This window comes from Streptomyces ureilyticus, from assembly GCF_011045025.1.
Lineage (GTDB): Bacteria > Actinomycetota > Actinomycetes > Streptomycetales > Streptomycetaceae > Streptomyces > Streptomyces ureilyticus.
The window spans coordinates 56,083-113,753 of sequence record NZ_JAAKZX010000001.1; the positions used below are offsets into that span (position 1 = coordinate 56,083).

Annotated in this window: 42 protein-coding genes (2 of these 42 only partly in view); 20 read left to right on the top strand and 22 right to left on the bottom strand. The window is 70.9% G+C overall.

The features are described 5' to 3' along the window. The 4 genes from G6048_RS00310 to G6048_RS00325 form a co-directional block, all read left to right on the top strand. Positions 1 to 163 carry the end of a hypothetical protein gene (locus tag G6048_RS00310; RefSeq protein WP_165337346.1) on the top strand. It extends 461 nt beyond the left edge of the window, so 163 of the gene's 624 nt are visible here — the last part of the coding sequence; its start codon lies off the left edge, out of view; the stop codon is at positions 161 to 163. A 26-nt stretch (positions 164 to 189) separates the two neighbouring features. Beyond that, complete coding sequence (locus G6048_RS00315) at positions 190 to 354, top strand: hypothetical protein (protein WP_165337347.1); 165 nt, start codon at positions 190 to 192, stop codon at positions 352 to 354. A 104-nt stretch (positions 355 to 458) separates the two neighbouring features. Then, on the top strand, positions 459 to 1,637 hold the full coding sequence (locus tag G6048_RS00320; RefSeq protein WP_165337348.1) for a YcaO-like family protein: 1,179 nt from the start codon (positions 459 to 461) through the stop codon (positions 1,635 to 1,637). Further along, positions 1,634 to 2,986: a TfuA-like protein gene (locus G6048_RS00325; protein WP_165337349.1), complete on the top strand. Its 1,353-nt coding sequence runs from the start codon at positions 1,634 to 1,636 to the stop codon at positions 2,984 to 2,986. Before G6048_RS00320 ends, G6048_RS00325 begins: the two co-directional genes overlap by 4 nt. A gap of 5 nt (positions 2,987 to 2,991) precedes the next feature. Here the strand turns inward: G6048_RS00325 and G6048_RS00330 are convergent, their stop codons facing one another. The 3 genes from G6048_RS00330 to G6048_RS00340 all read right to left on the bottom strand — a co-directional run bounded on the left by G6048_RS00330 (position 2,992) and on the right by G6048_RS00340 (position 19,890). Further along, positions 2,992 to 4,050, bottom strand: coding sequence for a phosphotransferase (locus tag G6048_RS00330; protein WP_165337350.1), 1,059 nt, complete (start codon positions 4,048 to 4,050; stop codon positions 2,992 to 2,994). A gap of 439 nt (positions 4,051 to 4,489) precedes the next feature. Continuing rightward, positions 4,490 to 19,510, bottom strand: coding sequence for a DEAD/DEAH box helicase family protein (locus tag G6048_RS00335; protein ID WP_165337351.1), 15,021 nt, complete (start codon positions 19,508 to 19,510; stop codon positions 4,490 to 4,492). Between the two features lie 83 nt (positions 19,511 to 19,593). Beyond that, a complete protein-coding gene (locus tag G6048_RS00340) occupies positions 19,594 to 19,890 on the bottom strand; it encodes a hypothetical protein (protein ID WP_165337352.1) in 297 nt (98 codons plus the stop codon). Positions 19,891 to 20,343: 453 nt separating this feature from the next. On the opposite strand from G6048_RS00340, the gene G6048_RS00345 reads away from it, so the two are divergent. The 3 genes from G6048_RS00345 (at position 20,344) to G6048_RS00355 (ending at position 22,882) form a co-directional block, all read left to right on the top strand. Beyond that, positions 20,344 to 21,045, top strand: a complete 702-nt coding sequence (locus G6048_RS00345) for a hypothetical protein (RefSeq protein ID WP_165337353.1) — start codon at positions 20,344 to 20,346, stop codon at positions 21,043 to 21,045. Between the two features lie 224 nt (positions 21,046 to 21,269). Next, the gene (locus G6048_RS00350) at positions 21,270 to 21,989 is read left to right on the top strand and encodes a ParA family protein (RefSeq protein WP_235989388.1); all 720 of its coding nucleotides are present in this window, start codon (positions 21,270 to 21,272) and stop codon (positions 21,987 to 21,989) included. Further along, a complete protein-coding gene (locus G6048_RS00355; RefSeq protein WP_165337354.1) occupies positions 21,989 to 22,882 on the top strand; it encodes a hypothetical protein in 894 nt (297 codons plus the stop codon). Before G6048_RS00350 ends, G6048_RS00355 begins: the two co-directional genes overlap by 1 nt. Before the next feature lie 57 nt (positions 22,883 to 22,939). Here the strand turns inward: G6048_RS00355 and G6048_RS00360 are convergent, their stop codons facing one another. The 8 genes from G6048_RS00360 to G6048_RS00395 all read right to left on the bottom strand — a co-directional run bounded on the left by G6048_RS00360 (position 22,940) and on the right by G6048_RS00395 (position 30,094). After that, complete coding sequence (locus G6048_RS00360; protein ID WP_165337355.1) at positions 22,940 to 23,194, bottom strand: hypothetical protein; 255 nt, start codon at positions 23,192 to 23,194, stop codon at positions 22,940 to 22,942. Beyond that, positions 23,191 to 23,415, bottom strand: coding sequence for a hypothetical protein (locus tag G6048_RS00365; protein ID WP_165337356.1), 225 nt, complete (start codon positions 23,413 to 23,415; stop codon positions 23,191 to 23,193). Before G6048_RS00365 ends, G6048_RS00360 begins: the two co-directional genes overlap by 4 nt. A gap of 15 nt (positions 23,416 to 23,430) precedes the next feature. After that, positions 23,431 to 23,889 carry a Pycsar system effector family protein gene (locus tag G6048_RS00370; protein WP_165337357.1) on the bottom strand — a complete coding sequence of 153 codons (459 nt, stop codon included), beginning with the start codon at positions 23,887 to 23,889 and terminating at the stop codon, positions 23,431 to 23,433. Further along, entirely contained in the window at positions 23,886 to 24,227 is a 342-nt protein-coding gene (locus G6048_RS00375; protein WP_165337358.1) for a DUF7739 domain-containing protein, read from the bottom strand. The genes G6048_RS00370 and G6048_RS00375 overlap by 4 nt, the downstream gene beginning before the upstream one ends. Positions 24,228 to 24,245: 18 nt before the next feature. Further along, positions 24,246 to 24,749, bottom strand: coding sequence for a hypothetical protein (locus G6048_RS00380; protein ID WP_165337359.1), 504 nt, complete (start codon positions 24,747 to 24,749; stop codon positions 24,246 to 24,248). 85 nt (positions 24,750 to 24,834) lie between these two features. Beyond that, entirely contained in the window at positions 24,835 to 27,207 is a 2,373-nt protein-coding gene (locus G6048_RS00385) for a hypothetical protein (protein ID WP_165337360.1), read from the bottom strand. 110 nt (positions 27,208 to 27,317) lie between these two features. After that, a complete protein-coding gene (locus tag G6048_RS00390) occupies positions 27,318 to 27,737 on the bottom strand; it encodes a conjugal transfer protein TraB (RefSeq protein ID WP_165337361.1) in 420 nt (139 codons plus the stop codon). Positions 27,738 to 27,745: 8 nt separating this feature from the next. Continuing rightward, positions 27,746 to 30,094, bottom strand: a complete 2,349-nt coding sequence (locus G6048_RS00395; protein ID WP_165337362.1) for a hypothetical protein — start codon at positions 30,092 to 30,094, stop codon at positions 27,746 to 27,748. Between the two features lie 120 nt (positions 30,095 to 30,214). Between G6048_RS00395 and G6048_RS00400 the strand changes: the two genes are divergently transcribed. Further along, the gene (locus G6048_RS00400) at positions 30,215 to 31,789 is read left to right on the top strand and encodes a glycosyltransferase family 39 protein (RefSeq protein ID WP_165337363.1); all 1,575 of its coding nucleotides are present in this window, start codon (positions 30,215 to 30,217) and stop codon (positions 31,787 to 31,789) included. Here the strand turns inward: G6048_RS00400 and G6048_RS00405 are convergent. Further along, positions 31,779 to 32,522 carry a hypothetical protein gene (locus G6048_RS00405; protein ID WP_206340994.1) on the bottom strand — a complete coding sequence of 248 codons (744 nt, stop codon included), beginning with the start codon at positions 32,520 to 32,522 and terminating at the stop codon, positions 31,779 to 31,781. The two genes, G6048_RS00400 and G6048_RS00405, sit on opposite strands and share 11 nt — an antisense overlap. 188 nt (positions 32,523 to 32,710) lie before the next feature. Here G6048_RS00405 and G6048_RS00410 point away from each other — a divergent pair, with 188 nt between their 5' ends. From G6048_RS00410 to G6048_RS00420, 3 genes are all read left to right on the top strand, one after another. Then, on the top strand, positions 32,711 to 34,510 hold the full coding sequence (locus tag G6048_RS00410; protein WP_165337364.1) for an ABC transporter transmembrane domain-containing protein: 1,800 nt from the start codon (positions 32,711 to 32,713) through the stop codon (positions 34,508 to 34,510). Beyond that, entirely contained in the window at positions 34,507 to 36,297 is a 1,791-nt protein-coding gene (locus G6048_RS00415) for an ABC transporter ATP-binding protein (protein ID WP_165337365.1), read from the top strand. Before G6048_RS00410 ends, G6048_RS00415 begins: the two co-directional genes overlap by 4 nt. 152 nt (positions 36,298 to 36,449) lie before the next feature. Then, complete coding sequence (locus G6048_RS00420; RefSeq protein ID WP_165337366.1) at positions 36,450 to 36,920, top strand: DUF5709 domain-containing protein; 471 nt, start codon at positions 36,450 to 36,452, stop codon at positions 36,918 to 36,920. 11 nt (positions 36,921 to 36,931) lie between these two features. Here the strand turns inward: G6048_RS00420 and G6048_RS00425 are convergent, their stop codons facing one another. Beyond that, positions 36,932 to 37,726, bottom strand: coding sequence for a metal-dependent hydrolase (locus G6048_RS00425; protein WP_165337367.1), 795 nt, complete (start codon positions 37,724 to 37,726; stop codon positions 36,932 to 36,934). A 154-nt stretch (positions 37,727 to 37,880) separates the two neighbouring features. Here G6048_RS00425 and G6048_RS00430 point away from each other — a divergent pair, with 154 nt between their 5' ends. Beyond that, positions 37,881 to 40,394 carry a DEAD/DEAH box helicase gene (locus G6048_RS00430; protein ID WP_165337368.1) on the top strand — a complete coding sequence of 838 codons (2,514 nt, stop codon included), beginning with the start codon at positions 37,881 to 37,883 and terminating at the stop codon, positions 40,392 to 40,394. Positions 40,395 to 40,413: 19 nt separating this feature from the next. Further along, positions 40,414 to 41,286 (top strand): acyl-CoA thioesterase, encoded by an 873-nt coding sequence (locus tag G6048_RS00435; protein WP_165337369.1) that lies wholly within the window; start codon positions 40,414 to 40,416, stop codon positions 41,284 to 41,286. A gap of 4 nt (positions 41,287 to 41,290) precedes the next feature. On the opposite strand, the gene G6048_RS00440 is transcribed toward G6048_RS00435, so the two are convergent. Further along, positions 41,291 to 42,232 carry a DUF6397 family protein gene (locus G6048_RS00440; protein ID WP_165337370.1) on the bottom strand — a complete coding sequence of 314 codons (942 nt, stop codon included), beginning with the start codon at positions 42,230 to 42,232 and terminating at the stop codon, positions 41,291 to 41,293. Positions 42,233 to 42,384: 152 nt separating this feature from the next. Then, entirely contained in the window at positions 42,385 to 42,798 is a 414-nt protein-coding gene (locus G6048_RS00445) for a roadblock/LC7 domain-containing protein (protein WP_165337371.1), read from the bottom strand. Between the two features lie 94 nt (positions 42,799 to 42,892). Between G6048_RS00445 and G6048_RS00450 the strand changes: the two genes are divergently transcribed. Then, the gene (locus G6048_RS00450; RefSeq protein ID WP_165337372.1) at positions 42,893 to 43,321 is read left to right on the top strand and encodes a PPOX class F420-dependent oxidoreductase; all 429 of its coding nucleotides are present in this window, start codon (positions 42,893 to 42,895) and stop codon (positions 43,319 to 43,321) included. 13 nt (positions 43,322 to 43,334) lie between these two features. Here G6048_RS00450 and G6048_RS00455 read toward each other — a convergent pair whose 3' ends face one another. The 5 genes from G6048_RS00455 to G6048_RS00475 are packed head-to-tail and all read right to left on the bottom strand — an operon-like array spanning position 43,335 to position 48,245. Next, positions 43,335 to 43,940, bottom strand: coding sequence for a GTP-binding protein (locus tag G6048_RS00455; protein WP_165337373.1), 606 nt, complete (start codon positions 43,938 to 43,940; stop codon positions 43,335 to 43,337). 54 nt (positions 43,941 to 43,994) lie between these two features. After that, entirely contained in the window at positions 43,995 to 44,408 is a 414-nt protein-coding gene (locus tag G6048_RS00460) for a DUF742 domain-containing protein (RefSeq protein ID WP_165337374.1), read from the bottom strand. A gap of 16 nt (positions 44,409 to 44,424) precedes the next feature. Beyond that, a complete protein-coding gene (locus G6048_RS00465; protein WP_165337375.1) occupies positions 44,425 to 44,862 on the bottom strand; it encodes a roadblock/LC7 domain-containing protein in 438 nt (145 codons plus the stop codon). Beyond that, positions 44,859 to 47,417 (bottom strand): sensor histidine kinase, encoded by a 2,559-nt coding sequence (locus G6048_RS00470; RefSeq protein ID WP_165337376.1) that lies wholly within the window; start codon positions 47,415 to 47,417, stop codon positions 44,859 to 44,861. Before G6048_RS00470 ends, G6048_RS00465 begins: the two co-directional genes overlap by 4 nt. A gap of 54 nt (positions 47,418 to 47,471) precedes the next feature. After that, positions 47,472 to 48,245: an MHYT domain-containing protein gene (locus G6048_RS00475; protein ID WP_165337377.1), complete on the bottom strand. Its 774-nt coding sequence runs from the start codon at positions 48,243 to 48,245 to the stop codon at positions 47,472 to 47,474. 152 nt (positions 48,246 to 48,397) lie between these two features. Between G6048_RS00475 and G6048_RS00480 the strand changes: the two genes are divergently transcribed. From G6048_RS00480 to G6048_RS00490, 3 genes are all read left to right on the top strand, one after another. Next, complete coding sequence (locus tag G6048_RS00480) at positions 48,398 to 48,997, top strand: class I SAM-dependent methyltransferase (protein WP_165337378.1); 600 nt, start codon at positions 48,398 to 48,400, stop codon at positions 48,995 to 48,997. A 189-nt stretch (positions 48,998 to 49,186) separates the two neighbouring features. After that, the gene (locus G6048_RS00485; protein WP_165337406.1) at positions 49,187 to 49,480 is read left to right on the top strand and encodes a hypothetical protein; all 294 of its coding nucleotides are present in this window, start codon (positions 49,187 to 49,189) and stop codon (positions 49,478 to 49,480) included. Positions 49,481 to 49,661: 181 nt separating this feature from the next. Then, positions 49,662 to 50,522, top strand: coding sequence for a hypothetical protein (locus G6048_RS00490; RefSeq protein WP_165337379.1), 861 nt, complete (start codon positions 49,662 to 49,664; stop codon positions 50,520 to 50,522). Between the two features lie 121 nt (positions 50,523 to 50,643). Here G6048_RS00490 and G6048_RS00495 read toward each other — a convergent pair whose 3' ends face one another. Both G6048_RS00495 and G6048_RS00500 read right to left on the bottom strand, forming a co-directional pair. Beyond that, complete coding sequence (locus G6048_RS00495) at positions 50,644 to 50,826, bottom strand: hypothetical protein (protein WP_165337380.1); 183 nt, start codon at positions 50,824 to 50,826, stop codon at positions 50,644 to 50,646. Positions 50,827 to 50,932: 106 nt separating this feature from the next. Next, a complete protein-coding gene (locus G6048_RS00500) occupies positions 50,933 to 51,976 on the bottom strand; it encodes an acyl-CoA desaturase (protein WP_165337381.1) in 1,044 nt (347 codons plus the stop codon). Between the two features lie 248 nt (positions 51,977 to 52,224). Between G6048_RS00500 and G6048_RS00505 the strand changes: the two genes are divergently transcribed. The 3 genes from G6048_RS00505 to G6048_RS00515 all read left to right on the top strand — a co-directional run. After that, positions 52,225 to 55,089, top strand: coding sequence for a DEAD/DEAH box helicase (locus G6048_RS00505; RefSeq protein ID WP_165337382.1), 2,865 nt, complete (start codon positions 52,225 to 52,227; stop codon positions 55,087 to 55,089). Beyond that, positions 55,086 to 56,363 carry an SWIM zinc finger family protein gene (locus tag G6048_RS00510; RefSeq protein ID WP_165337383.1) on the top strand — a complete coding sequence of 426 codons (1,278 nt, stop codon included), beginning with the start codon at positions 55,086 to 55,088 and terminating at the stop codon, positions 56,361 to 56,363. Before G6048_RS00505 ends, G6048_RS00510 begins: the two co-directional genes overlap by 4 nt. A gap of 119 nt (positions 56,364 to 56,482) precedes the next feature. Beyond that, positions 56,483 to 57,671, top strand: the 5' portion of a protein-coding gene (locus tag G6048_RS00515) for an esterase-like activity of phytase family protein (RefSeq protein ID WP_165337384.1). The gene runs 158 nt beyond the window's last position; only the first 1,189 of its 1,347 coding nucleotides appear in the window; the start codon lies at positions 56,483 to 56,485; its stop codon lies off the right edge, out of view.

Consider the following 57,671-nt stretch of genomic DNA (forward strand, 5'->3'; position numbering starts at 1 on the left):
GGAGCCCTACCCGCAGGGCGGCGAGGAGTTCTCGATCCTGCACCGCGTGCTGTCCGGATTCGACGGACGTCGGATCCCCCACTGGCGTACCCCGCTCGACACCCAGTCGGGCGAGGTGCTGATCACCATCTGCTTCTCCGACCTCTCGGTGAAGCCGTCGTAGATCCATCGACCCCCTAGGAGGGCCCGATGACCACTGTCGAGCACACCACCCCGGCGTCCGTCGACCCGGCGGACTTCGTGACCTCGCTCCACGAGGAAGGCCAGCTGCCCCAGAACGCGGGCGGCGACCCGTCCGTGCCGGACTCCGCCTTCCCGCAGCACCACGTCTACGAGCAGCCCGCCGCCGTCTGACGCACGGGCCGCTGTGACCTGAAGCCGGTCGCCGCACCCGCCTCTTCCCGGCGGCCTGCGGCGGCCGGCGCCGTTTCCCCACCCCCGAAGGGAGCACCGCCGCCGTGCGCAAGGTGTACTTCGACGGTACGCACCGCACCCGTCCGCCCGAGGAGACCTGGGAGACGATCCGCCCCCTGCTCCCCTCGTACGGCATCACCCGCGTCGCGGACGTCACCGGCCTGGACGACCTCGGTATCCCCGTCACCATGGCGGTGCGCCCGCTGGCCCGCACGCTGTCGGTCGCCCAGGGCAAGGGCGCCACCCTGGCGGCCGCCCGCGTCTCCGGCGCGATGGAGGCGATCGAGGCGTGGCACGGTGAACGCGCTGTCCCCGAGCCCGAGTTCCGGGCTCCGGCCGACCATCTGGACCTGCCCTACCCCCTCACCTCGCTGGAGGCGCACCCCGGCAGCCTGGTCACCCCCCGCACCGTGCTGGAGTGGATCACCGCCCGGTCCCTCACCGACGGCACTGCGGTGGCCGTCCCCGCCGCCGGTGTCCGGCTCGGCCGCCAGGTGCACGACGCGTGGCGGCTGCACCTGCCCAGCTCCTCCACCAACGGTCTGGCGAGCGGCAACACCCGGGCCGAAGGCCTCTGCCATGCCCTGTGCGAGCTGATCGAACGGGACGTGATCAGCGACCTGAGCGACGGGCACCGGCCGGTGGCCGCGCAGCGCATCGAGGCGGCGAGCGTCGAGGACGCCGGGTGCGCCGCCCTGCTCGAACGGCTCAGCCGGGCCCGGATCTGGCATGAGCTGTGGAGCCTGCCGAACCGGTTCGGGGTGCCGGTGATGGTCTGCTACCTGTGGCGCGAGGACCAGCCCACACTGCTGGTGTCCGGCTCCGGCGCCCACCTGGACCCGCACATCGCGCTGTCGCGGGCCGTCACCGAGGCCGCCCAGACCCGGCTGACCCAGATCACCGGAAGCCGGGAGGACATCCATCCCCTCGCCTTTAAGCCCGGCCCCCACGCCGCCCCCGGCCACGACCGCGGGCCGACCGCCCCGTGGGCCCACCTTGTCCGGCCGTACGTCACCGGTCACGCCACCGACGAGGACGAGGCGGCGTATCTGGCGGCCGTGGTCGCCGCCCGCACCGGCGCCGCGCCGCTGGTCGTCGATCTGTCCTGGGGCCGGTTCCACCGGCGCGGCCTGCACGTGGTCAAGGTGATCGCCCCGCACCTGCGGTACGTCTCGCGCCACACCATCCCCCGGCCCGCATCCAGCAAGGCGGCAGCAGCATGACCCTTCACGTCTTCTCCGGGCCCACCCTGCCCGCCGACCGGGTCCGCGCGATCGTCCCCGCCGCGGTGTGCCATCCCCCGGTCCGCCACGGTGACCTTCTGGCGCTCGGCGCCTGCGAGGGGGACGTGGTGCTCATCATCGACGGTCTGTGGCACCAGAGTGCGCCGGTGCGGCACAAGGAGATCCTGCTGCTGCTCGACGCCGGTGTCGCCGTGGTCGGCGCCGCCAGCATGGGCGCCCTGCGTGCCGCCGAGCTGCGCGCGTTCGGGATGCTCGGCGCCGGGAAGGTCTTCGAGGCCTTCCGCACCGGGCAGTTGGAGGCCGACGAGGAGGTCGCCGTCCTGCACACCCCCGACGGCCAGCAGCTCACCGAGGCCCTGGTCAACCTGCGCTGCGCCATCCGCGGCGCGGCCGCCGACCAGCAGGTCACCCCAAAGGAGGCGGCCGCGCTGGAGGAGACGGCCCGCCGCCTGCCCTACACCCGGCGCACCTGGACCGCGCTGCACCGCGCGACGGCCAGCACGGACCTCCCGGCCGCGCTGCACAGAGTCGACCTGTGGCGCCAGAGCCACCCCTACGACGTCAAGCGTGAGGACGCCGAGTACGCGCTGCGCTGGATCGACAGCCCCGACTTCGCCGTCTACCGGCCCTTCACCGACCCGATGAGCGGACAGGCGTGGCGCACCAGCTTCACCACCCTGTGGCAAGGCCTGTACGCGCCCGCCGGGCAGGCCCCGGCCCCCCAACTGCCCCTCGGCGCGCTGATGCAGTACCAGCAGCTCTACGACCCGGCGTTCCCCGGACGGTGGCGCACCCGGGTCCTGGCCGCCGTCGCCCGCCCCGGCGGCGGCCCGCAGGAGGCGGAGGCGGCCGCGGTGAAGTCCGCCGCCGACCGGGGCGTGCACGCCGACGCACTCGCCGTCGACCAGCTCGCGTTCTGGCTCACCGAGCCAGAGCTTCAGGCACTGGACTCCGCCGAGCTACTGCGGCGGGTGATGGTGCGCTCCGCCAGCTTCGACAGCGCCTGGAGCGTGTGGCCCGCCACCCGCGAGGACGCCGCCGGACTGCTGGCCGATGCGGAGGCCACGGCGTCCACCGTGGCGGCCGCGCTGGAGCTGAACGCCGCCGTCGCTGCCGACCACCCGCAGCACGACGTCGCCCGCCTCGCCCCGGACCGGCTCGCCCGGCACGTCGCCGCCCGCTGGGGTCTTGCCGACGAGGCGGGCGCCCGGGAGTGCGATGCCGCCGCCCGGGACCGGGGCTTTCGCGACTGGACAGGCGCCGTGGGCGCGGCCCGCTCGTACTACCTGCTCCAGCGCGAGCGCGAGCGGCAGGCCGCCGACCGGTGATCCGGTCAAGCCAGGACGGTGCGCAACTCGTCCTCGATCTCGTCAAGTTCGGCGAGCATCCGGGTGGCGGCCTGCGCCCGCAGGTCCCAGAACCGGGCGTAGACCGACCGGCCGGGCAGCTGCTTCTCCCCGTACAGGACGTCCACCCCGAACCATGAGGTCAGGTTGTGCAGCAGCGCCATCCGCGCGCCGTACACCAGCTCGGCGCGGGCTTCGGCGGGCACTTCCTGGGCGTAGGCCAGCACCCCGTCGACCGCGGTCCGCCGCCAGGCGGGCGACTCCGCCACGGTGAACGGCTCGTACAGCACCCGGCCCAGCTCCCACGTGGGGAACGCGACCCGCGCCTGAAGGTCGATGATGGCCGCCAGGTCTTCCTTGGCGTCCCACAGCAGGTTCGCGCCGGTCGCGTCGAAGTGCACCACCTGTTCGCGCGGGGCGGCCGGGAGAGCGGCCTGCACCGCGGGCAGGCCCCGCAGCTGGGCCATGCGCTCGGCGACCTGCTCACGGCGCCGCAGGTCGTCCTCGTCCGGCTCCGGCACGGCGTCGATCAGCCCCAGCAGCCGCTCGCCCCGTGCGGTCAGGTCCTCGGCGGACGCCTCCCACCACCGGTTCCTGTTCGCCTTGTAGGCGCCGGCGGGGCAGCTCGCCAGGGCCGTGTGCAGTCGGCCGAGTCCGGTGCCGATCTGGCGGCTGTGCGCCGCCGTGTACGGCGTGTCCAGCGAGGCCGCGTCCACCCAGTCCCACACCGACAGCGCCACCCCGCCGTGCCTGGTGATCAGCGCGCCGTCCCGGTCGGGGTGCACGGCCGGGAACGGGCTGCCCGCCGCCCGGCCCAGCTCCATCAACGCGATGCGCCCCTCCATGACGTCCAGGTCGGCGCGGGCCGGGTACGCCTTGACGAACACCCGTCCCCGCGCGGTGTCCGCGACCGCGTTGTCCGTCTCGGTACCCAACGGGATGATCTCCACCCGCGCGTCGGCCAGCACGTACCGGTCGGCCAGCACGGCGGTGATCTGCTCGGCGGACACCTCACCCGGCGACGGGGACGAGGACGACTCAGGCACAGGCACTCCCGGGAGCGAGACGGCGTCACAGAAGGCCTGTCAGCCTAGTCCCCGCCGCCCCGGCAGGCGGCCTCATCCGGCCACCGCCACCCGTACGAGGCGAAGCCACCGGGCGCGGCCCGGCGTCGAGCCCATCCCCCGACGAGGAAGACCGGCCGGTCCTGGGCATACGAGCAGGCGACCCCGGCCTTCACCCTTGCGCTGGCGATCCACCCCCATAACTCACCTCTTAAGAGGTGAGTTATGGGGGTGAATTGTTCATGCTGCTGCCGTCCGGGCCCACGTCGTCCCGCACCCTGACGACGGCGCAAGCCCGGCATGGCCGCACCGGGAACCGCCGGAGCCCGCGCGGGTTATCTGGCCAGACTGACCATTGACCGGTGCCCGGCCGGGCACGGGGCGACGACGATGGCCGCCCGGGCGCCCGACCGGAGCCGGGTCAGCGCTGGTTGGGCTTGCGGGTCGGCTGCTGCTCGGCGCCGTCGCGGCGGAGGTGTCCGGCCTGTTCGGTGCCGTTGGCGGAATTCTTCGCTCCCCGCCTGGTCGTGGTCGACCGTCCCCGGGCCGCTGACGTGGAGACGTGTTTGGTGGCACCCGGCATGGGCCGCTCCAGGGCCTCCCCCATCTTGCGCATCTCCGGGATGTCGACCGTGCTCGGTGCCGTCCCGTTCGCGGGCGGGGGCGGTGTGCTGCCGCCTCCGCGCCGAGGCCCGCTGTACTCGAGGGCCGCATCTCCCAACCGCAGCAGCGCCTCCGCGCTCGGCAGGTCCCGGCCCTGCTCCGTACCGTCACTCTCGTCGTTCCGCCGGAGCTTGTCCGCACCGGCCTGCGCCCATCCGGCGATCTTCTCGCACGCCCGGATCGAGACCTTGCGGAAGAAGCCCGCGACACGGCCGTCGCCCATGAACCTGCCGAAGTGCTCGCCTGCCCGCTCCCTGATGACGCGCATCAGGTTGCCGAAGGCGCCCCTGACCGTCTGGATGCGCTGCCACTCCGGCAGGTCCTGGAGGGCGGGGGCGTGCCCGTCGGCTTCTCCCAGCGCCGTGTTGACCGCGCCCGCCTCCTGCTGCGGGTCGCGGTCTTCCTGCGTCTCCTGCTCGCCGGAGGGTGCGGCTGCCACGGGCTCCGGCTCAGCCGGGGCGACCGGAGTGGACTGCACCTCAGCGGCCGGCGGCGCTTCCGGGGCGGGCTCGACCTTGGGTACGGCGTCGGCGAGCATCTGCTGGAGCTTGAGCAGGCCCGCCTGCACGTCGGCGAACAGGTCCTCGCCCGTGCCCTTGTCGGCGGGAACGGTCTCGTCCCAGGCCTCCTTGACGGACGCGAAGTCGGCGACGACGTCGACCGGCCGGTCCTCCGTCTGCCCGGAGGTGTCCGCCGCGCCGGTCCACAGCGGCAGATCCCCAAACGGTTCAGGCGAAGCGGGCTCCACAGTCTCAGCCTGCGCGGGGGCGGCGGCCTCCGGGTTCTCGGGTGTCGCGGGACGGGCGGGTGTGGCCATCTCGGGGTCCTCCGGAGCGTCAGGGCGCGGGGCAGGCGGTTCGGTCTGGGGCGAAGCGGCGGCCTGCTCCGGAGCGGGGGCGTCCGCAGGCGCGGGCAGGGCGCGCAGCTGCTCGTACGCGCTCGGTGCGGCGAGGGCCAGCACCTCGGCCCGTCGGCCTCCCTCCTGCGCGAGGTAGGCCCACACACGGTGGTCGGAACCGCCGTTGGTGACCATGGCGTCGGCAGCCTGCGCGAACTGTGCCGTGAAGTCATCCAGGCTGGCGGTGTGCGCGGCCCGGATCAGGTCGCTGTGTTCGGCGGCGGTCTGCACCAGCCAGGTCGCGAAGTCGTCCACGCTGGGCGCCATGCCGTCCCGCAGGGTGTCGCGCACCGTGCTGATGAGAGCCTGGCGCACTCCGTCGGTGTTCCAGGCCGGGGCCATCGGGCCATGGGGCAGGTGCCCGGCGAGCCACGTCTCCGTCTCCTCATGAGTCACCAGATGCTCCGCCCGCTGAGCCGGGCGCGTGAGCATGGGCACCTGCACCGCGACCGGCAGGGACAGCCCCGGCAGGTCGGCGGCGGTGACGCCCGGCAAGACGAGGGTGTGGGAGGCGCCCTCGGCGTCGACCCGGGCGATCAGCTGTCCCTCGCTTCCCTCCCGCAGCCCGAGCGCGACCACGGGCCCGCCTACCGGTTCGGGTGCCGGGGCAGGTTCCGGCGCCGGGGGCGGGGTCTGCTGTGCGCTGTCCTCGCGGACCGGCTCGGCTGGCACGGCGGGCGCGGCTTCCTGTTCCCGGGCGGCCGCGCGTTCGGCCTGGACCGCGTCCAGCGTGGCCTGGAGGCGGCCGTGAAGCCGCGTGGTGTCGTACAGCAGGTGGGCGAGCGGGTGGGCCAGGAAGCTGCGTGCGTAGGAGTCGGGGTCCACCGGGAGAGTGCTGCCCCAAGCGTTGACCGCCTGCTGAACAGCATCGAGTTGAGTGGCCATCTGCCGGGCGCCGTGGGCGTTGGTGACGGCCCCCGCCATGTCGTCGAGCCGTAGGGCCAGCTCCTGGAACCGTGGGTCCTCTTCGTAGTCCCGGGTCACCTGCGCGGCCGCGACAACGATCGTGTCGAGGTGCTGGATCGCAGTGTCCCGCAGTTCGGTACGCAGCACGTTCGCCCGCGAGAGCAGATCGTCGCCGGAGACCGCGGTGGGCGGCTCGCCGTAGGGCGTGCCGGTGAATGCGGAGAACAGTACGGCTCCCTGGTCCGCCGCCTCCTCGGGTGCGTCGGCGAGGGTCGTGACGTCGGCGGGCAGGCCGTCGACCGTCAGGCGCGCGAACCATCGCCCGGCAGCGGACAGGTGCAGGGTGGCGACAGTGGCGTCGCCGTGGCGGAGTTCGCCGGAGTCGGCTGCTTGGCCGTCCAGGCCAGACAGGTGGAGCTGATAGCCGGGGTCGGCGGCGAGCGGTGCGGCCGGCGTGAAGTACCGCCGAGGCTCGGGCGGTTCCTCGATGGACGTCGTTCCCTCTTCGGAGTCGGCGCCCATGCTGCCCTCTATCGGCATGGCGGGAGCATCGGCTTCCGTGGGGGCCTCGTCGCTCTCCGGGGAGGCGACACCTCCGTCGGTAGCCGCCGGGGTGGCGGTCTCCGTGTCCTCGGGTGTCGCGGGACGGGCGGGTGTGGCCATTTCGGGGTCCTCCGGTGCTTCGGCGCTCGGGGCAGGCTGTTCGGTCGGGGGCGCAGCGGCGGCCCGCTCCGGGGCGAGGGCGTCCGCAGGCGCAGGCAGGGCGAGCAGCTGCTCGTACGCTCCCGGAGCGGCCAGGGCCAGGACCTCGTCCCGCCGGGTTCCCTCGTCCCCGAGGTAGGTCCACAGCAGGTACTCGGAACCGCCATCCGTCACGAGGGAGTCGGCGACCTGCGCGAACAGGGGCCGGAACTCGGCTATGCCAGCGGCGGCGTGCGCCATGCGGAGCAGGTCGTCTTGCTCAGCGGCGGTGTTCACCAGCCAGGCGGCGACGTCGTCCACGCTGGGCGCCATGCCATCGCGCAGGGTGTCGCGGACCGCGACGACGAGCGCCGCGCGCACTCCGGCGGTGTCCCAGGTCGGGGCCAGCAGTCCGCCGGGCAGGTGCACGGCGAGCCAGGCTTCCGTCTCCTCGTCCGCGACCAGGTGCTCCGCGCGCTGGGCCGGGCGGACCAGCATGGGAATGCCGACGGCGACGGGCATGGGCTGCTCCGGCAGGTCGGCGACGCTGACCCCGGGCAGGACGAGGGTCCGCGAGACGTCGCCGGTCTCGACCCGGGCGATCACCTGTTCCTCCGTGTCGCCCCACAGTGAAATGGAGACGCGGGGGCCGCGCACCGGCTCCGCCGCCGAGGCGGGCACCGGGTCCGGGGCGGGATCGGGCGTCGGCACCGGGGTCTGCTGTGCGCTGTCGTCGCGTACCGGTTCGGCCTGCACGGCAGGCTCAGCGGGCGCGTCTGCGGCCTCCTGTTCTCGGGCGGCCGCGCGTTCGGCCTGGACCGCGTCCATCGTGGCCTGGAGGCGGCCGTGAAGACGCGTGGTGTCGTACAGCAGGTGCGTGAGCGGGAACGCGAGGTGCTGGCGCTCATCGAGGGCGGGGTCCACCGGCAGGGCGCCGCCCCAGGCGTTGACCGCCTGCTGAACCGCGGTGAGGTTCGCGGCCATCTGCCGGGAACCGTGAGCGTCGGTGACGGCGGCGGACAGCTCGTTGAGCCGCGTGCTCAGCTCCTGGAACTGCGGGTTCTGGGTGTAGTCGGCGGTCACTCGCGCGGCCGCCACGGTGATCGTGTCGAGGTGCCACTGTGCGGCGGCCCGCAGTTCGCTACGCAGCACGTCCGCCTGCGACAGCGGCCCGTCGGCGGCGGCCGCGACCGGCGGTTTGCCGTAGGGCGTCCCGGTGAACACCGAGAACATCAGGGCGCCTAGGTCCGCCGCATCCTTGGGTGCGTCGGTCAGGGCCGTGACGTCGGCGGGCATGCCGTCGACTGTCATGCGGGCGAACCAGCGCCCGGAGGCGGACAGGTGAACGGCGGCGATGGTGCTCTCGCCGTACCGCAGCTCGCCCGCGCTGGGGCCCTGCCCGTCCAGGCCGGTCAGGTGGAGCTGATACCCGGCATCGGCGGGCAGCGGGGACACCTCCGTGTAGTACTGGGGTGCGGGCGGGTCGTCGACGCCCATGGTGGGGTCGCCGTCCGCTGCTGCTGGCTCAGGGGCCGTCGGGGGGAGGTCTTCCGCGGGCGGGTCGACGGCCGGGACGTCCGTCGTGACGGAGGTGGGTTCCGGCTCGTCTGCCGCTGCTTCCTCCTGGTCTGGCTGCTCTGGGTCCTCGTCCGCCTCGCGGTCCGGTGCGGGAGCGTCGTCCCGTGCCGTCTCCTCGGCGGTGGGCCCGCTGCCGGGTTCGGTAACGGGGGCCGGTTCCGCCACGGCGTCCGCGTTCGAGCCCTCCCCTGCCGCCGGGTCCGGCGCAGGGGCGTCGGCGGCCGCGGCGTCCGCCGACGGCTCTTGCTCGTCAGGCGCCGGGGCCTCGGTCTGCCCGGCCGACGCGGTGGCGGCGTCCGGCGTCGCCGTGGGGAAGAGGTCCAGTTGTTCCTCGTCCGAGGGCGGCGGTGCCGCCTCGGTGAGCGGCGCGGCGGTCGGCGCGCTCGTCTGCTCAGGCTCGGTGTCGCGGGTCTGCTCGCGCGCCCACTCCAGCACGCCGTCCCAGTGCACGTGGCGGGTGCTCGTGCCGTCCGGGCCGGTGACCTCCAGTCGGTGGCCGTCGTCGCCGGGCTGGCCCGGCTGGTAGACCAGCTCCACCTGGTAGTCGATCCCGCCGACGGTGACTTCCCAGCGCGGTCCGTGCTCGAACGGGGCACCGCCGCGGCGGGGGTTGTTGGGGTGCTCGTCGGTGTTGATGTTCTCGCCCTCGTGGAGGGCCAGTTCCTCGATGTCGGAGTTGTAGCCGAAGAACACCCAGTCGTCGCTGTCGTTCGGGTGGGTCTGCGGCGTGCGTCCCAGAGCTGCCCGTTCGGCCAGTTCGTAGCCGGAACTCGTGGAGATGCCGGTGCCCTGGGAGACGCCGTGCAGGTCGCGGAGCACGAACCCCCGGTACCCGCTCGGAGTTTCCTCCGCGAGGCGGTAGCGCTTGCCGGTGGGCAGATGGACGCACGTCCACTCGTTCTCCGCCGTGCGGCGCACGGTCACGTCGCCGTCCAGGTACGGGCGCGGCACGATGCGGCGGCCGCCGCGCCGGGCCTCGGCGACATTGGCCAGGCGCTGGTACTCCTTGTAGGACAGTCCGGTGGTCAGCTCGACACAGCTCCCGCACTCGGCGGCCATGTCCCCGCCGTCCTCGGTGCGGGTGTACCAGCTCCACACCATCGTGTAGCGGTGGGTGTCGGGTGTGCCGCAGCGGTCGCAGTCGCCGTTCTCCGCGTGCCCGTAGACGCCCAGGCGTCCCTGGTCCGGTCCGTCCTCGGTGCCGGGGTGGACGGCGGGTTCCTTCCGGCTGGTGCGCCGGCGGCCGGTACGGCGGGCAGGTGCCGGGGACTCCGGTGTTTCGGTGGGGAAGAGGTCGAGCTGCGCCTCCTCCTCCACTCCGGCGTTCTCGGGTGGCGCGTCGACCGGCGCAATGTCGGCGGCCGTCGTACGCGCGGAACCCGGCACGGCAGCGTCCGGCGGGGCGCTCGCGCGATTCTGCGCGGCCCGGGGGTTGTCGGGGTCGAAGACGTTCAGGAAGGTACTGGCGGTGTCGGCCCGGGTCTCCAGGTCGTCACGCACCTGGGCATCGGTCTGTGCGGCCGACAGCCACAGCAGGCTGTCGTACGCGGCGGCCAGGTCCTCGGCGATACTCCCGCCGCGACTGCGTCCCTGTGCGAAGGCGTCCAGGACGGCGACCAGGTCGGCGTGCATGACGGCCAGGAAGTCGTCGTCGGGCAGCGGCGGGAGTTCCGTCTCCGGCCGCACCAGGGAGGCGGTGAACGAGGCGGTCATGTCCTCGTCCAGCCGATCCGGGGCGGGCGGGCCGGACCGCAGGGCCCGTACCGCCAGTTCGGCGAGGGCCGCCTCTTGGCTGCGGAAGCGCGCCAGACGGCGGTCGGTGGTGCCGAAGACCGGTTCCGCGTTCCACAGCGGCGCGGCATCCGGGACGGTCGAGTCGGCGACGTCGTTGACGTCGGCGATCCGGCCGACCATCCGGCCGTCCATCCACACGTCGGCGCTGGTCTCGGTGAGGGCCGAGGGGGCGGGCACGACCCGCACGCGGGCGGCGAAGGCGCGCATGCGCTCGGGGCCGCCGAAGCGGACCGTGGCCTGTTCGTCGGTCTCCGCGCCGACGATCCGCCAGTACGGGGCCGGGTCGACCAGGTGCGCGGCCGCGGCGAGGTCCGGTTCACCGGTCTGTTCCGGGGCGCCGGTGTCCGCCGGGGCCGCGGGCTCCGTCTCGCTCCCGGTGGAGGTCTGCGCCGGGGTCTCGCCGGAGGTCTCCGTCGCGGTCGGCGCGGGCGCGTCCGGCGTCGCTTCCGGTTCGTTGGTCGTCTCCGCCCGGGGGCGGGGCCGGTAGGGCCCGGCGTACGGGTCGGCCTCGCCGATCGGCGGGATGGTGGCCCGCCACCGGGCGGTGTCGTACACCTCGAACTCGAAGCGTTCGGCGGCGTTGCGCAGCACCCGGGCCGTGCGTCGTTCCTCCGCCGTCACGCCCGGGAAGGCGTCGGCGGCGGCCTGGGCCGCATCGCCCAGGGCCTGCATCTGCGCAGTGTTCAGGACGTACTTGCGGTGCGCGGCCACCCACTCCGGCGGCTCGATCGGACTGCCGTCCGAGTAGGTGGCATCGAGCACCAGGCGCCGCAGCTCCCGAACCTGAGCCGTGGTCAGGCGCACCTCGCGGGCGGCGTACTCGGCAGGGGTGGGGCGGCGGGTCTCCGGTTCCGTGGCCCGGGGCATGTCGGTGCGCACGGTCCCGGCGGCCCGGATCGCCGCGGGTCCGGAGGAGGCCGGAAGCGCCTCGTGGAAAGGCATGTCGTCGGGGGCGCCGCCGCGGGCGTCCTGGCCCCACCAGTAGCGGCGGCCGTCGTCGCCGATGCGGGCGCGCACCCAGCCGATGACCGCGCCGTCGGTGTCGACCACCGTGCCGTGCCCGGCGTCGACGTCCAGGTCGACCAGCCGGTTGCCGTTGCCGTAGCGCAGCTCGATGCCTTCGGCGGTGGCGGCCTGCGCGAGGTCGGCGGCGTTCTGGCGTTCCTTCACCGCCCGTTCGGTGTTCTCCGGCCGGGCAGCATCCTCGGGCCACTCGATCTCGCTGCTCTCCCAGACCCGGGTGCCGGACTGGGTGTTGACCAGCACCAGGCCGCCGTCGTCGGACCCGACGACCGTGCCGGGCCCGTCCGGGGTCTGGACGATCGTCGAGGCGTTAGCGTCCGGAGCAGGCTCAGCGTCGGCGGCCCCAGCTGGCGGGGCGAACCTGTCGCGTGCTTCGGCGAGCTGCTCGTCGGTGGGCGGGGTGGTCTCGCGCAGCGCGTCGGCCAGGGCATCCAGTGCCGCGCGCAGGCCCAGGGTGTTGCGGTCGTCGCGCCGGAAATGGATCTCGTGGTCCAGGCTCCCGTAGCGCCACCACGGCTTGTACGGGTCGCGGTTGGCGGTGTTGTGCGCCACCGCGGCGTCGATCCAGGCCGGGAGTTCCTCCCACAGGATCGTGGTGGAGACGTCGTCGCCCCGCTCGATGGTCAGTCCGTCCGCGCGGGTCGACAGGCGTACGCCGCCGGCGCCGCGCACGGCGGGCGGCAGGTCGCTGCTGTTGGAGGCGTAGAAGGCGCTCGTCGGCGCCTGCTGCTGCTCGGCGATCCACTCCCGTACGCGGTCTCCGGGCAGGCGCCGGGATTGCGTGCTGATCGGCTGGCTGTCCACCGTGACGGCGCTGACCAGTCCCTTGACCTGGTCTTCGCTGAGCACCGCCATGATGGCCCATCCGGCGGACTGGTGGGTGCGCGCGGGCTTTGTGCCGTCCGTGCCCGGGGCGGACTCGGCTCCGTCGTCGGCCGGACCCTGCGGGGAGGCGTCCGTCTCGGCCGTGGATGCGGCCGGTTCAGGCTTGGGCGTGGGGTCGGTGGCGGAGGCCTCCGCGGCGGGTCCGGTCTGTTCCGGCCCGGACGGGGTCTCGGTCGCCTGCTGTGCGGCCTCGGTGGTCTCTTCGGTGTCCTGCGGGGCGAGGTCGGGGCCGTTGTAGGTGTAGGGGACGCCCAGCTTGTCGAAGGCGACGCGCAGGCCGCGTACGGCCGTGTCCCGGTCCTCCAAGGGGGTGTCCCGCTGCTGGTACCACTTCTGCTGACGGCGCGACCAGTTGAAGTTCAGGTCGTTCAGCGCGTCCCGGATGCGCTGGTCTCCCCCGCGTGGGGTGTTGCGGACCTCGGTGCCCTCGGCGTCGTGGAGGATCACGATGCGGGCCGCTGCCGCTTCGTCGGCGTCGATCTCCGCCTCGGACTCCAGCTCGATGACGGTGCCGGGCGGGGCGGCGAGGATCGCCTCCAGGTCGACCGTGAACAGCGGCTCCGTCTCGCCGCTGTACAGGGCGAGGAGGTCGATGCTCAGGTTGGTCAGGGTGTCGCTCTGCTGCTGACGGCGCTCGCCGACCTCATAGTTGACCCACTCGCTGTAACTGACGCGGTAGGAGCCGCCGACGCGCTCCCCGACCTTGCCGATCTCGGCGATGAGGTCGGGCAGCGGGTTGCCGGGTTCGTACCGGTAGCCGACGCCGGGCCGGTCGATGAAGGCCACGGCGTCCCGGCCGGACAGCTTGTGGCGCTTCAACAGCGGTTCGTAGTACCGCAGGACGGCCGCGCAGCGGGCCATCGCCGGGGAGGGCCCGGTGTGCTGCTCCGGCTCCGGTTGTGCGGTCGGGGCCTGTTCGTCGGCGGCGGGCTCCGTCTCGGGCTGCGGGCCGCCGATGTGCTGGACCGAGGCGCGGCCACCGAAGGCCTCGATGAGGCCCTGCAACGTCGTCTGCTCAGTACCCGCGACTTCCTGCTCCGTTTCCGCCGGCGCGGGCACCGGAGTTTCCTCCAGCGTTGGGGCGCTGGTCGACAACAGACGGGAACCGTCGGGGACGGCCACGATGGCGCGGGGGTGGAACCGGCGGGTGTTGCCGGACTCGTTACGGCCGACGTAGTAGCCATCCCTCGGGTCGGGACCCTGCTCAACAGTGACGGTGTGGAAGTGAAGGTGCTTGTCTCCCTCGTACTGACGCCAGCCAGCTCGCACCGTGTCGCCCGGCTGGAGCTGCACGGAGGCGTCACTGAAGGGCTGGTAGCCCGCGGGTACGTCCTCGTTGCTGGACGTCTCCCACCACTCGTTCAGCCGACGGACCATCTCTTCGGAAGCCGTGCCCGAGTCGGCCTCACGGGTGGACTCGTCAGTGGGGGTGTCCCCTCCGTCCTTTTCGGTCGCGGGGGCTGATTCCGCTGTGGGTGTCGGTTCCCCGGCCGGGGCCGTGGTCTGGGCGTCGGTGGGCGCCGGGCTGGCGCCGTTCTGCGCGTCACGCAGGGCGTTGGGGTCGAAGGGTGGGCGGTCGAGCAGCTGTTCCTTTGTGGGCTCGGTGTCCGGGCTGGCCTGTTCGGGGTCCGGCTGTTCCTGCGGTTCGGCCGGCGGGGTGTCGTCCTGCTGCTGCTCGGCCCCGCTGGCAGGCCGCTCAGTGGACGAGGGTTCCGCGCTCCCGTCAGAGAAGAACGCATCAGCCATGTCCTTAGCGAAGGCTTCTGCGGCGGCCGTCTCCGCGTCGGGGGCGGTGTCGGGGGCGGCGGAGCGGGTTTCGGGCTGGACGAGGCCCTGGGCCCTGGCCTGGATCTGGTGTTCGTCGGCGATGGACTTGCGCAGGTTGGCGATGTGCTCGCGCAGGGCGGTCAGTTCCTCGTTGACCTCCTCGGCGGCGTCCTCGTTGACGCCCTCGGCACGTTCGGCGCGCTCGGCGAGGGCGGCCTCCTTCTTGTTGGCGACGACGAGCTTGCCCAGGGCGCGTTCCTCACGCTCCTTGGAACGCGCCTGGATGCGGTAGGGGTTCTCGTCCTTCGGCCGCAGGTTAGCGGTGATCTCCTCGCGGCGGCCGCGAAGGGAGGCAGCCGACTTGTCGAGCTTGTCGAGGTCGTCATCCAGGTGGTTGAGGAAGTGTTCCAGCGACTGGATGGCGCCGCGCCCGTTGGACTGGGTGACGGAGGAGGCCTGCCACTGGGCGCGGTCCTCGCGCTGACCCATGGGCACGACGTGGCCCCAGGCGAAGCGCAGGCGCATCTGGCGGAGGCCGCTGGCCCCGTAGGCGATCTCCGCGTGGAAGTCCTGCCCGCCGAAGGTGCCGACCGGGATGCGCTCGCCGGGCCGCAGCGACTGGTCCCCGGCGATGGCGACCATCCGGGCACCGAGGGCGTTCGCGGCCGCGTCACGGGAGCGGTAGGTGGCGTCCTCCACGGTCATGGCGAAGGCGTCGCCGGTGGTGGAGCGGCGGTTCGGGGCAGCTTCCCGCATGCCCTCCAGGGCAGTGTCCGCCCGGCCGAGGAAGTCGTCGATGTCCTTCAGCTGCTGGCTGCGGTTGTCCTGCGCGCGGTCCCAGCTGCGGGCCAGGCCCTGGAACCGGGAGCGTTCGGCGGTGGCCTCGGCCAGTTGCAGGATCGCCGGGTCACCGGAGGCCAGGGCGGCGAGCATGCCGATGTTGATGGCGTCGGCGCCGATGTCCTCGATCTCGCGCATGCTGAAGTCGCGGCGCTGGATCTGCCCGATGAAGCGGGCCTTGCGGGCGAGGGTGGTCAGCCGGAACTCATCGAAGGTCCGCTCGGTGATGTAGTACAGGACGCGGACGTGGTCGGGGGTGTTCTCGACCCACGGGGCGTTGAGGTTGCCGCGGCGCTCGATCCGGCCGTCGCGCTGGGCCATGTCCGCCGGGCGCCACGGGTAGGACAGGTGGTGCAATGCCGTGGCCCGGTCCTGGATGTTGGTCCCGGTGCCCATTTTCTGCGTGCTTCCGATCAAGACGCGGACGCGTCCGGCACGGCAGTCGGCGAACAGCTTCTCCTTCTTCTTGTCAGTGCTGGCCTCGTGGATGAAGCGAATGGTGTCGCGCGGCATCCCCCGGGCGACCAGTTCGTCGCGCAGGTCCGCATACAGGTCGGCGCCGTGCTTGGCGGTGCTGCCCGGGGTGCCCTCGTCCAGGAAGACGAGCTGGAGGCCGCCGGGCAGATCCTGCGGGGTCGGGTCGTCCGAGGAGACGGGGTAGACGATGTCCTTCGTCTCCTGCCAGATCTCCACGATCTTCTCGGCCGCGTAGGGGACCTTGCTGCCCATCTCCTTGCTGCCGCCGACGGAACGCATGTCGGTGGCGGCGGCATCGGCGAGTTCGGCGACCTTCTGGTAGTCGATCTCGGCTTCGCCGGTCGCGGGGTCGATGCTGGTGAACCGGCTCGGGTCGATCCCGAGGCTGCGCAGGGCTTCGGTGGCGTCGACCAGGTCCAGGTCGACGGAGGCCCGCAGGCCCTCGCCGAGGGCCTTGAGTACGCCGCCCGGCTTGCGCACCCACGGCTGGTACGGCAGCTGCTCGATGAACTTCCGCTGCGCCGGCGTGGGCGGGATGATGACCGTCTCGCCGCGCTGCCCGTCCTCGTTCTCCCGCACGGGCGGGGTGGGCAGATTCAGGTCTTCGGCCATCTGGACGTCGGCGAACGTGCGGTACGCGCCCATCAGTTCCGGCACGTTGAAGAACCGGGAGAAGCGGGCCTTGTACTTGTAGCCGTCGCCCTTGGGGTCGGGCTCCAGGTTGGACACGACCTCGCCGAAGGTCGCGGCCCAGTTGTCGAAGGCGTCGAGCCCCATCTCGTCCAGCAGCTGTGGGGCGAGGTAGCGCTTGAGGACGTAGGCCTCGGTCACCGAGTTGGCGATCGGGGTGCCGGTGGCCAGGGTCGCCACGCGTTCCGAGTCGTTCGTCTCGCGCAGCCAGGACAGCACCATGTGGAGCTTGGTGGCCTTCGCCGAGCCCTGGATCGCGGCGCCGGGGATCGCCGAGACGGTGCGCAGGTTCTTGTACTCGTGCGCCTCGTCCAGGAACAGGTAGTCGACGCCGGTGTCTTCCAGGAAGACGCCGTTGTCGTCCCCCATGGACTCGATCTGCTGTTGGAGCTTGGCCTCCGCGTTGGCCAGGGACTCCTCGATCTGCTTGACCGTGTTCTTGTGCATCCCCGCCTCGGCGGCGATGTCCAGCTGGCTGCGCAGCGAGGCCAGCTCGCGGTCGAGGTAGGAGCGCATGTTCTCGGGCCGCAGCGGCACCCGGTTGAACGCCTCGTGGGTGAGGATCACCGCATCCCAGTCGCCGCCCGCGATCCGGCCCATGAACTTCGCGCGGCGCTTCTTGTTCAGGTCGCTCGCGCTGATCGTCAGGATCTTGGCGTTGGGGTAGAGCTGACGGAACTCGCGTGACCACTGCTTGAGCATGTGGTTGGGGACGACCAGGCACGGCTTCTTGGCCAGGCCGGTGCGGCGGAGCTCCATCGCGCCGGCGGCCATCGTGGCGGTCTTGCCCGCGCCGACGACGTGCGCGAGCAGCGCGGTCGGCTCGTGCACGATCCGGCGGATCGCCGCGTTCTGGTGCTCCTTCATCGTCCAGTCGCTGATCAGACCGGGAAGGCTCAGCGCAGAGCCGGAGTAGTCCGGCAGCACCAGGTTGTTGAACATCTCGTTGTAGAGCTTGGCGAGCCGGGCCGCCCGGGTCTTGTCGTCCCAGACCCAGTCCTCGAAGGCCTCCGCGATGAGCTTGGCCTTCTCCTGCGCCGCGTCGGTGGCGTCCTTGTCGACGTAGGTGCGGCCCTCGCTGTCGCGGTAGGTGACCTGGATGGTCGAGTCGGCCTGGCGCAGCAGCGCGGTGAACAAGTCCTGGGTGGGCCGGGAGCCGGTGCCCCACTCGGTGCGCGCCAGGTCGCCGTTCTTGGCGCCGCGGACCTCCCACACGGTGCCGCCCGCGTGCACGACGCTGGCGTCCTCGAAGCCCAGGTGGGCCAGGAAGTCGTTGTAGACGTCGACCGGAACCCACGGGGCACCGATCTTGGCCTTGATCTCGGAGGGCGCCAGGTCGTCAGGCTGGACCCGCTCCAGGGCGGCGACGTTGCCGAGGAACGTCGGATCGTCGGCGGCCCGCGCCTTGGCGGCCGCGAGCTTGGTGCGGACGTTGCCGGACAGGTAGCGGTGGCTCGGCTCCCAGGCGTCTTCCTGCTGCGGGTCGCGGTAGGCCAGCCCGGCGTCCGCGCACTGTGCGGCCGCGCTCTCCTCGTCCGTGCCGAGCAGGCTGGCCACGCGCGTCATGTCCAGGCGGCCGCCGTCGTACTCCGTCGCCAGGGCGATGGCGTCCTCGTGGCTGTTGGCCCGGGTCGGCAGGCGGCGCGGCTCCAGGACGCGGGTCAGGAGCACCTTCTGCTCGGTTCCCTTGCCCGTCCGGTCGTCCCACTCCTCCAGGCCGAACAGCAGGCTCGCGTCGGGGTCGTCGTCGATCCAGGCGAACGCGGTGCGCTGTTTCCAGGCCTCCGGGACGTTCTTGAAGCCCTGCGCCGTGGCCTGCTCCCGGGCGCCGGGCGGCGTGAACTTGTAGTGCTGGCGCGGCTTGGTCAGCGGCGGGTGGCTCTTGCGGTAGTCCCGCCAGGCGACCCGGAGTTCGGCGCGGAGCCGGGCGAGCTCGGGAGTCTCGCCGGGCTCGGGGGTGTCCGCCTCTGCCGCGTACAGGGCCAGGGTCAGGCCCTTGAGGCGGATGAGCTGCACCAGCTGCTCACGCTGGTCGGGGTGGATCTCCAGCGGGACCGGGCGGCCGCCGTCGATGATGGTGGGGTTGCCCTCCGCGTCCAGCCCCAGGGCGCCTTCCGTGCCGCCGGTGACAATCGTCTGCACCGGTTCGGTGCGCTGGTCGGCGGCGGCGGTCAGTCCGGCGGCCTCAGCTTCCACTCCGATGGCGGCCGCGGCCGCCGCCAGGCCTTCGGCCGGGCTCTGGTCGGTGCGCCCGACGACCGTAACCTCCGGGCCCCACTCCCGGGAGCCCGCGCGGAGTTCGCCGAGCACGTATTCGGGGTGGGCGTCGAAGTAGGTGTTGACCGCGAGTTCGTTGTCGTGGCCGGGCAGCACCCGCTTGCTGGCGGTCAGCCAGGTCGGATCCCCCGGCTCCTCGCCCTCCATGCGGCGCCGCAGGAACAGCACGTCGGTGACCACGTCGGTCCCGGCCGCCGTCGCGTGCGCCCGGGCGGGCAGGCGGACCGCGCCGACCAGGTCGCCGAGCTGGTACATGCGCTCCCGAGGCTCAGGGTCCTCCCCGTCCAGGGTGTAGCGGGAGGTGATCAGGGCGACGATCCCGCCGGGGCGGGTGGCGTACAGCGACTTCAGGATGAAGTGCGTGTGGATCGAGAGCTTCAGGTCGGGGTTGTGGACCTTGTCGAACCGCTTGTAGCGGCCGTAGGGGACGTTGCCGACCACGCCGTCGAAACCGCCGTCGGCGAGCGGGACCTCTTCGAGACCCCTGGTGATGATCTCGGCGTCCGGGTACAGGTGGCGGGCAATCGCCGCGGTGGTCGGCTCGACCTCCACACCGGTCATCTGCACCGGCTCGCTCATGAGGATCGGGGCGAAGCCGATGAAGTTGCCGCTGCCGCTGCCCGGTTCGAGGACGCGGCCGCCCCTGAAGCCCAGCCCGCGGACCGCGCCCCAGATCGAGCGCACCAGATCGGCGTCGGTGTAGTGCGCGTTGATGGTGTTGCGGCGGGCCGCCGCCCACTCGTCCTCGGTGAGCAGGGCCCGGATCTGCCCACGCAGGTCACCGACGGCATCCCAGCGTGCCACGGCCCGCTCGAAGGCCTCGTCCGTATCGAACGCGTCCCGCCCCGGCCGCGGGTTGAAGATGACGGGCAACGCGCCCCAGCCCGACCAGCGCGCCAGGACCCGCTGTTCCCGCTCGGTCGCCGGACGCTGCTCGCGCTCCACGACGCGCAGCGCCTCCAAGGCCGCCAGGTTGGCGCGGGCCCGCTCCCCCTGCCCGGACGGGGCGAGGTCCTGCTGGCCGTCCGGCCGGAAGCGGGGCGGAGCTACATCTCCCGGTGCTCCGTCCCCGGCTCCTTCTCCAGCCAGATCTCCTCCGCGTACACCAGCTCCTGCGCCTGCGACCTCGTCGCCCGCCGGGCCGCCGCCCGCTGCTCCATCGGGAGCTTCTGGAGCAGTTCGGTCGTCAGCTGCCCGATCTGCTCCGTCACCCGCAGGTCCAGCTCCAGGAAGAACTCCTCCTGCTGCTCCGGGCTCCCCAGCGCCTCCAGGGCCTGCGGCCGGTATGTCTGCCAGTACTCCCGAGCCGTCTGCCCGTGCCTGCTCAGCTGCGTCACTGCCATTCCCCTCATCCGCGTGGAGCGACGGCTCCACTCCCCCAGTGCTCAAGAGCGTCCTCCCCCGTTGGTCCTGCGGCTCGGCCGCGATCTTGGGGTCGGAGTGTAGTCATTTGTTGACAGCCGAGACTAGCGACCAGCACGCCCCCGCAGTCTTCAGCGGCATGAGCGCTCTCCCCGTGGCGCCGATAGGGCACAGGCCTTCAACCCGGCCCGGCACGCCGTCACCACCGACGGGACCAGGGGTCTCGCCCCAGCCTCGCCCGGATGCTCAACAGCGGCCGGACATCATCCATCCTCTATGGCCCTACGACTCACCAGCAGGGGATTCCCCTCCCCCGCCGAAGCGGGAGGCGAGTTCACCCAGCGAAACGCCGCTCTCTCCATTGCGCACAGCGAAATGGAGAGAGCCAGCAGTACGCGTCTCAATTATCTGGCTACATTTCCATCATGGCGAGCATGGCGAAGATGAAGTTCCACGTGGCCGTGACCGAGGAGTCCCTGAAGGGGCTCAACGAGCACGCCAAGGACGAGCGGGATCGCGAGGCGGCATGGATCGCCGAACGCCGGCGGGAACTGCTCGTCCCCGGCATGCCGCGGCGCGCGGCCGCCGCCGTCCGCCGCACCATCCGGGCGGACGTCGCCAGGATGCGGCGCACCGGCGAGTTCGGCGGCAACCGGGACGACATCGTCGCCCGGGCCGTGCGCGAGGAGCTGCGAGCGCGAGGCCTGGACCGCAGGTGGCCGAAGCCGCCGGAGGGCGAGGTCGACGCTCCGGGCCGCCGCTGGGGCACCCCCCCGAGCCAGCCCATGGGCGAGGGTGGATACACCGCACGCGTGTCGGTGAACCTGCCCTACAGCCTCGGCGACACCGTACGCCGCGCCTCCTACTGGACCAGCAAGGCCGCAATCGAGGCCCTCCAGGAGTGGGCCGACCGCTGGGGCGACGGCATCGACGTAGCGATGCGCGAGGCCGAACGCGACGGCATCCCCGCCGAGCTCGCCCTCATGGCCGCCACCGGGAACCTCTCCGCGCCACAGTCCGCACTGGAGATCCGGGACAGGCTCCGCCAACAGGTGCTCACCACAGGGGACTTGATTCGCGCGGCAGTGGACAGGGTCATCGACAGGGAACAGCCCGAACTCCCCGACAGGACCTGACCGCAGAAACAACAGTTTCCAATCCGTTCGATTTCCCTCGAACGGGTCCGTCAATTCCGTTACACCTCGGTGCACGTCGTCAGCACAAACGTCTGGCAAGCTGTGCGGCGATCCGAGTAGCCGCACCGCGCGGTGAAATCACGGAAGGCCACGGAATGACCACACCCACAACACTGCAAGCGGCTGTCGATACGGCCGCCCATGCTGTTACCAGAACGGCGAGAGTGATCGTCGTCATCCAGCAGAAGGGCGGTGCAGGCAAGAGCACGATCGCGGTCAACACGGCCGCATGTGCAGGCCGGTCAGCAGTGCTGTCCAATGCGGACGAGTCTGCGGGCGCTCCCGTCGTCGCGGCCGGCATCGACGTCCAGGGCACCCTGGAGAAGTGGTGCGCAGGCGTGCGCGAAGAGGCCCTGCCGTTCGACTTCGTCGTCACCAGGAGCAAGTTGGACATCCTGCCGAGCATCATCAACGATCCCGACCGGCGCCGCATCATCGTTGACACCCCGGGCTTCCTGGACGTCGACCCCGACGCCGAGTGGGGAGCCGACCCGCTGGGCGAGAGCCGGACAGCCGATGCCCTGCGCGAGGTGCTGGATGTGGCGGACCTGGCGATCGTCCCGATCACCCCATCCAAGATCACCTGGGACGAGTGCGAGTACACCATCGAACGCGTCCTCAAGCCGAGGGGTATCCCCTTCCTGGTCGTGATCAACATGCACGATCCCGGTAAGGACAAGTCCGAGAAGCAGCTGAACAAGGTGAAGGCGTGGATTGACGAGCGGAACTACCCCCGGGTCGCGGACCCGATCCGCCGGTACACCATCCACGAGCACGCCTACGAGAACGGCACTCTGGTGACCGAGTACAAGATGTCCGGCACGGCCCTGAACGCGCGAGAGGACTTCATGCGCGTGGCCCTGACGATGGAGCAGATGCTCTGATGGGTAAGGCGATCACCGTAGGCGGGGCTCCGGCGGCCCCCGGGCGTCCGGACAACGCCATCGAGCTGGCGCGTGCGCTTGGCGACTCCACAAAGCTCCCCACCAAGCAGCTGACCGACACTCCGGCGCTCATCGCGCAGGAGCAGGACATGCTCATCAAGTGCGAGAGCGCGATCGAGAACCTGCGCTTCGCCTTCTGGGCTGCCGGTAAGGCACTCCAGGTGGTGCGAGATGCTCGCCTGTACCGGGCACAGTTCGAGACCTTCGAGGAGTACACGCAGACCAGGTGGGACATCACACCGCAGTACGCGGGCAAGCTGATCCGCACCTGGCGTGTGGCCGAAGCACTGTTCCAGGCCAGGCCAGGGGGCGGTTTGGAAACAATTGTTTCCACGAAGCTCGGGTACGGGCACGCATGGGCGCTGGTGCCACTGGTCGAGGAACACAGCGTGCAGGCGGCCGTCTACCTGTACCTGGGGCTGTTGAAGGCCAAGGGTGCAGGCGTCACCGCCGCGCTCGTCCAGGGTGCCGTGGAGACATTGCCGAAGGCAGCGGTCGGACACAAGGCGAAGACCGAAGATGCGGTACTCGCCTATCTCAGCTCCCTGGAGGGCGAGACCCACTCGACTCCGGCGGCCGACCCCAGGAAGGCCGTGCGGGCACTAGCGAAGGCCGCGAAGACCTTCGACGCAGGCACCGTGCAAGCAGCGCTGGAGCACGACCCGAAGCGTGCCCGCACAGCGGTGAAGTCTCTGATCGAAGCCTTGTCGTCGGTCAGCGGCGTGAAGGTCACGTTCCTAGAAGAGGACGCTGAGGCCGCGGAGCTTGAGCACGGACCCGAAGATTCCGACGAGGGCACCGAGGGCGAGGCCGTACCGGCGTCGGCTGCGTAGGGCAGCCGGAACGCAAAGAAGCGGGCCCCGTCCGAGGACGGGGCCCGCTTCTTTTTGTCAGCTCAGGTGCCGGGCGCAGGCCGTGGTGAACAGCTTGGTGAACGGGTCGTCACCGGGGTCCTGGAGGAGTTCCCACCAGGCGAGTGCGACCAGGTCGGCAAGTTCCTCCGCTCGACTGACGCCGTCGACCGGGATCGGGGCGGCGCCCGTAGCGCAGCGGGAGCCGGCGGCGGTGAGCCACTCAGGCAACCCGCCGCTCGGGAAGCAGACTTGCAGGGCGGCGTACAGGTCGGCGGGGACGCCGCCGGTCACTGCTCAGGCCGTCGGGGAACGCCACCGGGGCGGGTGGGTGTGACGCCAAGCGCTGCGGTCACCTCGTCGCGGTGGGGGAACTGGGGGCGGCCGTCGTCCATGCGGACGGTGAGCAGACCGCCGGTGTGTGTCTGCTGGATGACGCCCTGGTCTCCGGCCTCGGCGACGCGGCCGAACGTCTCGATCCGGGCGGTGAGTTCGATGCGGGCTCCGACGTGCACGGCTGTCTCCTTCGGTCAGTTGAGGGTGGTGAGCAGGGCGGCCGCGAGGGCGACCAGGGAAGCGCCGGTGATGTCGACGGCGATCCGCAGGCCCCGGTACTTGCGGCGGGCGATCCTCGACAGGTGGATGAGGTGCTCGGCCTGGTTCCTCGGTGCTTTCAGGTCCTCCACCAGTTCCTCGGGCGTGCACAGCAACCAGTAGAGGAAGCTGCCGCGCGCGACGCCACCCAGGCGGGGGCGCACGACGAGGAGGACGACGAGCATCGCGGCGACCAGGCCGACGGTCCCGGCGCCGACGAGACGGGCGGCCGTGGCCGGTAAGGCGTTCCCGGGCACGGCGGCAACCAGCGCCGCGAGAGGTAGGGAGAAGCTGGTGAGCAGGACACCGGACTTGGCGTCGGTCCTGCTGATCTCCGCGAGGACCGTCGCGTTGGCCGCATCCAGGCGAGCGTTGAGGGCGTCGGCGCCGGTCATCGGGTGCCTTCCGTGCTGGTGGTCCAGGTCCACGGTTCGGGGTCGGCGGCCGCGTTGGCGGCCGCGATGCCCAAGCATGTCGCGAGTTCGCGAACAGGCTTCTTGAGGCGGCGATGGGCGGCGACGCGACGCAGCAGGATCGCGAGGAGCGCGGCCTGGTCGTTGTCGATGGTGTGTTCGCGCTGACCGGCGTCGTCCAAGAGGGCCGTGAGCGGCGGGTGGTCGTCGGCCGACAGGATCCCGCGGGCGTACTGGCCGAGTTCGCGCAGCTGCGGAACGGCGATCGTGTCGACGCCGAAGAAGTCGCTGCCGTGGCTGACGGTGATGTGCGTGCTCATGGGCGGGTTCCCTTTCGGTTAGCGGCGGCGGTTGTCGTTCTTGGTCTGTGCAATCAGCCCGACTGTCTTGGTGCTGTGGGTGCTGTTGTCCATGTGGACGTCGCCCTCGAAGTGCTTGTGGATCTCGGGCGGGGCGGCCGCGACGACCTCCTTGGCGCCCTTGAAGACCCGAGAGAGAGCGCCGAGGAAGACGATGGGCGCGACGAAGACGATGCCGACGACGACCGGGTTGACCTGGCCGACGGTCCACATCACCAGGGAGATGCCGCCGCAGATGGGCACGGAGGCGACTCCGGCGGCGAGCATGATGCCGCTGACGTCGGTGGCCCGCTGGCTCATGGGGGCCCGGCCGTGCTGCGCGACGGGCGGGGCGTAGCCGGTGGGCGGCACGGGCGACACGTCCTTGTAGAAGGTGGCGACGGGGGCGTTGTCGCTGTATCCCTCCGCGATGAGGCGGGCGGCTTCGGCCTCCTTCTCGGCTTCGCTCAAGGCGCGGCCGGCGGGGCGGTCGGGGTGGTTCACTGGTGTGGCTCCTTCGTTGCATCGGGGAGTGGGCAGGGGACCGGCCGTTTCTGACGGAGTAGCCGGTCCCCTGCCGTTTCTGGGTTCAGGGCAGGCGGTAGACGCCCTTACCGAGGGGGACGATGGCGCCCTCGTTGGCGAGCGTGCTGACTTCGTTGTTCACGCTGCGGGTGGCAGGTCCGCCCTCGGTGCCGCAGCCGACGGCGGTGCGGATCTCCTTGATCGCAAGGCCGTCGGAGTGGCCGTCCAGTGCGGCGAGGATCCGTTCGCGGATCGTCGGCGCCTTGGCCTTGGCGGCCGCCATCGGCGACGGGGCTTCGGGAAGGTCTGCGGCCTGCTCCTTCGCCTTGTCGTCGGCCTCCAGGAGGCCTGCAATGTGCTCCAGTTCGCTGTTGAGGGCGTTCATGTCGACCCGACCCCGGGAGGGTGCTGACGGGCCGCCTGTGGCCGTTTCCGCCCCCTCGGCGGCGGCGGCGGTGCCCCGGTGGGCGTAGTGCCACCCGGCGGCGCGGGCTTCGCCCGGGGTGAGGGTCGGCATCGGGCGGCCGTCCATCAGCTCTTCGAGCTGGGGGTACAGGCCGTTGACCTTCTTCAGGACGAACGTGCGGAAGAGGGTCGCCTTGCCCTCCGTGATCAGCCATCCCATGCCGGGCGTCGGCACGCCCTCGGTGGCGGCGGTGCCTTCGAACAGCTCCTTGGCGCCCGCGCCCTCGTAGATCCGTTCCGGGATGGGGGAGATGTGGGCGCCGATCGGGGCGATGCCGTCCAGGCTCATGCCCTGGGTGGACGAGGAGGCGGTGCGCAGCAGGAAGACGTGTCCTTCCTTGCCCTTCTCGCGGATCTCGTGGTTGTCACCGAGTTCCTTGAGGTGGAGGGACTGCAAGGCCATGTCGATGCCGATGCCGACCTTCTGGCCGGTCTTCTGGAGGTCGCCGATCATCCAGGCGGCTTCCTTGCGGATGTCCTGGTCCAGGGAGGACAGCAGGCGGTTGATCTCGTCGCCGGTCCACTGGATCAGACACCACTGGCCGTGGAAGTCGAAGTCGCCACGGCCGCGGCTGTGGGCCTCGCGGTACTCCTTGACCGCGTGCAGTGCGCGCAGCTGCTGCATCGTCTCGGCGGGGCCCTTGGCCATCCAGTCGATGCGGCCTTCCATCTCGGGCATCGACATGCCGCCCTGGACGTCGGCCATCCAGGAGATGACGCCGGAGATGCGCTGTGCGGCGCCGAGGAGGCGCATCAGGCCGGACTTGCCCGCGCCGGTGGTCCCGGCGGTGATGCCGTGCTGGGCACGGCCGGTGTCGAAGTTGAACAGCTGGATGCGGGCCATCGAGCCGTCGTGGGCGACGCCGATGGAGATCCGGCCGCGGTCGTCCATCGTCAGGTCTTCGACCGTGGGGGCGCGGACGTCGAGGAGTGGGTTGGTCCGGTAGATGTAGACGACCGCTTCGCGCGGTCCCGCGCCCTCCATGACGAGGCGGGAGATGTCGTCGATCCCGAGCGCGCTGCACAGGGCCTCGTGGTTGACCCGCAGGGTCTTGCCGCGCGGGGCGGCGATCCGCAGCCGGATCTGCTCCTCGCCGATGCTGTACGCGACCAGGTCGACGCCGGGGGCGGCACCGCCGGTGCAGTTGACGTGTTCGGCCCAGATGCGTTCCAGAGCAGCGCCGGGGTCCTCCGCCTCGGTCTCCAGCTCCAGTGCTTCCAGCGCGCGCCGGGCCTCGGCGAGGCGGGGCGCGACCTGGATGGCGAGGCGGCCGGGCCCGTAGCCGTCGACCTCCTTGGTGGCGACCGCGTCCACGGGCACGTCGAAGACGCCAGCGATGGCCCGCTCGTCCAGCGTGCGCGGGACGACTTGGCCGGCGGGGGCGAGGACGACCGCTTCGAAGTCCGGCTCATCGGGGTTGTACTGCCGGATGCCTTCCAGGGTGGTGTCCCCGGTGGCCTGTGACTGGTTCCACAGCACCCGCATGTGGTCCTCGAAGGTGACCGGCTCGCCCTCTACGGCCTCCGGCTCCCCGGCGAGGACAGGAAGGTTATCGACGGCCCGCGCCACGCCCTTGGATCGCGTCCAGGGCGCCATGGGGATCATCACGGCGGTCCAGGTGGCCGCCCCCAGCATCGGCCAGCCGTTGGGGTAGTCGAGGATGGGGACGAGCAGGCCCGCCGTGTAGGCGCCCGTCCAGCCGAGTACGGGCAAGGCCCGCAGGGACGAGACAAGTCGCCGTGTCCAGTCCTCGGTGTCGCTGCGCTTCCACAGCCCGACGCCGGTGAGAGCGCCGGTGGCCAGGGCCGCGCCGTGCGCCCACCACGGAACATCCAGCTGAGGGCCGACGGCGGCCCAGGTGCCAGCGGCTCCGTACACGAGCCGTTCGGCAAGAGCCAGGCGGCGGGCGGTCTTGCGTGTCAGCCCCCGCTCACCGGCGGCGGCGTCGGCCTTCACGACGTCAGTCGTCATCGTCATATCCCCTCCGGGAGGAAAAGAAGGGAGGGGCCCCGGCGAATGCGCCGGAGCCCCTCCCGTGGGGGCTTTCCGCCCGCCGCTTTCACGGACGGGCGGATATTCGGTTACTTGACTTCGTTGAATCCGGGCTTGGGCTGTTGCACGCCCATGGACTGCGTGACCTCGTAGATCCCGCCGTACTCGCCCTGGTGTGCGTCGTTGAAGCCCTGCGCATCCATCTGCATCTGGTCGGCGGCATTCACCAACTCGCCAGAGGCTTCCGAGACTTCCCGCAGCGAGGCGGAGCCCTCCATGATTTGAGCGGTGAATTGCGGCTCGACCTCCGCCGCATCGCACATCTCCGACATGTTGCTCGCCTTTTCGGCGTTGCGCTGAAAGAGCCTCTGGAGGGCCCAGACTTTCTCTTTGAGCAGCAGGGCCCGTGCTGTCAGCGTGGCGACAGCGACGCCGAGGCTGAGGAACCCCAGGTCGCCGTCAGGGACGGCGGGGAGCGTGTCCCCGCGAGGAACGATCTCTCCGGACACTGAGCCTCCTAGTTTTCGTTATGGACTCGGGCGGACGGCGTGCGCAGCCCCGCGTCCGCAGTCGCCTGCGTGAGCGGCCGGTACGCGTCGTCCATCGCGGTCTTCGCCGTCTCGCAGGTCTCGGCGGCGTGGAGCGACTTGACCGACATCTCCTCGGCCTTGCGGGAGAGGACCTCCATCGACTCGGCGAGCTTGGTCATCGCCCAGGAGGTAATGGTCCCGATGATGTTGTGCTTGGCGGCCAGGCGGGCAGCCACCTCATCGAGCGCGTACATCAACTCCTTGGCCTTCTCGGCGAGCAGGAGACATTCGTCGTGCGCTTCGAAGGCCTCCGAGACCACCTCGTCCAGGAAGTCCACGACGTCATCGAGCGTGACCTCCGTCGCGTGCTCGGGATTCATCTCGCCGTTCATCGCGGTCGTCACAGCGGGCGAGTTGCCCACGGGCGCCTCCTTCTTGATCGTGGTGCTTGTGCTGCTGGTACCGGCAGGAAGACCCCGGGCCCCGGTGGTCAGCGGTTCGCGGGCAGGCGCCTGGTATCCGGCCGGGAAGACCGGTTCAGCCGTCCACACCACTCCCTGCTGGGGGTCGGTGTCGCGCATGGAGTCGTAGGCGCTGCGGCGTTCCCCGCGAGGCGGAGGCTCGTAGAACTCCCAGCCGGATCCGGTGGAATCGTCGGCACCCGCCTTGCTGCGGGCCCGCTCACTCGCGCGGTGGGCCCGTTCCTTACGGCGCGCCTTGCGCCGGTCGGCCGGTCCGGTGCCCGCAGCTGAGCCGCGCGACTTCTTCTTGGACTTCACCCGGGCCTTCTTCCTGCCAGGCCCGGGGCCTTTCTTTCCGCCGGGCTTCGGCTTCTTCGTCAGGTCGACCTTCGGCCCGCCGCCCGCCGCGGAACCGCCGGCGGGCTTCGGCTTCTTCGTGAGATCGACCTTGGGGGCGGTGCCTGATCCGGCACCGGGGTTCGGCTTCTTGGCCAGGTCGACCTTCGGTCCGGCCGGTGCGGGCCCCTTGCTCTTGCCTCCCTTGTTCTTGGACTTCTTGCGCTTGACCGTGGTCAGTACGGGAGGGGCGAGGTTCTTGCGCCGCTTCTTCAACCGGCGCCGAGCCGCCTTGGCGGCGGCCTGCCCCAGCGTGGTGCGGTCCGCGTCGGCGGCGGCCGCCGTCTCCTTCTTCTTCCGGCGGGTCTTGGCCCGGGCCTTGCGTTCCTTCTGCTTGGCCTCGAACCGGTCCTGCCGTACCTGCTCCTTCCTGGCTTCCTTCGCGTCGGCCCGGGCGTTGCGGACCCGGTCCTTGGTGTCCTGCCGGGCGCCCTTCGCACTGTTCGTGCGGTCGCGGGCGGCGTCCCGGTCCTTCGCACGGTTCTCCAGCCGGGCGGCCTGCCGGTCCGCGCGCCGCTGAGCCTTGGAGCCCTGCCGCGCGGCGGCACGGTCCTGGCGGCCGCGGGCCCGCTCCAGCGCCGGGCTGGAGCCTTTGGAGCCGGGGGACTTGCCGCCGGAGGGGGACTTGATCCCCGACCCCGAGCCGCCTTTCTTCCCGGACGAGCCGTTCTTGCTGGAGCCCGCCGAGGACTTCGGCGACTTCGGCCCGGTCTTGGACTTCGGCCCGGTCTTGCCGCCGCCCGAGCCGGACCCGGTGGACGTCTTCGGCAAGTTCTTCTTGCCGCCCAGTGCGCCGCCGCCCGAGCCGGACTTGCCGCTGCGGCCGGGCCCGGTTCCGCCGGCGCCCTTGCCGCCGGGGCCGGTGCCCTTGCCACCCCCCATCAGGGAGCCGCGGCCGCCACCCAGGGACTTGCGGCCGAACTCCTGGCCGGAGGGGATGGACTTGCCGCGCTTCTGGGCCGCCTTGTCGCCGATGTCCTGCATGGCGAGCTGGTGCTTGGCGGCCGCCTCCACGCCTGCGAGCCGGTGCTTGAGGCGGGCCTCCCGCAGCGGAGCGAGTTCCTCGGCCCGCTCCATGCGCCGCTGACGCCAGTCCGTCAGGACGGTGGCGGTGCCCCGGAGCGCGGCCAGCGCAATGGCCAGGGTCGCCGCGAGGCCGAGCGCCGCGACGCCGGGGCTGTCGGCCTCGCCGTCGTCGCCGTCCCGGCGGGCGGGAGCGGAGCCCTCCGAGCGGAGGGCCACGGTGTCTGTCGGCCCCGGCGAGCCGGGGACCGATGGCAGCGTCGGGGAGAGATCGGCCAGGGAGTCCGCCGCCGACCGGCGACGCCGGGGCGAGGGGACTACGGCCCACCCGTCGCCACTCTCCGGCGGCGAGGCCGGAGGAGGCGGATCGGCGGGAGGGGCCGGGGGTGCGCCGAGGAGGGTGCTCGCCATGAGGGTCACTCCGGCGAGCATGGACATGATGATCCGTCTTCTCATGGCCGGTGTTCTACGGGGAGTTGACGCTGCCCGCAATGAGCCCTCGGGCGTTGAGTCAGCTGTCTCGACGGGTTTCTGCCATGTCAGTACGGTGGTGCGACCGGTTGGCGAGGGGGCGCTATGGATCGGGCACGGGACGATGACGCACCGCACGGGTTGCCTCCTTTCGCCACCGGTCCGGTCGCCTCTCTGGCAGTCGGTTTCGCCGCTGTACTGACCGCGCTGTCCGGCCGGTACGGCTTTCACCGAGACGAGTTGTACTTCCTCGCGGCGGGCGATCACCTGGCGTGGGGATACGTCGACCAGCCGCCGCTGACGCCGTTCATCGCGCGGGCGGCCGCCACGCTGTTCGGGGACTCGACGGTCGGGCTGCGCGTCGCGGCCACCGTCGCATTCGTGGCCGTCATCTTCACGGTCGCACTGCTGGCAAGAGAGTTGGGCGCCGAACGCAGGACGCAACTGCTTGCCGCGGGGCTCGCTGCTCTGGGTGGGCAGCCACTGGCGGTCGGGCACATGGTGTCGACCGCCACCTTCGATCTGCTGGCGTGGCTGGTGATCTGTTGGCTGGTGCTGCGGCTGCTGCGTACCGGGAACGGGCGGTGGTGGCTGCCGGTCGGACTGTGCGTCGGGGTCGGTCTGCTGAACAAATACCTTGTGGCGCTGCTGATCGTGGCACTGCTCGCGGCCGTGCTCGCCGTGGGGCCGCGGCGGATGCTGCGCAGTCCGTGGCTGCCGGCCGGGATCGCCGTCGCCCTGGCGGTGGCGGCACCCAACCTGTGGTGGCAGGCCGACCACGGCTGGCCGCAGTTGACCGTCGCGGAGGGGATCAGCTCGGACAACGGGACCGAGAACCGCCTCCTGTTCGTTCCCGAGCAGCTCATCTATCTCTCACCGCTGTTCGTGCCCGTCTGGATCGTGGGCTGGCTGCGGCTGTGGCGCGATCCGGCGCTGCGCTGGGCCGGGTCGATGGCTGTGGCGTATCCGCTGCTGTGCGTGCTGGTGCTCGGGCTGGGCGGCAAGGGGTATTACGCCGTTCCTATGCTGATCGTGCTGTTGGTTGCGGGCTGCGAGCCTATTCTCGCCTGGACGCGGCGCCATGGCCGTACATGGCTCGTGGTTGCCGTCGTGCTGACCGCGGCGATCAACGCGATGGTGACGCTGCCCGTGCTGCCGCAGAGTGCGCTCGCCGTGCCGATGGCGCTCAACAAGGAACAGGCTGAGCAGGTGGGCTGGCCCGCGCTGGCCGACGCGGCGCGGGAAGGGTGGTCCGCGATTCCCGCGCGGGAGCGGGCGCGCGCCGTGGTTTTCACGCAGAACTACGGTGAGGCGGGCGCCCTCGACCGCTATGGGCCCGCACGCGGGCTGCCCCGGCCCTATTCCGGCCATATGAGCTACGCCGACTGGGGCCCTCCGCCGGACTCGGCCGACGGACCCGTTCTCCTTGTCCGACAGGAGGACGCCCGCGACATCGAGCGGTACTTCACCGACTGCCGTCAGGTCGCCCGCGTCGACAACGGGCACGGCGTGGACAACGAGGAGCAGGACGCAGCGATCGTCACCTGCTCGGGAACGACCCAGCCGTGGTCGAGGCTGTGGCCCTCGCTCGGCACTACTACTGAGGGCTTCAGCTTGTGGCTGATGAGAGCCGGCCGGTCGCGCCGATGGGGAGTCGACGAGAGGTTCGTCAGGCCTTGAGGTTCGCCTTGTCGCCCATCACCACGACCGGGTGCTTGTCCGGGTCGAGGGTGCGCAGCAGGTACTCCATGCCCGACTTGGACAGGCTCACACAGGCCGACGTACCGCTGCCGTGGTCCATGTGCAGCCAGATGCTGCCGCCCTTGGCCTGGCCCTGGGGGCGGGTCGGGTCGCCCGGTGAGGTGCCCTTGACGCGGTTGTAGTCGATGGCGATGACGTAATCGAAGTCGTGCCAGTGCGACTTGGCCCAGTAGCGCGGGGCCTGGAAGCCCGCGGACCGGGTGTACGGGAGGCCCGCGCCCGGGTCGGGGAGGACACCGCCCGCGTCGCTGAGAGTGAACACGCCGACGGGGCTGCGGTTGTCGCCCTCGCGGTGGTCGGTGGTCCAGCCCTTCTTGCCGTTGTGGCCCTGCCAGCTGCGCGTCTGGTCCCAGGTGGAACCGGACTTGGTGTAGAGGACGATCCTGGACTGCGCCGAGTCCTTGCCCTCGCCGTAGACCGCCACCACCTGGCGGGAGTTGGCCGGAATCTGCTTCCGCAGCCCGTCCCCGACGTCGGGGATGCGCTTGAGGTCGACGGTGCGCGCCTCGGCCTGTCGGGGCCGGTCGCTCGACCTCGCCTCGCTCTGGTGACCGCTTCCGCCGTCCGAACCGCCGCAGGCCGCGAGGGACATGAGAACGGCACCACAGGCCGCGGCCGCAACTGTCGTACGCATCGCACCGCCAACTCGCATGCGATCCATCGTCGCACCGTGTTCCGCACCATCGCGCCCGGCACCGGGGTATCCCGGCCATATGCGGGTGATGCGGACCGAATCTTTGCCGGGCGACGAAAAACCGTTTGCCTGCGGACACGCTGTGGCGCGAACCTTTCACAGTTTGTTGCCTCCCCCCACCCCGTTCTACGAGCCCCTGGGACGTCATGCAGATTCAAGACCTTCCGTATCCCGACCCGGGTGTGCCGGACGCGCGCTCGGGTCCCCGGTTCCTGATGTGGCTCGGCCGGAATCAACTCGGCGGACAACTGAAGTCCCTGGCCTGGGGACTGCTGCACTTCCTCTCCGTGTGCGGGCTGCCGTTCTGCGTCGGCGTCGCCATCCAGGCCGTCGTGGACCGCTCCGGCGCACGGCTGGCCCTGGCGGGCGGCCTGATCGCGCTGTGCGGGCTCGGTATCGCGGTGGGCGACACCATGCTGCACCGGACCGCGGTCACCAACTGGATCACCGCCGCCGCCCGGGTCCAGCAGCTACTGGCCCGCAGGACCGCCCAGTTGGGCTCCGCGCTGACCCGGCGGGTGGCGGCCGGTGAGGTGGTCGCCGTGTCCACGGGCGACGTGGAGAAGATCGGCTGGTTCGTGGAGGCCGTGTCGCGGTTCACCGCGGCCGCCTTGACCATTGTCCTGGTCTGTGTCGCCCTGGTCGTGTACGAGCCCGCGCTCGGCATCGTTGTCGCCGTGGGCGTGCCCGTCCTGGCGCTCGCGGTGCTGCCCCTGCTGCCGCGCGCCACCAGGCGTGCCGACTTCCAGCGTGAGAAGGCGGGGCGCGCCACCGAGCTGGCCTCGGACACGGTCGCGGGACTGCGCGTGCTGCGCGGCATCGGCGGCGAGGAGCTGTTCCTGGACCGGTACCGCCGGGCCTCGCAGGACGTACGCCGGGCCGCCGTCCGCAGCGCCCGGATGTGGTCGCTGATCGCCGCGGTACAGGTGCTGTTGCCCGGTCTGCTGCTGATCGCGGTCGTGTGGCACGGCGTGAACCTGGCACGCGAGGGTCGGATCACCGTCGGCGAGATGGTCACCGTGTACAGCGCCGTCATGATCATGTCGTACCCGTTGCACCACTTCGTGGAGATCGCGATGGCGTACTCCTTCTCCCGGCCGTCCGCGAAACGTGCGGCCCGGGTGCTGGCGCTGGAGCGCGCGATGGACAGCGAGGGCTCGCTCGAGGCGGTCGCGCCGTCCGGGGATCTGTACGACCCGGCGACCGGCCTTCTCGCTCCGGCCGGACGGCTCACCGCCGTGGTGTGCGGCGACCCAGATGCCGCGGGTGTGTTGGCCGAGCGGCTCGGCGGGCACGCCGCGGACTCCTCGGAACTGCCGTCCGCGCTTCTCGGAGGGGTACCGCTGGACGAGCTGCCGCTCGACTCCGCCCGCACGGCGGTCCTCGTGCAGGACAAGGACCCGGTACTGCTGTCCGGCACCCTGCACGAACTGCTCGACGTGCCCGCCTCGGGCGGCGTCAGTGCCGAGGACGCGCTGGCCGCCGCGCAGTGCGGTGATGTGCTGGACGCGCTCGCCCAGGGGTCGCTGGACGCCGAGGACCCGATGGACACTCGGATCACCGAACGCGGGCGCTCGCTCTCGGGCGGCCAGCGCCAGCGCCTCGCGCTGGCGCGGTCCCTGGTCACGGACCCGGAGGTGCTCGTCCTGGACGAGCCGACGTCCGCCGTCGACTCGCACACCGAGGCGCGCATCGCCGGCGGCGTCCGGTCGCTGCGACAGGGGCGTACGACGGTGGTCTTCACCTCGTCCCCGCTGCTCCTGGACCACGCGGACCGGGTCGTGCTCGTCCATGAGGGCGAGGTCGCCGCGGTCGGTGTGCACCGCCAACTGGTGCACAGCGAGCCCCGGTACCGCGCCGTGGTGACTCGTGAGACCGACGACGAGCCCGCCGCAGTCGCCATGGACCATCTGGAAGCACTCGAAGAGATCGAGGAGACCGCATGATCGGCGTGGCGCCACCGGCCTACGACCCGGCGGCCCCGACGACGGCGAACACCCTGCCGGTCGGCGCCCCCGCGACCGTACGCGCCTACGTGGCCGAACTGTTCCAACGGCACCGCCGGGCCTTCCTGCTGCTCATCACCGTCAACACGGTCGCCGTCGTCGCCTCGATGGTGGGCCCCTACCTGCTGGGCTCCCTCGTCGAGCGCGTCTCCGACAGCGCCACCGCGGCGAACGAACTGCATCTGGAACGCACCGCCGCGATCTTCGTCCTCGCGCTGGTCGTCCAGGCCGAGTTCGTACGCCAGGTGCGGCTGCGTGGCGCCATGCTCGGCGAGCGCATGCTGGCCGACCTGCGCGAGGACTTCCTCGTCCGGTCGGTGGGGCTGCCGCCGGGCGTCCTGGAGCGGGCCGGCACGGGCGACCTGCTGTCCCGGATCACGACGGACATCGACCGGCTCGCCAACGCCATGCGCGAGGCCGTGCCCCAACTGGCCATCGGTGTGGTGTGGGTGGCGCTGCTGCTCGGTGGGCTCGCCGTGACCGCGCCGCCGCTCGCCCCCGCCGTGCTGGTCGCCGTCCCGCTCCTCGTGGCCGGCTGCCGCTGGTACTTCAAGCGCGCGCCGTCGGCCTACCGCTCCGAGGCCGCCGGCTATGCCGCCGTGGCCGCCGTCCTCGCCGAGACCGTGGACGCCGGGCGCACCGTCGAGGCGCACCGCCTGGGCCAGCGCCGCATCGAGCTGTCGGACCGGCGCGTCCAGGAATGGACCGCATGGGAGCGGTACACCTTGTGGCTGCGTACCGTGCTCTTCCCGGTCATCAGCATCACGCATGTCACGGTCCTCGGTTCGGTCCTGATGATCGGCGGGTTCTTCGTGCTCCAGGGCTGGATCGGGGTCGGCCAGTTGACGACGGGCGCGCTCATCGCGCAGATGCTCGTCGACCCGGTGGGCCTGATCCTGCGCTGGTACGACGAGCTGCAGGTGGCCCACGTCTCGCTGGCCCGCCTGGTCGGCGTCCGCGATATCGAGCCGGACGCCGGTGACGGGTCGCTGGACCCGGATGGGCGCGAGGTACGCGCCGACCGTGTGCACTTCGGCTACAGGGAAGGCGTCGACGTTCTGCGCAAGGTCTCGCTGGAGGTTGCGCCGGGCACCCGGCTGGCGCTGGTCGGCCCGTCCGGCGCGGGCAAATCCACGCTGGGCAGACTGCTCGCCGGGATCTACGCGCCCCGCGTCGGCCACATCACCCTGGGCGGCACCGAACTGTCCGAGATGTCCGCCGAACGCGTCCGCTCCCATGTGGCGCTGGTCAACCAGGAACACCACGTCTTCGTGGGATCCCTGCGCGACAACCTGCTCCTCGCCAGTACGGACGCCGATGACGCCGAGCTGTGGGCGGCCCTCGGCGCGGTCGACGCCGATGGCTGGGCGCGTGCGCTGGACGACGGTCTGGACACCGAGGTCGGCTCGGGCGGCCTCGGCCTCACCCCGGCCCAGGCCCAGCAGATCGCGCTGGCCCGGCTGGTGCTCGCTGATCCGCACACACTGGTCCTGGACGAGGCCACCTCGCTCCTCGACCCGCGCGCGGCCCGCCACCTGGAGCGCTCCCTGGCCCGTGTCCTCGACGGCCGCACCGTGGTCGCCATCGCCCACCGGCTGCACACCGCCCATGACGCCGACGTCATCGCCGTCGTCGAGAACGGCCGCATCAGCGAACTCGGCAGCCACGACCAGCTGGTCACCGCCGACGGCGCGTACGCCGCGCTGTGGCGGTCCTGGCATGGGTGAGCCGGCCGGTGGCCGTCCGTGGCGTTGCGGTGTGTCGACCAGGGGTGGAAGGCTGGTAATCGGCACGGGCTCAGGGAGCCTGAGCTCAGCGGCCCGCACTGCCGCCGCCTACGCGGTGGCAGCGGGTCGGCCCGCATCACCTGGAGGTACCCGTGGACAGCGCCGACGGCTGGGGAGACGACGTCTACCAGCCCGACCAATCCGAGGTACAGGACGACGCGGGGCTGCTCGACGCCGAGGACACCCTGGAGTCCGACGGTGTGAACGACCCTCTGGACCGGGGCTGGTCCCCGCCGGAGCGGCCGTGGGCCGTGGAGCGCAGGGACGTGACCGCCGCCGAACGGCTTCGCGGCGAGACGCTGGACGAACGGCTCGCTGAGGAGCTTCCGGAGGTCGTGGCGCCCGACGGGGACGGTATCGGCGACAGTCTCGATTCCGACGGGGAAGCCCTGGACAACGAAGTGGGCTCCACCCGCTCCGGACGTCTCGTGGCCCCGGACGAAGGTGCGCACGGGGACGAGGAGAGCCGACTGATCGCCACCGATGTGGGCATCGACGGCGCCGCCGCCTCGGCAGAGGAGGCGGCCATGCACATCGTCGACGAGGACGCCCAGTCCGGCTGAGCCGGCGTCGCTCAGATGACGTTGAGCGCCGCCGCGCAGCCCACCCCGCCGAGCAGCATGAACGCCGGCATCAGCACCTTCAGCTCGACCCAGCTGCCCGCCCGGAACCGCATCGCCTTGGGCGGCCCCACCGGGTACCAGCGCTTGCGTCCTATGGGTATCGGCCACAGGATCGGGCAGCCTGACACGGTCAGCGCGTCGCCGATGTCGTGCACCAGCGCGCCGAGGACGACCGGCAGCCCCAGCCACAGGTACTCCTGGCCCGGCGCCGTGAACAGCCAGTCGGAGCCGTTGCCCGGCTGGTCCAGGACTCCCGCGAGGATCCAGGCGCTGGTCGCGGCGAGCAGCCAGACCAGTACGTCGGCGCTCTGGCCACGCGTCGCCCGCCACAGCAGCCCCTCGATGGCGAGCACTATGTGCACGAAGAGGATCGCCAGGACTGCCCAGCGCTCCCCCGTGATCGCGATGGCGGAGGTGCCCGCACCGATCAGCGCCGCCCACAGCCAGGTGTGCGTCAGCGTGCGGTGCCCGCCCGAGCGACGCGGGTCGCCCTGCTTTTTCGTCCCCTTGTAGACGGCGTACGAGAGCTTGTCGACGATCTCGCACAGGCCTCGTGAGAGGGGGCCGAAGGCCGTCGAGATGGTGGCTGCCTTGTGGTCGAGGTCCGGGGCGAGCGCGGCGCCGGCGCAGATCAGCGCGCCGACCAGGAGGACCGGCCAGGGCATCGTGTACCCGGCGGCCGCCGCCGCGGCTCCGACGCCCAGCCAGGCCGCGGCCCCGGACAGTGAGTGTGCTGGTCCCATCATGGCCGCGCCCCGCCCCATTCCTCGTGTACTCGGTGTAGTCGCGCCCAGTTGTCCATGTGCGCTGATACCTCGTCGGCGCCACAGCGTAGCGTTCGTGATCTTCTGTCCGGCAACCGATTCCCTCATTGCCCGGGATCACAGGCAAGATGGGGACGTGACCCTTATCGATCAGCTGCCGCAGACCGCAGATCCCGACGCCCTCTACGAAGCCTTCGAGTCGTGGACCGGGGAACGCGGCATCGCGCTCTATCCCCATCAGGAGGAGGCACTGATCGAGGTGGTGTCGGGTGCGAACGTGATCGTGTCGACGCCCACCGGCTCCGGCAAGAGCCTGATCGCCGCCGGTGCGCATTTCGCGGCGCTCGCCCGGGACGAGGTCACCTTCTACACGGCACCCATCAAGGCACTTGTCTCGGAGAAGTTCTTCGAGCTGTGCAAGCTGTTCGGCACCGAGAACGTCGGCATGCTGACCGGTGACGCCTCCGTCAACGCGGACGCCCCCGTCATCTGCTGCACGGCCGAGGTCCTGGCATCCATCGCGCTGCGCGACGGCAAGCAGGCCGATGTCGGCCAGGTCGTCATGGACGAGTTCCACTTCTACGCCGAGGGCGACCGCGGCTGGGCCTGGCAGATCCCGATTCTCGAACTGCCGCAGGCCCAGTTCATCCTGATGTCGGCCACGCTCGGCGATGTCTCGATGTTCGAGAAGGACCTCACCCGTCGGACCGGCCGCCCCACCGCGGTCGTCCGCTCGGCGACGCGGCCCGTGCCGCTGTCCTACGAGTACCGGCTGACGCCGCTCACGGAGACGCTCACCGAACTCCTTGAGACCAAGCAGGCCCCCGTCTACATCGTGCACTTCACCCAGGCACAGGCCGTGGAGCGAGCCCAGGCGTTGATGAGCATCAACATGTGCTCGCGGGCGGAGAAGGACCAGATCGCCGAGCTGATCGGCAACTTCCGCTTCACCACCAAGTTCGGCCGCAATCTGTCCCGTTACGTACGGCACGGCATCGGTGTGCATCACGCCGGCATGCTGCCCAAGTACCGGCGACTCGTGGAGAAGTTGGCCCAGGCCGGTCTCCTGAAGGTCATCTGCGGTACCGACACCCTCGGTGTCGGCGTCAACGTCCCCATCCGCACGGTGCTGTTCACCGCGCTGGCGAAGTACGACGGCAACCGTGTGCGGACGCTTCGCGCGCGTGAGTTCCACCAAATCGCGGGCCGTGCCGGCCGGGCGGGCTTCGACACGGCGGGGTTCGTCGTCGCCCAGGCTCCCGAGCATGTCGTCGAGAACGAGAAGGCGCTCGCCAAGGCCGGCGACGATCCCAAGAAGCGTCGCAAGGTGGTCCGCAAGAAGGCTCCCGAGGGGTTCGTCGGCTGGACGGAGAACACCTTCGAGAAGCTCATCGCCTCCGATCCGGAGCCGCTCACCTCCCGGTTCCGGGTGACCCACACGATGCTTCTGTCGGTGATCGCCCGGCCAGGCAACGCCTTCGACGCGATGCGCAATCTGCTGGAGGACAACCACGAGCCGCGTAAGCAGCAGTTGCGGCACATCCGGCGCGCGATCGCCATCTACCGTTCGCTCCTGGACGGCGGCATCGTCGAGAAGCTCGACGAGCCGGACGCCCAGGGCCGTATCGTGCGCCTGACGGTCGATCTGCAGCAGGACTTCGCGCTCAACCAGCCGCTGTCCACTTTCGCCCTCGCGGCGTTCGAGCTCCTGGAGCCGGAGTCCCCTTCCTACGCGCTGGACATGGTCTCCGTCGTCGAATCGACCCTGGACGACCCCCGGCAGATCCTCGCCGCTCAGCAGAACAAGGCCCGTGGCGAGGCCGTGGCGGCGATGAAGTCGGACGGCGTCGAGTACGAGGAGCGGATGGAGCGGCTCCAGGACGTGACGTACCCCAAGCCGCTGGAGGAGCTCCTCTTCCACGCGTACAACACCTACCGCAAGAGCCATCCATGGGTCGGCGACCATCCGCTGTCGCCGAAGTCCGTCATCCGCGACATGTACGAACGAGCCATGTCCTTCACCGAGTTCGTCTCCTTCTACGAACTCGCCCGAACCGAGGGCATCGTGCTGCGCTACCTCGCCAGCGCCTACAAGGCCCTTGATCACACCGTCCCGGACGACCTCAAGTCCGAGGATCTTCAGGACCTGATCGCCTGGCTCGGCGAGATGGTGCGGCAGGTCGACTCCAGCCTCCTCGACGAGTGGGAACAGCTCGCCAACCCGGAGGAGATGACGGCCGAGGAAGCCCAGGAGAAGGCCGACCAGGTCAGGCCGGTCACCGCGAACGCGCGCGCCTTCCGCGTCCTCGTCCGCAACGCCATGTTCCGCCGTGTCGAACTCGCCGCCCTCGACCAGGTCGAGGAACTCGGCGAGATGGACGCCGAGTCCGGATGGGACGCGGATGCCTGGGGCGAGGCCATGGACAAGTACTGGGATGAGTACGACGACCTCGGCACCGGCCCCGATGCACGCGGCCCGAAGCTGTTGCTCATCGAGGAGGAGCCGCGGAACGGCCTGTGGCGCGTCCGGCAGACCTTCGCCGATCCGAACGGCGATCACGACTGGGGCATCAGCGCGGAGATCGACCTCACGGCCTCCGACACCGAGGGACGTGCCGTCGTCAAGGTCACCGACGTCGGCCAGCTGTGAGCTCAGGAGAATCTGACACATGACGAACCCAGCGGAACGACTCGTCGACCTGCTCGACCTGGAGCAGATCGAGGTCAACATCTTCCGTGGACGCAGCCCGCAGGAGTCCCTGCAGCGGGTCTTCGGCGGGCAGGTCGCCGGCCAGGCCCTCGTCGCTGCCGGCCGCACCACGGACGGGGAACGGCCGGTGCACTCGCTGCACGCGTACTTCCTGCGCCCGGGCCGCCCGGGTGTGCCGATCGTGTACCAGGTCGAACGGGTCCGCGACGGGCGGTCGTTCACCACGCGCCGTGTCACCGCCGTGCAGCAGGGCCGCACGATCTTCAATCTGACCGCCTCCTTCCACAAGCCTGAAGAGGGGAGCTTCGAGCACCAGCTGCCGCCGGCCCGCGAGGTCCCGGATCCTGAGTCGCTCCCGACCGTCACTCAGGAGATCAAGGAGCATCTGGGCGCGCTGCCCGAGACGTTGGAGCGCATGGCCCGCCGCCAGCCCTTCGACATCCGCTACGTGGACCGGATGCGCTGGACCCCCGAGGAGGTCGAGCACGCCGAACCGCGCAGCGCCGTATGGATGCGCGCTGTCGGCCCCCTGGGCGACGACCCGCTGGTCCACACCTGCGCGCTCACGTATGCGAGCGACATGACCCTCCTGGATGCCGTCCGCATCCCGGTGGAACCGCTCTGGGGCCCCCGCGGCTTCGACATGGCCTCTCTGGACCACGCCATGTGGTTCCACCGGCCGTTCCGCGCCGACGAGTGGTTCCTGTACGACCAGGAGTCGCCGATCGCTACCGGTGGCCGGGGCCTGGCGCGCGGGCGCATCTACGACCGGGACGGACGGATGCTCGTCTCGGTCGTCCAGGAAGGGCTGTTCCGCAAGCTTGAGGCCTGACGGGTCACGGGTTTCTGCGGCGCAGCCATCCGAAGAGGCCCCGGGCGCGTTCCGGTTCCTCGACGCTCCGCTGCTCCTCGATCAGTTGTGGTTTCCGACGCGCACGCGGTGTCTCGGCTCCCCTCGGTGTCGGACGTGGGGCGGGCCGGTCCTCTCGTGCCTCCTCGATCACGTTCGCCAAGTCGCTGCGGAGCCAGCTGATCTCGTCGGGGTCCTGCGCCGTCATGATCCGTGCGGCGACGTGGGCGGCGGGTGAATCGGGCGCGCCGTGGGCCGTCCGGTCGGGTTGGAATCGGTTCAGATAGGCGCGTTCGTACGGGTCTTCGATGATCTCCGCGACCTGCACGGGATCCAGCAGGGATGCCACGGCCGCGGCGCGCGCCCAGGGATCTTCGGTCTGCCGCAGCAGATAACCCACGTGCCGTCCCCGCCAGTTGCGGGCCCGCAGGTCCACGCCTGCGTCCAACTGGTCGCGCAGACCCTCGGGCGTACGCCCCCTCAGCAGCGGGGCGTTGTTCTCGCTCGCGGCGAACTGCCGCAGTTCCTCGGCCAGATACAGCCAGACCACAGCCCTGTACCGGTTCAGGTACCACTTGACGGGTGCGATCAGGCCGAGGCGCGCGAACCGCGTGAACCGGGCTGCCGACACCCCCATGAGGGCTGCGCCCTCCGCGGTGCCCACGGCCTTGACGCGCTCGCGGAGCGCGTCGGGAAAGCCGGTTTCGGAACGCACCCGGTCGATTTCCGCGCGGGCCACGCGACGGCCTCCGCCCCCTTCGTCGGGAAGGGTCCTGATACATCCAAGTCGGACGGCGAGGTCCAACTCGCCTCGTTTGAGGCCCAGTTCCCGTGCGGCGCGGCTCGGCGTGAGTGCCGGCCGGATCCCGGTCGCGGCGGCCGGGGCAGAGGTGGGCAGGGCGGATTGCGTGATGGTGTTGCCGGACATAGCGGTTCTTCCCCGTACAGCGACGTGCACTTGCGTGCCTTTGCCTTGCTTGCGCCGTATGCGTGCGCTCGCTTCGGGAAAAACCGTAGCCGGTTTGCCTCGCCTCCCGCTCGGCCTGTGGATAACTTGGAGCGGATCGACGTTTTTGCAGGTCAGAGTTCTATGGCGGGTGCGTGTTCCGGCTGTCGCGCATCGATGTCGAGGTGTTCACCGACGCGGTTGACGAGCAGAGTCATCTCGTAGGCGACTTGACCGATGTCCGCTTCGGCCGCGCTGAGCACGCACAGGCAGCTGCCGCTGCCGGCCGCCGTGACGAACAGCACCGCGTCATCGAACTCGATCATTGTCTGCCGGACTTGGCCGGCGCCGAAGTGCCGGCCCGAGCCCTTGGCCAGGCTGTGCAGCCCCGAGGAGACGGCGGCGAGGTGTTCGGCGTCCTCGCGCCTGAGTCCCGTACTGGCCGCCGTGACCAGCCCGTCGTTGGACAGCACCAGCGCATGTCGTACGTGTTCGACGCGCTCGGTCAGGTCGTCCAGCAACCAGCCGAGTCCCTGGTTCGGCTCCATGATCCGTCTCCCCGTGTTGTGAGTCACCTCTGGCCTGAGGATCTGACGAGCCAGCCTTCCCCACAGCCGCTGTCGGGGCAAGCATGATGGGTGCATGGCACAGAACATGACCGATGAGGAATGGCGGGCGTTCGTCTCGGAGGGCACCCGCACCGGCAAGCTGTCGACTGTTCGAGCGGACGGAAGTCCGCATGTGGCACCGATCTGGTTCGTGCTCGACGGGGACGACCTCGTCTTCAACACCGGGAAGGACACCGTCAAGGGGCGGAATCTGGCCCGGGACGGCCGGGTCGCCCTGTGCGTGGACGACGACCGGCCACCGTACGCCTTCGTGGTCCTGCGGGGACGCGCCCGGATCTCGGAGGATCTCGATGAGGTCCGGCTCTGGGCCGGGCGGATAGGGGCGCGTTACATGGGCGAGGACCGAGCCGAGGAGTTCGCCGCCCGTAACGGCGTGCCGGGCGAACTCCTCGTGCGGATGAGCATCGAGAAGGTCCTCGCCCAGGCCGCTGTCTCGGACTGAGCGAGCCGACGCGTCAGCCGACGGAATCGAGCAGCCGGGCGGTGTACATCCGCCCGGCGTACTCGACGAGACGGATCAGCACCTCCTTCCCCGAGTCGCGGTCACGGGCGTCGCAGAGCACGACGGGTGTGCCACGGTCCAGGTCGAGGGCGCGTGACACCTCGTGGGCACCGTAAGTACGCGCATCCGCGAAGCAGTTGACGGCCACGACGAACGGGATGTGCCGGTGTTCGAAGTAGTCGACCGCGGGGAAGCAGTCCCCGAGCCGCCGGGTGTCCGCGAGAACGACGGCACCGAGGGCGCCCTGCGACAGTTCGTCCCACAGGAACCAGAACCGGTCCTGTCCCGGCGTCCCGAACAGGTAGAGCGACAAGCCGGACCTGATGGTGATGCGTCCGAAGTCCATGGCGACGGTGGTCGTGACCTTCTGGTCCACACCGTCGGTGTCGTCGACCGACTGGCCGACCTCGCTGAGCAGTTCCTCGGTGCGCAGCGGCCTGATCTCGCTGACGGCTCCTACGAGGGTGGTCTTGCCCACGCCGAATCCGCCGGCGACCAGGATCTTCAAGGCAAGTGGGGCCGTCTCGCCGTTCGGGGCATCGGAGTGCTCGGAGACCATCGATTACTTCTCTCGGGAGTGCCGGCAACCGCCGGCGTGGGTTCGGGTCCGTCTTCACAGCGCTCTCAGTCCCTCGATGACCTCGCGCAGGATGCGTTCGTCGGGCAGCTGGGCTGGTGGCACAGGTCGGCTGACCGTGACGCGGCCCAGCTCCAGGAGGTCTCCCAGGAGCACCCGGACCACGCCGACGGGCAGGTCGGCGCCCGCGGCCAGTTCGGCGACGGACTGAGTCTCCGCACGGCAGAGGTCGATGAGGGCCAGGTGTTCCGGGCCGAGCGAGGTGTCGTCGCCGATGTCCATGGCGCCCGTGTGCAGCGTGACGAGCGCGATCAGGTCGAAGCGCACCCCGGTGGGTCCGGGTTTGGTGCGTCCGCCCGTCATCGCGTACGGGCGGACGAGCGGCCCGGCCTCGTCGTCGTACCACTGGCTGCCCGGCTGCCCAGGAGGGCCGGTTCTGTCCTCGGTCATGTCCGCCGCCCTTCGCTCACCCGGACGCGGCCGGTCGAGCGCCGGCGCGCGGCGCGGTGGAAAGGTGCTCGCCCACCCGCTTGACCAGGAGCGCCATCTCGTAGGCGACCAGCCCTATGTCGGCGGTCACGGCGCTCAGGACGGCGAGGCAGGAGCCGTCGCCGGCGGCGGCCACGAACAGGAAGCCGTCGTCCATCTCCACCATGGTCTGGCGTACGCCGCCGACGCCGAAGTGGCGGCCGGCGCCCTTGGCCAGGCTGTTGAAGCCCGAGGCGACCGCGGCGAGGTGCTCGGCGTCCTCCCGCGTGAGGGCGCCGGACGCGCCCATCGCGAGCCCGTCGTTGGACAGCACCACGGCATGCCGTACCTCACCGACGCGGGTCACCAAGTCGTCCAGCAGCCAGTCGAGTTCACCGGTCCGCTGCGTGGTCCCCATACCCTGGTCGTGGATCATGCGAGGTCTCCTTCACTGCCATCGCCGCCCGACGCCGGGTCGGGGGTTGCGCCGAGGCCGGGCGAGCGGCCGCCACCGCGGGCCCAGCCGGCGCGGTAGGCCGCCATACGGTCCCGTACCAGCTCAGGGGTGCGCTCCTCGTCGCCCTGAGGGTCCACCGCGGTCGTGGGCTCAGCGGGGCGCTCCTCGCGCAACTGCGGGGCGAGGCTCGCCTGTCGCACGCGCCGTGGGAGCCCATCCGGTTCCTGCGCCTCGTCGGCCGGGCGGTGCAGCCGAAGGGTCGTGACGCCAGGCGGTGGGGCATCGGACGGGCCGTTCCCGTCTCCCCCCGGCCGGTCCCCGGCGGCCCGCATGGCCGCCTGCACGGGCGCCACCAGAGCGGGCCGTTCGTTCAGGGACTCTACGGATTCCTGCTGCGGGGCGGCGGGCACGCGCGCGTACTCGCGTTCCGCGGGCGGTCCGGTCTCCTCCCGGTGGGCACCAGAACGCTCCACCGCAGTGGTCTGAAGGAGTGCGGTGGGCAGCAGGACCACCGCGGTGGTGCCCCCGAAGGGTGAGGTCCGCAGATGCACCTTGATGCCGTGCCGGGCGGCGAGCCTGCTCACCACGAAGAGCCCGAGCCGGTCGCTGTCGAACAGGTCGAGAGCTTCGGACTGCTCGATGCGACGGTTCGCTTCGGCGAGGGTCTCCTTGCCCATGCCGAGTCCCCGGTCTTCGATCTCCAGCGCGTAGCCGTTGCCGACCGGTTCGCCGGTGATACGCACCTTGGTGTGAGGCGGCGAGAACTGTGCGGCGTTCTCGACGATTTCGGCAAGGAGGTGCGTGAGGTCGGCGACCGCCGCTCCGGCGACCGACGTCTCCGGGAGGTGTCGTACCTCCACGCGCGCGTAGTCCTCGACTTCGGATACGGCGGCACGGACCACGTTCGAGAGCGACACCGGCGTCCGCCAGGCCCGGCCGGGAGCGGCTCCGGAGAGGATGATCAGGCTCTCCGCGTGGCGGCGCATACGCGTGGTCAGGTGGTCGAGCCGGAACAGGTCGCTGAGTTCGTCCGGGTCCTCTGACCGGCGCTCCATGCTGTCCAGCAGGTTCAGTTGGCGGTGTACGAGGACCTGGCTGCGGCGGGCGAGATTGACGAAGACTCCGGAGATGCCGCTGGCGAGCTCCGCGCGTTCGACGGCGGCGCGCAGGGCGGCGCGGTGCACGGTGCTCAGGGCCTCCGCGACCTGGCCGGCTTCGTCCTCCGCGGGCGGGCCGGGAGTGGCCTCGGCGCGGACGTCGATCTCCTCTCCCGCCCGCAGTCTGCGCATGGCGTGCGGGAGTTTGCGGCGGGCGATCTCCAGAGCGCTGTTGCGCAGGCTCACCAACTCGACGACGAGGCCGCGTCCGATGCGTACGGAGATGACGAGGGACGCCGCCACGGCGACGAGGCCCAGGAGGACCGCGGCACCGGCCGGTGAGAGCAGGCCGCGCCGGAACGGGTGGGCCTGGTCCGCGACCGCATGGCCCGCGCTCGCCTCGATCGTCCGCATGTCGTCCTGCACGCGCGCGTGTGCTGCTTTCCAGCTCTCCTCGGGCGCGGCCTGGGCCCCCTTGCGTCCGGGTGCGCTCGCGAGCACCTTGTCCTCGGCAGCACGTAGGCCGGCGTAGGCGCTGCTCTCCGCGAGGGCACCCCATGCGGCCCGTTCGGGTCCGCGCAGGTCAGGAACAGCGGATTCGGTGAGCAACCGGCGGGTGTGGGCGGCACCGTTGAACAGTCGCAGCCGCTCTCCGTCGAGACTCCCGGTGAGCCGGGCGCCTCCGAGCACCGCGTCCTCCTGCGCAAGGGCCTCCCCCGCGCGGGCGAACTCGAGCACCACGCGCGCGTCGGACCCGAGATCGGCGTCCTGGATGCCGGAGAGCGCACCGCCCACGGAGAAGGCCGTCGAGATGGTCTGCGTGTATTGCCCGTACGTCTCTTTCCACCCCGTCCGCCGTTCGACCACCGCGGTCCGCAGGGAAGGCAGTTGCTCGGCACGGGTGACGAAGGCTTCGAGGCGCTGTGCCACTCCGGAGGGCAGCTCCTGGCTGTCGGCGACGGTGTTGTGCTCGCCGAGCCGCAGCTTCGCCACCGCCCGGTCGGTGCGTGCCGCAAGTTGCTTGAGGGTGCTCTCCTTCTCGGCGGCGTCGTCGGTGGCTCGGCGAACGGCGGCGGTGCGTTCGGCCTGGAGTGCGGCGACGGCGGCGGCCACCGGGGCACGCACCTGGGAGTCCACCCGCTGCAACTGCCGCAGTCGTGCGACGTCCTGGGCCGTGGTGACGGTGGCGTACGCCCACAGCGCGAGCAAGGAGATGACGGGCACCATCAACAGGCAGACGATCTTCGCCCGTACGGTGCGGGGGCGCGGACTCCAACGTCCCGCGCGCGTGGGTATCTCACTCGACACGGCGCCTGCCTGCTCCAGCGAGGCGGAGTCTTCGTCGGCCGGCGGTCCGGCGTGCGCGCGGCGGCCCCGTGCGGGAGTCGAGGGCGGCGGCGGTGAGCCGCCTGCTGGGGTCCTACGGGGTGTACGCATGGCCTCCTCGCTCGGCGTGGTTCGGGGACGCGCCTGCGGGGCGCGGTCACTGCGCTAGTGGGCGGCACTCTCGACGGGGCGCTGGGCCGATGCGGAGGCCTCGCGTTCTCCAGCGGTCGGTGAGAGCGCGACGAACGCCGAGGTCAGGAATAGATAGGACCCGAGGCCGACGGCGAGAGGGAAGATGAACTGCATCGCCGTGGCCCCGGGCAAGGCCTCGCCCGAAGGGGAGACACGCACGCTGACCGCGATCATCCCCGTGTAGTGCATGCTGCTCACCGCCACTCCCATGACGAGGGAGGCGACGGCGACCGCGACGGGCGACTTGATGTTCAGTGCCGCCCAGAGTGCCGCGGTCGCCGCGACCACGGCGATCACTACGGAGATCCCGACCAGCACCGGGTCGTAGTTCACGTCACCGTGCAGTCGCAGGGCGACCATGCCGAGGTAGTGCATGCTCGCCACGCCGAGGCCGGTGGTGAGGCCGCCGAGGACCAGTGCCCTGCCTCGGTCACGGCCGTAGCCGACGGCGAAGACGCCCGCGCCGACGACGACCATGGCGACGATCAGGCTGAGGATGGTCAGCGGCACGTCGTAGCGGATCTCGGTGCCGCTGACACTGAAGCCGAGCATCGCCACGAAGTGCATGGTCCAGATGCCCGTGCCGATAGCGGAGGCCGCGGTGAGCAGCCAGTTGCGGCGCGACCGCCCCGTGGCGCCCAGCGCGCGAACCGTGCAGCGCAGCCCCAGGGCGGCGCCTATGCAGGCCATCACGTACGACAGCACGGGGGTCAGCCAGCCGAAGGTGGCGTGGTCCAGGTGTCCCATGGCTCCGGGACGCTAGTCCGGCCCGGAGCGCACCAAGGGAGCGCATTTCGAAAGCTGTTGGAATATGACGCCAACGTGTACCTGAACGATCGCATCACGTTCGAACATGTACACCACCTCGCGGTTCTCGGCGGTGCGAGATCATGCGAAGCATGAGCGACGACCACGCACACGTGCAGGAGTTCTTCGCGGCCCGCGCGGCCGAGTGGGACGCCCGTTTTCCCGACGACGGTCCGGCATACGCTGCGGCGGTCGCCGAACTGGGGCTGCGGAAGGGCGACCACGTACTGGACGCGGGCTGCGGCACGGGACGGGCCCTGCCGCCGCTGAGGGAGGCCGTGGGGCCCTCCGGAGTGGTTCTGGGCGCGGACCTGACGCCCGCCATGCTGGAAGCCGCGGTACGGGCGGGACGGGACGGTGTGGGAAGGCTGCTGCTGGCCGATGTGGCCGCACTCCCCCTGCGCACGGCTTCGCTCGACGCCGTCTTCGCGGCGGGCCTCGTCGCTCACCTGCCGAACCCTGCGGAGAATCTGAGGGAGTTGGCGCGTGTCGTACGGCCCAGCGGGAGGCTGGCGCTCTTCCATCCTCTCGGCCGGGCAGCCCTCGCGGCCCGTCAGGGGCGGCAGATCACGCCGGACGACTTGCGCGCGGAGGCCAACCTCGGCCCGCTCCTGTCCGGCTCCGGCTGGCGCCTGACGGCGTACGTCGACGAGGACGCCCGGTTCCTCGCGCTGGCCGTACGCGAGGGCTGAGGACGCGCCTTACGACACTCCGGTGCGGCTGCGTACGCAACACCGGGGTGCGGTGCCGTGCCGCTTTACCGCACCGTCCCTCTTCTGGTGCCGGGACTTCAACTCTACGTTGAGTAGCAGGTTGAGTAGCAGCAGGTGAGCGATCAGCGATGGCACTCGCACAGGGGGAAGGTGGCCCGCATGTCCGGCATGTCAGCCAGACTCCGCAAGTTCCTTTCGCGCCCGGAAGCGTCCGGATCTCAGGAGGACCGGCGTTCGGAGAAGCGCACTCACAATCTCTTCGAGGCGGCCGCGGCCTATGTGTCGGCGTGCGCGGAGGACGACCAGGACCGGATCGACGAGGCCGCGGCCTGGGTGTCGCCGGAAGCGTTGTCGTTCGGGGTGAACGAGCTGGCGTGCCGGGCGGTCATCGCCCTGGCGCGGGAACGCGACGAGTCGCCCACCGCGGTGGCTCGGACGCTCCTCGGCCTGCCCGCCGTCTGACGCCGACTGCTTGTGCCGAGGCGCCCAGGCATGGTGGACGGCCGGCTTCAACCGTAACGGACGGCCGTTTCGCCAATGTCCAGGCGGATGCCCTCAGCTCCCGCGCGCACCCGGGACCGTGACAACCGCCGAGCGATCGCACTAAGGTGCGCCGACGGACGTAAGCAATGGGGAGGCTGGGATGGCCGGGACGGATGAGACCACCGTCGCCGCCGTGGACGACGACGCGCTGTATGTGCTGACGGCGGTGCTCTTGACGCCGGCGCAGTTCCCCAGCGTGCTGGGGGACGACTACCCGGAGGCCTGCGCGGCGCTCGGACTGGCACCCCTCGCCGACGGATACGGCCTGGTGCTCGGACAGGACGGGGACGGAGCGCGGTGGACGGTCGTCGTCGACGACGTGTCGCTGGTCGCCGTCGCCATCGCCTCGTGGGACTGCGGCATGGAGTACGACCTCTCGCCCGACGACCGCTCAATGGTCGCGGCGCTCCCCGGGTGGCCGCTGGCCGTGGCCGTCGCGGCACCCAATGTGCCCGCCCCGCACGACCCCGCGCCCGAAATCGCCGAACGGGAGCCACTGTCCCCGCCGGACACCTCGGTCTGGGGTCCGGCCCAACGGCGCCTCGGAGCCGACGAGATAGCACTCCACTGGGCGGCCTGGCGGGAGCGGATCGACGACGAGGAGTTCGTGCCTGCGGGCGGCGGATCTCCCGACGCCCCGACGGCGCAGGGCGACGACGACAAGAACAAGAGCGACGGCGACGGGGGCGTGCCGCGCAGCGGTGTCCGGCGCGTCCTCGCGGAGGTCCGTGCGTACATGGACACGCCACCGCCCCTCGGGCGCGTGCGCTCGTCGTTCGCGCCGGGTGACGCCCGGACTCTGCGGGCCGACGGTCCGGGCTGGTCGATGGTGGCCAGGACCGACGACATCGCCTTTGTACTGCTCGACGAGAAGCCGGAAGAGATCCTGCCCGTGGGTCGCGGGCCGGAGTTGCCCGGCCTGTTGGCCGCACTGGACAAGATGGCCGTACGCCCGCTCTGACGCGTACGCACTCATCGCCGGGATGAAGCGCCGCTCGCGAGCCGTGCCGTCGGCAGGCCCGCGAGCGGCGGTGTGGTCAACTCCTGTGCACTGGAAGGGAACTGACCCGGTCGGTGAAGTCTCAGCGGCCGAGCTCCTTGCGTGTGACGCGGCGCAGCCTGCGCCGCTGTGAGGGGTCCAGGGTCAGATACGCTGCCGCCGGAACCCCCACGATGATCAGAAAGGCGGCCCACCAGGGCAGCCAGATCAGCAGGAAGAGCCCGGCCGCCACGCCTCCTGCGGCGATCTTCGCGTTCTTCGACATCTTGTGTCGCCTCCTTCGCGGCCACAGCCGCTCTCTGTCCTGAGAACGGGCCCGTGCCCTTCGCGGTTCCAGGACACGACCCTGATACGACCCTGAGTCGCGACCCCTACTCCCCCCTGAGGGGCTCCCCAACCTCGTACATGTGGCGCAGGGCCTCACGGTAGGAGTCGACGAGACCCGTCTCCGTGTAAGGGATACCCAACTCTCGGCAGTGGGCGCGCACCAGGGGCTGGGCCAGCCTCAGGTGCGGGCGCGGCATGCTCGGGAACAGGTGGTGCTCGATCTGGTAGTTGAGGCCGCCGAGGAACCAGTCGGTCAGAGCGCCGCCGCGAATGTTGCGGGAGGTGAGGACCTGGCGGCGCAAATGACCCCAGCGCTCGCCTTCGGGGTCGGGCATTTCCATGCCCTTGTGGTTCGGCGCGAAGGCCAGGCCCAGGTGGAGGCCGAAGAGTGCCTGGTGGAGTGCGGCGAAGGCGAGGGCCTGACCGATTGACATGGAGGTGAGCAGCAGCGCCGCGTAGGCGGCGACGTGGACCACCAACAGGGAGCCTTCAACCATGCGCTCGCGGGGAGTCTGCCGGCGCAGGTCCCTGAAGCCGTGGATCTTCAGGGCGATGCCTTCGAGGAGGGTCAGCGGGAAGAACAGCCAGGCCTGGTTGCGGGTGAGCCAGCGGCGGAAGCCGGCCCGGCCGCTCGCCTGTTCGCTGGTGAACACCAGGACGTCGGCGGCGACGTCGGGGTCCTTGTCGATGTGGTTGGGGTTGGCGTGGTGGCGGTTGTGCTTCTCGTTCCACCAGGAGTAGCTCATGCCCAGCAGCAGGTTGCCGTGGACGAGCCCGATCAGGCGGCTCACGGACCGGTTGGCGGTGATCTGGGAGTGGCCCGCGTCGTGACCCATGAAGGCCGTCCGCGCGCAGAGGAGGGCGAGCAGGGGGGCCAGGAGAAGCACCCACCAGGAGTGGCCGATCAGGACGACGCCGACGGCGACAGCGGCCAGGGCAAGTGCGTTGACGGTGATGCCGAGCGCGTACCAGCCGTGTCTGCGGTCGAGGAGACCCTGGCCCTTGACGGTGCGCAGGAGCGGCGTGAACTCGCTTCCGACGGTAGCTCCGGGAGGATGTTCCGCGACGGCTGCGACGGTCTGGGTCATGGTGGTGGTCTCCGGTCTCTTCGGAAAGGGGCTGACCTGAAGAAACGTACGGATCGGTGACCTTGGGCGACCATGGCGGCACCACCCGTGTCCGTCCTGGGGAATCCACCCGCCTTCAGGTGGACCTGACGACACCCCTCAGGAAAGTGACCCATGCCACACCTTTGCCGGGCTCTCGAATGCCCTTGGTGCTGTATTCTCGGCAACCTTGCCCTCCGGTAGTCAAATTTGAGGAATAAGCTATTCCTGTGCTGAGGATTCCCGCGGCGACTCCCTCCGAGCTCTCCGAACTGGCCCGCTGCTGTGCCGTGTTCGTGCCCGCCGAACCAGCCCGCACCGGCGGCGTCGCGTTCTGGCACCCCGACGGCGACCGCCCTCCTGTCGTTGGATCAGGCTCCGTCGAGGAGCTGACGGTCGTCCTGCCCGGCGACGACGGCGTCGAGCTGGTGACCGTGCCTGCCGTGCTACTGCCGGTACGAGCCGCGCTGCCGGTCCTCACGCGCGCGCGTGCCGCCGCGCACGCGCACAGGGCAGCCGCCTTCTGGGGCGCGGCGGCCGTTCTCGCGCTTCAACTGGCCGCGCGCGGACTCCTCTTGCCCGGCCTGAGCGCCGCAGACCATGACGCGTGGCGTGTCGGTCCACTGCGCGCGGAGGACGTGGAACGGATCCGCGAGCTCGCCGCCGCGATGCCGCCGCACGCGCATGCGGTGCCGGTCGACGACACCGAGCCGCTGCGTCTGCCCGATCCGGAGCGGCTGGTGCGTGCCTTCCTCGACGCGGTTGCCGACACGCTCCCCCGGTCCGCCGCGGCGCCGCTCGCAACGGGCGGTGCGGCCTTCGCGGCGCCCGCACCGCAGCACATCCCCGAGCAGCGCGCCTGGGCCGCCGATGTCGCCGCGGGGCACGACGCGGGCGTACGGATCTCGCTGCGCATCGAGGTTCCGGGCCTGGACTCGGCCATGGCGGACGAGCCACGGCTGCCCTTCCGCGCGGTCCTCCAGCTGCACAGTGTGAGCGACCCGGCTCTGATCGCGGACGCCGCCGAAGTATGGGCCGACGCGGGCGCGTCGGGTCCTGCCTTCGGTCCGCGCGCGCGTCTGGACGCCCTGCTCGCCCTGCGCCGGGCCGCGCGGGCCTGGGCCCCGCTCACGCCGTTGTTGTCGGCGGCCGTGCCCGACGCGATCGAACTCGCCGACGAGGAGGTCACCGAACTCCTCGGCGATGGTGCGCGGGCCCTCGCGGCTGCCGGGGTGGAGGTGCACTGGCCCAAGGAGCTGGCGCGCAAGCTGACGGCCCGCGCGGTCATCGGGCCCCCGGATGACGAACAGGGCCCGGGGCGGCTGTCGTCGGACGTGCCGTCGTTCCTGTCGGCCGACGCACTGCTCGCCTTCAACTGGTCGTTCGCGCTGGGTGATCAGCCGCTGACGCGGCAGGAGCTGGACCGGCTCGCCGAGGCGAACCGCCCCATGGTGCGGCTGCGCGATCAGTGGGTCCTCGTCGACCCGCAGGAGGTGCACCGCGCCCGTGCGCAGCAGGACCGCAAGGTCACCCCCATCGACGCGCTGAGCGCCGCTCTGACGGGCTCCACGGAGGTCGACGGCCGCCAGGTCGACGTCCGGCCCACGGGGTGGCTGGCGACGCTGCGCGAGCGGCTCGCGGACCCTGAGGGGCAGGAGCCGGTCGGTCAGCCCGCCGCGCTCACCGCCACCCTGCGGGACTACCAGCTGCGGGGCCTCAACTGGCTGGCCCGGATGACCTCGTTGGGGCTGGGCGGCTGCCTGGCCGACGACATGGGCCTGGGCAAGACGATCACGCTGATCGCCCTGCATCTGCACCGGCAGAGCGACGAGTCGGCGGCGGGTCCCACTCTCGTCGTCTGCCCGACGTCCCTGATGGGCAACTGGCAGCGCGAGATCGAGAAGTTCGCACCGGGCACCCCGGTGCGCCGTTTTCACGGGCCGCGACGGAGCCTGGAGGACCTGGCCGACGGTGAGTTCGTCCTCACGACGTACGGCACGATGCGGCTCGACGCCGAGCAGCTGGCCGGGGCGTCGTGGGGCATGGTCGTCGCGGACGAGGCGCAGCACGTGAAGAACCCGTACTCGGACACGGCACGCCGGCTGCGGACGATCGGTGCACGCGCGCGCGTGGCGCTCACCGGGACTCCGGTGGAGAACAATCTCTCCGAGCTGTGGGCGATTCTCGACTGGACGACTCCGGGACTGCTCGGCAGGCTCGGCACGTTCCGCACCCGGTACGCGCAGGACGTCGAGGGCGGGCAGGATCCCGGCGCGGCGGATCGGCTCGCCCAGATCGTACGGCCGTTCCTGCTGCGCCGCCGCAAGTCGGACCCGGGCATCGCGCCCGAGTTGCCGCCGAAGACCGAGACCGACCGTGCCGTGTCGCTCACCAAGGAGCAGGCAGGCCTCTACGAGGCGGTGGTCCGCGAGACTCTGGCGGAGATTTCGGGCGCCGACAGCATGGCGCGGCGCGGCTTGATCGTGAAGCTGCTGACCGGGTTGAAGCAGGTCTGCAATCACCCGGCACAGTTCCTCAAGGAGGACGGTCCGAAGATCGCGGGCCGCTCCGGAAAGCTGGAACTGCTGGACGAACTGCTCGGCACCATCCTCTCCGAGGGAGCGAGTGTTCTGGTCTTCACCCAGTACGTACGGATGGCGCGGCTGATCGAACGCCACTTGTCGGCGCGCGGGGTTTCCTCTCAGTTCCTGCACGGTGGCACGCCCGTCGCCGAGCGGGAGGCCATGGTGCAGCGCTTCCAGGAGGGCGAAGTGCCGGTCTTCTTGTTGTCGCTGAAGGCCGCGGGCACGGGTCTGAACCTGACGCGTGCCGAGCATGTCGTGCACTACGACCGCTGGTGGAACCCTGCCGTCGAGGCACAGGCCACCGACCGCGCGTACCGCATCGGGCAGACCCAGCCGGTGCAGGTGCACCGGCTGATCGCGGAGGGCACGATCGAGGACCGGATCGCGGACATGCTGGCGCGCAAGCGGGAGTTGGCGGACTCGGTGCTCGGCGCCGGGGAGTCGGCGCTCACCGAACTGACCGACACCGAACTGGCCGACCTGGTGGAGCTGCGAGGAGGCGCCCGATGAGCGATCCGTACGAAGACAGCCCGGAGCGCACCTTCGCCGCGCTGCCGCCCGCGCGCGGGCGGGGCTTCGCGCAGACATGGTGGGGGCAGGCCTGGCTGAAGGCGCTGGAGGACGCGGCTCTGGACTCGGAGCAGGTGAGGACGGGCCGCCGGCTCGCGCGCGTGGGAGCCGTGGGAGCCGTGTCGGTGCGTCCCGGGCGCATCACCGCGGTGGTCCAGGACCGCGACCGAACCGCGCATCGCGCCGATGTCCTGCTCCAGCAGCTGTCCGAGGACCAGTGGGACCGTTTCCTGGACATGGCTGTGGAACGGGCCGGGCACATCGCGGCGCTGCTCGACCGTGAGATGCCACCGCATCTGGTCGAGGACGCGGCGACCGCCGGCGTCGAACTCCTGCCGGGACTTGGCGATCTGGAGCCTGAGTGCGACTGTGATGCCTGGGACCACTGTGGTCACACGGCGGCGCTGTGCTACCAGATGGCGCGGCTGCTGGACCAGGACCCGTTCGTGCTGCTGTTGATGCGCGGCCGGGGAGAGCGTGAGCTGCTGGACGAGTTGCAGGTGCGCAGCGGTCCCCAGGCCGAAGCCGTCCCCGTGCGGGATGAGCCGTCCGAGGGCGTGGACGCCGCTGAGGCGTACGCGGCGGCGGACATCCTGCCGCCGCTGCCAGACGCGCCTGTGCTGCCCGGAGATCCGGGACAGCCGCCTTCGCTGGACACGGAGACAGCACCCGCACCCGGCGTCGACCCGACCGCCCTGGCGTTCCTGGCGACGCAGACTGCTCGCGAGGCCCACCGGCTGCTCGCCGAGGCGCTCCGGCCCGATCATGAAGCGCATCCCGTGGAAGCGGAGTTGACGGTCACACAGGATGCCGTGCGGCTGGCCGTGGGCGCCGCGGAGTTCCCTGAGTCCACGGTGGCCGCTCGGCTCGGCGAAGGGTCGGGCCGCGACCGTGAGGGGCTGGAGCTCGGCGTCCGCGCCTGGGAGTACGGGGGTGTGGCCGCCCTCGACGTGCTCGAGACCGAGTGGACGGTGGAGGCGGAAACACTCGCACGCGCGCGTGCCGCCCTCGAGTCGGCCTGGGAGGACGACGAGCGGCCGCGACTGCGCGCGTCCCGCAATCGCTGGACGGTCGACGGTGGGCGGGCGCAACTGCGACTGGGGCTCGACGGCCGCTGGTGGCCGTATCGCCAGGAACGGGGACGATGGGCTCCCGTGGGGCCGGCCACGCAGGATCCGGCGACTGCCCTCGCCCTGGCGGAGGGCCGCGAATGATCCCAACACCGCCCAGCGGATGAGTGGTTGACGCTCCGCGTTCACGTGGCGGTCGTACGGCGTTCGATGCGGGGGCGAAATCTGGCCACTGTCCACGCACCCGTGCCCCAGGAGGCCCGATGTCCCCGCACGCCGTCCGTCGGCGCCACGTCCACCGTTCCGTCGCCGCCGGCGTGCCGCTCGCCCTGCTGGCCACCCTCGTGGCGTCCGGCACGGCTGTCGGCACCCCCTCCGGGGACGCGCGGGTCACACGCACCGCGACGCTCGGCGACATCCCGCTCGGCGGGTTCAGCAACGCGCTGCTGCCGGGCACCGTGGACGACGACCGCGGTGTGGACCTCGGCGGTATCGGCAGCGACATCTACCCGGCGGGCCGCATGGGCGAGTTCTGGACGGTCACCGATCGCGGCCCCAATGGCCAGATCACGGTGGACGGCAAGAAGCGCCGTACGTTCCCCGTGCCCGGCTTCGATCCGGCCATCGTGAAGATCCGCGTGTCCGGGAGCACCGTGAAGGTGCTGGACGCGATCCCGGTCACGACCTCCTCCGGGAAGTCCGTCACAGGTCTGTCCAACCAGAAGGGGCGCGACGAAGCGCCGTACTCGTACGACGCGAAGACGCCGCTCTCGTACAACCCGAACGGTGTGGACACCGAGGGCATCGTGCGTGCCAAGGACGGCAGCTTCTGGCTCGCTGACGAGTACGGGCCCTCACTGGTTCACGTCTCCGCGCGCGGGAAGGTGCTCACCCGCTATGTGCCGAAGGGGCTGAACCTGACCGGCACGGACTACCCGGTCGTCGAGGCACTGCCCTCGATCCTGCTGCACCGAAAGGTCAACCGGGGCTTCGAAGGGCTCGCCCAACTCCCGGGCGGGGACCTGGTGATGGCCATGCAGAGCCCGCTGTCCGTGCCGGATCAGGACGCGGGTGAGGCGTCGCTCACGACACGCCTGCTGCGCTTCTCGCCGAAGAAGCGGGCGGTCACGGCCGAGTACGCGTACCGCTTCGACCCGGTGAGCGTGGTCGACCCTGGCGAGGAAGACACATCGGAGCTGAAGATCTCCTCCGTGGTGGCCGTCGGCCGTGACCGGCTGCTCGTCGAGGAGCGCACCGACAAGGCGGCCAGGTTGCAGGTCGTGAGGCTGAGCCGGGGCGCGGACATCCTCGGTGACAAGTGGGACGACGCCACCACGTCCCCGACTCTGGAGCAGCTGGACGATCCGGCCGTCTCCGGTGTTCCGGTGCTGCGCAAGCGCCTCGTCGTCGACCTCGGCAAGGTCGAGGGGCTGCCCGGGAAGATCGAGGGCA

Coding starts and splice junctions, on each gene's coding strand:
- G6048_RS00315 (WP_165337347.1), top strand. CDS start 190: ATGACCACTGTCGAGCACACCACCCCGGCGTCCGTCGACCCGGCGGAC.
- G6048_RS00325 (WP_165337349.1), top strand. CDS start 1,634: ATGACCCTTCACGTCTTCTCCGGGCCCACCCTGCCCGCCGACCGGGTC.
- G6048_RS00340 (WP_165337352.1), bottom strand. CDS start 19,890: ATGGCAGTGACGCAGCTGAGCAGGCACGGGCAGACGGCTCGGGAGTAC.
- G6048_RS00345 (WP_165337353.1), top strand. CDS start 20,344: ATGGCGAAGATGAAGTTCCACGTGGCCGTGACCGAGGAGTCCCTGAAG.
- G6048_RS00355 (WP_165337354.1), top strand. CDS start 21,989: ATGGGTAAGGCGATCACCGTAGGCGGGGCTCCGGCGGCCCCCGGGCGT.
- G6048_RS00370 (WP_165337357.1), bottom strand. CDS start 23,889: ATGACCGGCGCCGACGCCCTCAACGCTCGCCTGGATGCGGCCAACGCG.
- G6048_RS00375 (WP_165337358.1), bottom strand. CDS start 24,227: ATGAGCACGCACATCACCGTCAGCCACGGCAGCGACTTCTTCGGCGTC.
- G6048_RS00385 (WP_165337360.1), bottom strand. CDS start 27,207: ATGACGACTGACGTCGTGAAGGCCGACGCCGCCGCCGGTGAGCGGGGG.
- G6048_RS00395 (WP_165337362.1), bottom strand. CDS start 30,094: ATGAGAAGACGGATCATCATGTCCATGCTCGCCGGAGTGACCCTCATG.
- G6048_RS00400 (WP_165337363.1), top strand. CDS start 30,215: ATGGATCGGGCACGGGACGATGACGCACCGCACGGGTTGCCTCCTTTC.
- G6048_RS00405 (WP_206340994.1), bottom strand. CDS start 32,522: ATGCGAGTTGGCGGTGCGATGCGTACGACAGTTGCGGCCGCGGCCTGT.
- G6048_RS00410 (WP_165337364.1), top strand. CDS start 32,711: ATGCAGATTCAAGACCTTCCGTATCCCGACCCGGGTGTGCCGGACGCG.
- G6048_RS00415 (WP_165337365.1), top strand. CDS start 34,507: ATGATCGGCGTGGCGCCACCGGCCTACGACCCGGCGGCCCCGACGACG.
- G6048_RS00425 (WP_165337367.1), bottom strand. CDS start 37,726: ATGATGGGACCAGCACACTCACTGTCCGGGGCCGCGGCCTGGCTGGGC.
- G6048_RS00435 (WP_165337369.1), top strand. CDS start 40,414: ATGACGAACCCAGCGGAACGACTCGTCGACCTGCTCGACCTGGAGCAG.
- G6048_RS00440 (WP_165337370.1), bottom strand. CDS start 42,232: ATGTCCGGCAACACCATCACGCAATCCGCCCTGCCCACCTCTGCCCCG.
- G6048_RS00445 (WP_165337371.1), bottom strand. CDS start 42,798: ATGGAGCCGAACCAGGGACTCGGCTGGTTGCTGGACGACCTGACCGAG.
- G6048_RS00450 (WP_165337372.1), top strand. CDS start 42,893: ATGGCACAGAACATGACCGATGAGGAATGGCGGGCGTTCGTCTCGGAG.
- G6048_RS00455 (WP_165337373.1), bottom strand. CDS start 43,940: ATGGTCTCCGAGCACTCCGATGCCCCGAACGGCGAGACGGCCCCACTT.
- G6048_RS00460 (WP_165337374.1), bottom strand. CDS start 44,408: ATGACCGAGGACAGAACCGGCCCTCCTGGGCAGCCGGGCAGCCAGTGG.
- G6048_RS00465 (WP_165337375.1), bottom strand. CDS start 44,862: ATGATCCACGACCAGGGTATGGGGACCACGCAGCGGACCGGTGAACTC.
- G6048_RS00470 (WP_165337376.1), bottom strand. CDS start 47,417: ATGCGTACACCCCGTAGGACCCCAGCAGGCGGCTCACCGCCGCCGCCC.
- G6048_RS00475 (WP_165337377.1), bottom strand. CDS start 48,245: ATGGGACACCTGGACCACGCCACCTTCGGCTGGCTGACCCCCGTGCTG.
- G6048_RS00480 (WP_165337378.1), top strand. CDS start 48,398: ATGAGCGACGACCACGCACACGTGCAGGAGTTCTTCGCGGCCCGCGCG.
- G6048_RS00485 (WP_165337406.1), top strand. CDS start 49,187: ATGTCAGCCAGACTCCGCAAGTTCCTTTCGCGCCCGGAAGCGTCCGGA.
- G6048_RS00490 (WP_165337379.1), top strand. CDS start 49,662: ATGGCCGGGACGGATGAGACCACCGTCGCCGCCGTGGACGACGACGCG.
- G6048_RS00495 (WP_165337380.1), bottom strand. CDS start 50,826: ATGTCGAAGAACGCGAAGATCGCCGCAGGAGGCGTGGCGGCCGGGCTC.
- G6048_RS00500 (WP_165337381.1), bottom strand. CDS start 51,976: ATGACCCAGACCGTCGCAGCCGTCGCGGAACATCCTCCCGGAGCTACC.
- G6048_RS00510 (WP_165337383.1), top strand. CDS start 55,086: ATGAGCGATCCGTACGAAGACAGCCCGGAGCGCACCTTCGCCGCGCTG.